The organism is Streptomyces sp. Root1304 (genome assembly GCF_001426405.1).
Taxonomy (GTDB): Bacteria; Actinomycetota; Actinomycetes; order Streptomycetales; family Streptomycetaceae; genus Streptomyces.
On record NZ_LMEP01000001.1, the window covers coordinates 740,167 to 796,741 of the forward strand.

Consider the following 56,575-nt stretch of genomic DNA (forward strand, 5'->3'; position numbering starts at 1 on the left):
CGTCGGGGCGGTCGGTGCGGACGAGTTCCCAGCGGGTCTCGGCGGGCGGGTTCTTCGCCAGGGCGTCGTGGATCTGCTCCTGGAGGAGTGCCGCCTTGGCCTCGATGTCGAGGCCGGTGAGGACGAAGACGACCTCGTTGCGGAAGCCGCCGAGCCGGCTGAGCCCGACCTTGAGCGTCGGGGGCGGCGCCTCGCCCCGTACGCCGTCGATCCTGACCCTGTCGGGGCCCTCCGGGGTGAGCCGGACGGTGTCGAGGCGGGTGGTCACGTCGGGGCCGGGGTAGCGGGCGCCGGCCGTCTCGTAGAGGAGCTGGGCGGTGACCGTGCCGAGGTCGACGAGGCCGCCGGTGCCGGGGTGCTTGGTGACGACCGCGCTGCCGTCCTCGTGGAGTTCGGCGACGGGGAAGCCGGGGCGGCGCAGGAGGCGCGGGTCGTGCTCGCGGAAGAAGGCGTAGTTGCCGCCGGTGGCCTGGGTGCCGCACTCCAGGACGTGGCCGGCGACGACCGCGCCGGCCAGCCGGTCGTACTCCTCCGGGCCCCAGCCGAAGTGCCACTGCGCGGGCCCGGTGACGAGGGCGGCGTCGGTGACCCGGCCGGTGACGACGACATCGGCCCCGGCGGCGAGGCAGGCGGCGATGCCGGCCCCGCCGAGGTAGGCGTTGGCCGCGAGCGCGCCGCCGGTGACGGGCAGCAGGTCGCCCTCCACATGGGCGATCCGGGTCGGCAGGCCGAGCTTCGCGGCGAGCGCGCGCAGGGCGTCGGCGAGCCCGGCCGGGTTGAGGCCGCCGGCGTTGGTGACGATCCGGACCCGGCGCTCGTGGGCGAGGCCGAGGCCCTCCTCCATCTGGCGCAGGAAGGTCTTCGCGTACCCGGCCGAGGGGTCCTTGAGCTGGTCGCGGCCGAGGATGAGCATGGTCAGCTCGGCGAGGTAGTCGCCGGTGAGGACGTCGAGTTCGCCGCCGGTGAGCATCTCGCGGACGGCGTCGAAGCGGTCGCCGTAGAAGCCGGAGGCGTTGCCGATGCGGAGGACGTCCCTCATGCCGTCCCCTTCGCGGCGCGCCCGCCGCCCGCCGGGCCCGCGAAGGCCTGGGCGATGCCCAGCCAGCGTTCGGCGTCGGCGCCGTGGGCGACCAGGGCCGTGTCGTCGCGGTGCGCGCGCTGGGTGACGAGGAGGCAGAAGTCGAGGGCGGGGCCGGTGACCTTCTGCGCGGCGTCCTCGGGGCCGTAGGTCCACAACTCCCCGTCGGGCGCGGTGATCTCGACCCGGACGGGCCCGGCGGGCACCGGGAGGCCCCGGACGAGGAAGGCGTAGTCGCGGGCGCGGTGGCCGATCCAGGCGACGTGCCGGAGCCGGGCGGTGGGCGGGTGGCTCGCGCCGAGGGCGTCGGCGACGTCCTGGGCGTGCGCCCAGGTCTCCATGAGCCGGGCCGTGGCCATGGCGGGGGCGCTCATCGGCGGCCCGTACCAGGGGAATCGCACGCCCGGCGGCACCGCGCGCAGGGCCTCCTGGAGCCGTTCGCGACCCTCGCGCCAGCGGGCGAGGAGCACGGCGGGCGGCAGCTTCGCACCCTCCTCCGCGCCCTCGTCGACGAAGCGGTCGGGGGCGGCGAGCGCCTTCTCGGTCTCGGCGGCGAAGCCCTCCGCGTCGGTGGCGGCGAGGAGTGCCGCCCGGTCGGTCCAGGCGAGATGGGCGATCTGGTGGGCGACGGTCCAGCCAGGCGCGGGGGTGGGCGCGGCCCACTGTTCCTCGCTCAACTCGCCGACGAGACGGTCGAGTTCTTCACTCTCGTCGCGCAGGTCGTCGAGGACGACGACGGGGTCGGACACGGTGCGCTCCCCTCGGGGGACGGGCGGTCTCGGGCCTTCGCGAGGAGCATGTCAGTGACACCAGAAACAATCAAGCGTGCTTGCTTTAGATTTTGCGGGCCCCTGACGGTGATCCCGGAGGGGTACGGAGGGCTCCCCCGGTGCCGGGACGGCAGCAGGACGTAAGTGAGGCGATAGCCGGACGTGAGCGGCGGGCGGAATGCTTCATGTGTCAGCAGGCCAAGTGGGGTAGCGGTTCGCCGCGCGTTCCGGGCCGCGACTGCACCTCCGTACTCGGCCGCCACACATTCGGGGAATTCACATGCGTACGACGTTCCGCTCCGGCAAGCGCACCGCCACCATCGGCGCGGCGCTCACCGCCGCCCTCACTCTCGCCCTCACCGCCTGCAACGGCGACAACGGCGGGCTGGGCAGCACGCAGGGCGGCCCCACCGCGTCGGCGGACAAGGCGGGCGGCACCGGCGGGGCGGGCAAGACGGACCAGAGCGCGGGCACCGGCACCGGTGGGAGCGACCAGGGCGCGGGCACCGGCACCGGTGGGAGCGGCAAGGGCACCGGCAGCGGCAGCGGTGACGCCGGCGAGGGCAAGGTCGACATGTGCCGCTCCGGCGTGCTCGACGCCACCGCCACCAACAACACCACGGACGAGACGAACGGCGTCGTCACCGTCACCTTCAAGAACTTCGGCAGCGCCGACTGCCGCATCAGCGGCTTCCCGGGTGTCGACATCAAGACGTCCCTGGGCGACACCATCTCCGTGGACCGCAACGGCGAGCAGGCCGTGCCGCAGATCCTCAAGGAGGGCGACACCGCCGCCTTCAACATCACGTTCCCGGTCAACAACACCGGCGGCTCCGGCGTGAAGCTGACCGACCTCGTGGTGACGCCCCCGAACGAGACCGAGCCCTTCACCCTGAAGTGGCCGGCGGGCACGCTCGCCGTCACCGACGGCGAGGACGGCGGCAAGATGGAGATCAGCCCGGTGGGCAAGGTCAGCGACTCCCCGGCCGGCTGACCCCGCCACCGCCCCCGCCTGGGCGTCCGGCCCGGCAACAACGGGCAGGTCACCTGGGCGGGCCCGTCCCCGCGGGCGCGTCAGGTCAACCGGGCGAGCCCGTCCCCGCGTCGCTTTCTCCGGACGGGCGACGACAGGGTCGTGACGGCGACGACGAGGATCAGGGAGGGGAGGGGGAGGAGGGTGTCGGGGGCGTCGTCGATGACGTCGATGCCGTTGCCCACGGCCGTGATCCAACTGACCGTGCCCACCAGGGCCATCGGGCCGACCCGCCGCTCCCCCGTGACGAGCATGCCGATCCACAGGACGATCGGCATGACGAGGGACGTGTTCACGATCGCCGCCGTGAACGCCTGATCGGTCGAGTACCCCGGCCCCGCCCCCAGCGTCGCCGCCGCCTGGCCCATGAACGACAGGTACAGGCCGTCGGACAGGACCAGGTGCGAGGCGGCGACGCCGAGCGTCGAGACGATCAGCGCCTTCAGGAGCCGGGGGCCGAGCGGGGTGGGTGAGGACGGTGCCATGGCGGCGACTATACGCACGGTCTATACACGTGATGTATAGACCCCCCTGCCCATGGGTGTGGGAGAGGAGCGAGAGGCGGACGCTTCAACCGTGGGGGCGATGAAGTCCCGCCACTCATAAGGGCGTTCAGGAATCCGAGGGGAAGACCGTCGCCGCGTAGGCCGCGGCCGCCGGGGCCGGCTGGAGGGCCGCGTGCGCGGCGATGGCGTGGATGTCGCGCCAGGCGCGCTCCAGGCCGCCGCCCGCGATGAGCCCCCGGGCACCCCCGGCGCGCATCAGGCGCTCGACGGCACCGACCAGCAGGTCCACGGCGACGGCGGAGTCCCGCTGGTTGAGGGCGATGGCGGTCGCGTCGGCCCCGCCCGCGGTCCAGCCGTCGGCCCGCGCCGCCGCCGCCCCCAACAGCAGCCGCGCGGCGTCGATTTCGGCCGCGCAGCGGGCCAGGGTCTGCTGCACCACCGGGTCCTCCGTCAGCGGCCGGCCGCCGGGAAGACGGCGGAGGCCCGTCAGAACGGTCCACGCCTCCAGCGCACCGCGCGCCGCGCCGAGCGCCGGGGCGGCGAAGAGGAGGGCAGCGACCAGCTGATACGGGACCCGGTGGCAGGGGGCCACGCGGGAACCCCGTACGGCAGTCACCCCTTCCCCCTCGTCCTCACGGACCCCGGTCACCAACGCCTCGCGCACGAACGTGCGGTGCTCCGGCACGAAGACCGCGTCCGCCTCCTCGATCACCACGCTGTGGCTGCCGGTCGCCCGCAGCCCCACCGCGTCCCACGTCTCCCTGATCCCGACCCGCTCGCGGGGCACGGCCAGGACCCGGTACACCGGAGCCTCCGCCGCCGCGCCCGGGACCGGCGCCGCACTCGCACCCGAGGCGGAGCCCGTGCCCTTACCCGTGCCCCTACCCGTACCCGAGCCCACGCCCCTACCCGAACCGGAGCCCGCACCCATCCCCGTACCCGAGCCCGCACCCGAGTGATCGAGAGACGCCAGCAGCACCCACTCCGCGTGCTCGACGCCGCTGGCGAACGCCCACTCCCCCGACAACGTCCAGCCGCCCGGCACCCGGGTGAGCCGGCCCGCCGGGGGTACGACCGCCGCCGCGACGCGGGTGTCGGGCGAGTCGCCCCACAACTCGCGCTGCCCCTCGGCCGGCAGGTGCGCGGCGAGGCGGCCGTGCGCGGCGAGCAGCACCCCGCACCAGGCGGTGGACGCACAGGCCGCACCCACCTCGGCGACCGTGTCGACCAGACCGGCGAAGGTGCCCTCCGCTCCTCCCCAGCGGCGCGGTACGAAGTGCCGGGCGAGGCCGGCGCCGGTCATCGCGGCGACCACCTCGGGGTGGAGCCGCCCGGACCGCTCCGACTCCTCGGCGTGCCGCGCGGCGGCGGCGTACAGGTGCCCGGCGGCGAGGGACGCGGCCGGCGCGGAGGGCGCGCTCGCGGACTCCGGCACGGACGCGGAAACGGGCGCGAAAGCGGGCGCGGGCACGATCGCAGGGGTGTCGACGACTGTCATGACGCGTACTCCTTGAGTGGCGGTACTGATGCGAGGCCGGCGCGAGTAGAAAAAGATTCGGTCCGGAAGGTATTTTCTGAGAGGCCGTCATGGACCCCATGGAGGCAGGACACGCGACGGGAGGCGGACGCTCGGTGAGGCAACAGGACAGGGCCCGCATGACCTACGACCTGGTGGTCGGCGCCGCAGCAGCCGAGTTCTCCCTGCACGGATTCGCGGGGACGAACCTGGCCGACATCACGGCCCGCACCGGGCTGACCAAGGGAGCCCTCTACGGACACTTCTCGTCGAAGGCGGATCTCGCCGGCGAGCTGACCCGCTCTTTCACGTCGGGATGGGCCGACGCCCTCGCCGCCGCCACCGCCGACGCGCGGGGCGACGGGGAGGGGACGGACGCAGACGAGGACCGGGCGCTGCCCGCCCTCCGCCGGCTGCTCGTCGGGCTCTCCCGCAGGGTGTACGAGGACCTGCCGTTCGCGGCGGGACTGCGCCTGGTCATGGACGCGGCCCGCGCCGAGGGAACCGTGCCCGCCCCCCTCGGCGACCTCTGCGCCGTGGTGGCCCTGCTGATCCGGAAGGGTCAGGAGGAGGGGTCCGTCTCCGACGCCCACCCGGCCGGGCTTCTGGCCCAGCTCGTGGTGGCGTTGCTCGTGGGCGCCCCCGCCGTGGTGACGGCGACGGACGCCTCGGCCGGTCCGGCCGAGTTCGTACGCGAGGTGTGGGACCTCCTGGAGCCGTCGCTGTCCGACGCCCGCCATCCGGTGCGCGGATGAGGTGGGGGACGCGTGGACACGTGGGGGGATGAACGACGGCACTTCGGAAGTCCCCGGCCCCGAAGCCTCCGTGGCGGCGGGGCTTCTCCGGTGGTGGGGGCTCCGGTGGTGGGATCTCCGATGGTGAGGCTTCTCCGGCGGTGGAGCCGCTCCGGTGGTGGGGCCATCCGGCATCGGGACTCGCGCCATCGGAACCTGCCCCATCGGGGCAGCTGATACGGCGGCGGCGACGACGCTCCTCCGGCGGAGCGCCTCCCTGGCGGCAGGGGCACATCCGACGGCAGGGACACCCTCAGAGGTCGCTCCGGCAACGAGGTCATCCTCGGCGGCGGGGATTCTCCGGCGGCAGGACCCTCCTCGGCGGCGGAGGTCTCACCGGCCCCGACCCCGGCCCCGGGGCGCTGCGGCGGCGGTAGTGGTCGTGCGGCGGTCGGCCGCGGCCACTCCGGAGCCTCAGGCCGCCTGCGGGGTCAGCGCGCGGGCCGGTGGCGCGGGGGTCCGCGCGCCCGTGGGGGTGGCGGCGGAACCTGGGCCGGGCAGTGGTGCGGGGCCGGGCAGCCAGGACCAGCCTGCCGTCTCCGCGCGCGGGGCGGAGACGGGCCCGTCGCCGACCAGGACGGGATGGCCGACGGCCCGCAGCAGCGGCAGGTCGCTCTCGTCGTCCGCGTACGCGAAACAGTCCTCGGGCGTGAGGCCGAAGGCCGTCATGATCCGTTGGACCGCCTCACCCTTGGCGGCGCCGATCATCGGCGCGCCGATCAGCTCCCCGGTGAGCCGGCCCTCCGAGGTCACCTCGGGCACGGTGCAGACCACCAGGTCGGCGCCGATCTCCCGGGCGAGCGGGTCGAGGCAGGCGGAGAAGGCCCCGGAGACGAGGACGACCAGGTCACCGGCGTCGGCGTGGCGGCGCAGCGCCTCGTACACGGGCGTGTGGATCAGACCGCCGGCCCGGGCCTTCTCGTACCACTCCTGACCGCAGGCCTCCAGGTCGTCGAGGTGGCTGCCGGCGAGGAAGCGGAAGAAGGAACGGTTCACCTGTTCCCGGGGCACGCCAGCGCGGATCTGGCTCTGGAGCGAGGCCTGCGCCGCGGCGAGCCGGCGGGCGGCGACCTCCCCCCGCCCCCAGAAACGGGCGAGGACGCAGGCCATGCTCTTGCAGGTGATCAGGGTCTCGTCCACGTCGAAGAACGCGGCCCGGACGGGAGCGATGCTCATGATCTGCCCCCTCTGCCCGCGATACGGGTGTCCCCGAACTGCCCCTTGAGGAACCGCCGGCCGGACCCGGCACCTGGTCCGGCGCCGACACCGGCGCCGACACCGACGCCCGCCCCCAGCGGCGCGCTCCCGCCCATCGGCGTACCGCCGCCCATCGGGACGACCCTGCGCTCCTGGACCTGCTTCGGCGGCTCGGCGATCTCGTGCTGCGCCGTCTCGACCAGTTCGAGGATGCGTTCCGCCAGCGGCCGCAGACGCGCTCCCGCCGGGGTGAGTTCCACGGAGCGGTTGCCGCGCCGCTGGAACAGTGACGCCCCCATGTCCTCCTCCAGGCCCTTGATCTGCGCGGTCACCGCGGGCTGGGAGTAGTGCAGGTTGTGGGCGGCGCGGGTGAAGCTGAGCTCTCGGGCCACTTCGCGGAAGGCCCGTAAGTGCTGGAGTTCCATCTCCGTACCTTTCTACGCTCGTGTGTTCTTGCCTTGACCTTGTTCTCGTACGTTCACGCGGCGCGGCGGGCCACGGCGGTCGCGAGGACGCGGGTCCCCTGGGTGGCGGAGAGCCGCACCCGGCCGTCGCCGGTCGCCGTCGCCTCGACGGTCACGGCCTCGGCCAGCTCGCCGAAGACGGCGAACTCGGCGTCCAGCGAGGCGAGCGACACCGGGAATCCCGCACCCGGCTCCCCGCCCGCTCCCCCGGCGGCGCGCCCCGTCAGCAGCGCCGCCTGGCGGAAGGCCTCCAGGAGCAGCATCCCGGGTACGTGGTCCGAGGGGTGCTCGAAGTACCCGGGGTGCGTCGGGTCGACGAGCAGCTGCCACGTCCCCGGGGCGCCCGCCACGGGCAGGAGCACGCCCCTCCCCTCCTCGCCGGACCCCACGGGCGGTGCGGGCCGGGCCGCGGGCTGCGCCGTACGCCCCCGCTGCCGGAGGCGTCCGTACCGCACCCCGTCGATCACGGTCACACCGGCGGACGCGCGGGCGCACTCGCGGCCGCCGACCTCGATCACCATGTCGAAGCGGGCGTCGAAGCGGCGCGGGTTGCGTCCCCCGGCCGGCGTCACGACCTTCACGTCGAGGACCACCGGGAGCGGCCCGCCGCCGACCCGGAGGGCGGCCGGGTCGCTGATGCGCAGCGACAGCGCCTTGAAGATGAAGTGGTGGCCGAGCGGTACGTCGTGGTAGCGGTGGCTCAGGAAGATGCCGGCCTGCCGTACGGCCTCGACGAGCAGCATGAAGTCGGCCTGCCCGGTCTCCTCCGGGCGGTACAGCGCGTGGTTGCGGGGCAGTTGGGCGCCGACCAGGAAGCGGTCCGTGCCGGCCACCGCCGCGTCGGTGAGGAAGACCTCCGTCACCGAGGCGCGGTGCACGAGCCGCCGGGACACGGTGCGGTCGAAGCTGAGTCCCTCCTTGGCCTCCCGTATCAGGGACTCCAGTGACTCCAGGGGCTCAAGCGGTTCAAGAGGCATTACGGTCTGCAGCACACCGATGGACATCCTTTTCCCCCTCAAGGTGAATCATCGTGGCGACGAGGGACCTCGGCGGTCCCTCGGCAGCAAGAAATATACCTTCGAGAATGTATATTGCAAGGCGTTGGCACGAGAGAGGCGGACAGGCATGGCGACACCCCGAAGCGAACCGAAGCAGGAACGCGCCCGGCGCACGAAGGTGCACATCCTCCAGTCGGCGGCCGAGCTGTTCTCGGAGCGCGGCTACGCGACCGTGACGCTCCAGGACGTGGCCGAACGGGCCGAGATGACCAAGGGTGCGGTGTATTTCCACTACACGAACAAGGAGGCCCTGGCCGTCGCGGTCGTCCAGGAGCACTACGCCCGCTGGCCCGGGATCCTCAACGGCGCCGAGGGCGACCACGAGGAGCCCTTCGACCGGCTCGCGGCCGTCCTGGACACCGTCACCAGGGCGTTCGCGCGGGACATCGTCGTCCAGGCGGGCGCCCGGCTCCAGATCGAACGCGCTCTCATCGACGCCGAGTTGCCCGAGCCGTACGTCGGCTGGGAGGACTACCTCAGCCGGCTGATCACCGAGGCCCAGGACGCGGGACAACTGCGGGCCGGAGTGGAACCGCGCGCCGCCGCCCGCGTCCTGGTCTCCGCCTTCTTCGGCATGCAGCACATCTCCGACGTCCTGACCCGGCGCAAGGACCTCCCCGAGCGGTACGCGGAGCTGCGCACCGTCCTGCTCGACGGGATGCGCGGCTGATCAGCCGGGCACGCCTGCCGTGAGAGACCGAGAACGGCGTGGCCCCCCACGAGAGGTGGGAGGCCACGCCGTATGCGTTCAGCGGCCCTCGGGCGGGCCGTACGCGCTCAGGACCTGCTGCCCGAACCGACCGGCGCCGGAGCGGAAGCGGAAGCCGAACCGGAAGCGGTACCAGCGGATCCGCCGGACGCCGCACCGGACGCCGTGGCGCCGGCGGCGACGGCGACGGGAGCCGGAGTCGCGGCCGCCGCGGCGGCCTTGGCCGCGATCCGCCGCAGGTACAGGTTGTTGAAGACGAGCGCCGCCGCCGTGAGCGCGGCACCGATGATCTGCACGCCCGCCGGGACGACACCCGTCAGGGCGGAGATCACGAAGGCCGTGATCGGCACGACGTCCATGAAGAGGACGCCGTTGAGCGGGCCGAGGTAGCGGTTGCCGAAGTTCCAGCCGAGCACACCGACGAACCCGGCGATGACGCTCATGTACGCCAGCTGGGGAAGGATCGAGCCCACCGCGCCCGCCGTCGGGACCGGCACGCCGCCGGCGGCCAGGATGATCGCCGTGATCACGGTGGCGCTGGCGAGACCGAGGACCGTGGTGATCGCCGTGTACTTGATCGGGGACCAGGTCGGGAAGTAGCTGGCACCCGAGGTGTAGACGACCCAGCACAGCGCGGCGAAGAGCAGCAGGGCGTCGGCGCCGGCCGTCTTCGGGTCGGCGATCAGGGAGCCGATGTCACCGTTCGAGACGACGAGGATGGTGCCGACGAAGGACATCGCGATGAAGACGAGCGAGAACTTCGGCGGAACGACCTTCTTGAGCACCCAGTTCACCAGGAAGCCCATCATGGGCATCGTCGCCATCATGATCGAGGCGTTGAGGGCGCCCCGCTCGCCGATGAGGTCCTGGCCGAAGAAGACCAGGAACTGGAATCCCGCGAAGCCGGCCGTACCGAACAGCCAGGCCAGGCCGATGCGTTCACCCTTCAGCCGCAGCCCCTCGCGCCCCTCCCGCATCCGCAGGAAGACCAGGAACATCGCGCCGGCGATGGTGTACCGCATGACGGTGAAGGTGAACGGGTCGATGTGCTGGAGGGTGGAGTCCATCAGGGGGAACATCGCACCCCAGGACACCGTGGCCAGGAGGCAGAGAAGGACGCCTCGCGTGTACGTGTTCTGACTGTTCATGAGTCTTCCTGTCGGGCCTGAGCGGGCTGGGAGTCGAGGACTTGCGGGGAGGGAGGGGCTACGGGGAGGTCTTGCGGGGAGGGGTCACGGGGAGGGGAGGGCGGCGGCCGGGTCCCGGGTCCGGAGGAGGGGGTACGGGCTCCGGGACCCGGCCACGCGCGTGCGTGCGTACGTGCTGCGTGCCTGCGTGCGTACCCGCGTGTTCGTGTGCGCGGGCGGCCGGAGTCAGACCCCGACCGGCTCCGGCACACGGGAGTCCGCGGGCCGGACGTCGAGGAGCGGGAGGACCGACTCCAGGAGCTGGGCCGCCCGGACCTTGCCGGTCGGGCTGTACGGGATGGCGCCGACCGGCACCACGTACGCCGGGAGGCAGGGCACGCGGCGGGCGCAGGCGGCGCTGACCGCCCGGTACCCGCTCTCCTGGCGCTCGGGCGCCACCGGCGTGAAGGGGACGACGAGCACCTCGCCCACCCCGGGAAGACTCGTCCGCAGGACGGCGGTCTCCCGGACGCAGGGCAGGTCCATCAGGTCCGCTTCGAGGCCGAAGATGTTGACGTCGAGCGGCTTGCCCGCCTCCGCCTTGGCCACGCCGTCGTTGCGGCCGGTGAGTTCGAGCCGCCCCGCCTCGTCGACGAGGCCGCTGTCACCGGTGAGCAGGAACCGCTGGGTGCGGCCGCCGTAGTCGAGGGTCATGAAGTCGGGCTCGCTGCTCGCGTAACTGTCCATCAGCTGGTAGCTGGCGATGGCGACCCGGCCCCGACTGCCCTTGGGGAGCGGCTTGTTGTCGGCGTCGAGGACGACGACGGTGTTGCCGGGCATGGGGCGGCCGGAGCGGCAGGGCGCCACGTGCAGCTCCTCGGGGCCGATCATGACGTTCACGCCGGTCTCGGTGGTCCCGTAGTAGAGGTGCAGGACGGGGCCGAGGCGGTCCCAGGCGTTGTTGATGACCCAGCGGTTGAGGTGCCGGCCGCCGGAGAGCACGAAGTGCAGGCGGGACGTCTTGTGCAGGTGCTCGGAGTTCGGGTGGGCGACCACCCGGGCGAGGACCGGCGGGACCATCAGGGTGGTGGACACGCCCTCGTCCTGGATGATCCGGATGAGCTCCTCGGCGTCGTCGTGCGGGCCGAGGACGACGGTGCCGCCCAGGGTGAGGAAGATACGCGCCCAGCCGGGCCCGGAGGCGTGGTAGAGCGGGACGGTCACCAGGTGCACGTCCTCCTCGTCGAAGGCGTACTGGTCGACCAGATCGGCGAACCGGCGGGCCTCGAAGGACGTACGGCGGACGACCATCTTGGGCACGCCGCTGGTGCCGGAGGTGAAGGAGAAGGCCTCGAAGGGCTGCTCGACGGGCTGCGGGTCGCCGGGCGCCGACACGAGGAGGTCGGTGAAGCTGACGGAGACCGTGTGTCCGTCGGGGAGACCGACGGGCTCGCTGTCGATGAATATGTCGAGTATGTCTCTGCCGTCGGGCCAGCCGCACTCCTCGACGAGGCCGCGGTGGGCCTTCGAGGTGATCACGACGGTCGGCTCCAGCTGGTCGAGCGCCGCGGTGGTCGCGACGGGCCCGGCGGTGTAGTCGAGGCCGACGCAGGGGATGCCGAGCGAGCTGACGGCGGCCATGGCGACCACCAGCTCCCAGCTGTTCTCGGCGAGGAAGACGGCACGGGCGGGCCGGGTCTCGGGCAGCAGGTCCTGGATGGCGCAGGCCACGCGGCTGACCTTGTCGGAGAAACTCGCCCAGGTCATACGGGTCTCGCCGTCGACGACGGCGACGCGCTGGGGCCAGCGGGCGGCGTGCTTACGGATGTCCGCGATCTTGATCATGGAGGTGTCTCCCTGGAGGTCGGGCGGGGACGGAGCGGTACGGAAGCGGGTCTGGGGTGCGCGGTGTCTCGGGTGTGGGATCTCGGGTGTGGGATCTCGGGTGTGGGGCCCCGGATCTCAGCGGGTGGCGCCTGCGCCGGCCGTGGCGTTCGCCGCCGCGGACACGGTGGCGGCGGTGGTCGAGGCGGCGGACACGGCGGCGGCGGCACCGGCGAGCTGGGCGGAGACCGGCGCCGGAGGCACGGACGGGAGCGACGCGATCGACGCCGCGGACGGCAGGGCCGGGATCGACGGCACGGACGGCAGGGTCCCCGTCGCCGCGGCCTGCGCGGCCAGTTCGCCCGCCGAGACGGTCGGGTTCCGGAGCGTGTAGATCTCGCAGCCGCTGGACCGCAGGGAGTCGATCTGGCTGAGCGTCCGCTCGCAGAGCTTCTCGCCGGGAACGGTGATGGGGATGCCGGGCGGGTACGCGATGATGAAGTGCTCGGAGGTGCCCGCGGCCAGGGCCGCCGACGCGCTGCGATAGGTGCGCTGGATGGTGCGGAGGGCGTCGAGGAGCCGGAGCAGCGTCGCCTCGTCCACACCGATGTGGATGTGGAAGAGGACGGCGTCGCCGCTCTCCCGGGCCACGTACAGCGCGTACTCGTCGAAGAGCATCCGGCGGAAGTCCGCCGCCGTGATCCCGAGGGCGCTGATGTCGACGAGGACCCGGGTGGGGTCGTCGCTGACGAGCTGCGCCGGGTCGGTGAGGTGCCCGTCCGGTCCGAGCGGCCGGTACGCGGAGAGGCGCGGGTCCGTGGCGAGTTCGACGCGCAGGGTGCGGGCGAGCCCGAGGGAACGGCCGAGGAGCGCCTCGCCCTCCGTCTCCGCCTGGAGCCGGGCCAGGTCCAGGCTGGCGAGGACCGGCCAGCTGGGCGAGGTGGTGTGGTGCTGGAAGAGGGCCTGCGCGGTGCGCTCGGCGGCCTCGCCGTCGCCGATGAGGTGCAGGTAGGAGCCCTGCCGGAGCGCGGACATCGACTTGTGCGCGGAGTGGGTGACGGCGACGTTCATGGCGAGGCGGGGGTCGGCGGCGCGCAGCGCCTCGACGGCGTGCAGCGCCGTGAGGGGGCGCAGCCGGGGGTGGAAGCGGTGGGCCGCCCCCCAGGCCTCGTCGACGAGGACGGAGACGGTGGGGTGGACGGCGGAGAGTTCGGCGAGGACGGTCGGCAGGTCGTACCGGACGCCGTCGTAGGAGACGGCGGAGAGGACGACGGTGTCGTAGGGCCGGCCTTCGACGGCGGCGGCGCGGAACATCTCCAGGAGCCGGGGCAGATCGGCGTACGTCCGCGGGCAGTCGTCGCAGCAGCGCTGCATGGGGGCGTACGCGACCTGGACGCCGAGCGAGTTGAGGGCGAAGTGCACCGACTGGTGGCAGGAGCGGTCCGCGAGGACCCGGGAGCCGGGCTGGGTCAGCGCGGTGAGCGCGACCCGGTTGGCGGTGCTGGTGCCGGCCGACAGGAAGAAGGTGGCGTCGGCGCCGAAGCTGCGGGCGGCGAGGCGCTGGGCGTCCCGGAGCGGGCCGCGGGGCCGGAAGAAGGAGTCGAGCATCGTGCCGCTGTAGGACACGTCGGCCGCGAGCTGCGCGGCGCCGAAGAGCGCCTCGTAGGTCTCCCGCATGTGGGAGTCGCGGATAGACCGGCCGTGCGAGAGCGGCAGCGCGTGGAACGTGGCAATGTCCCGTCGGGCGACTGCGAGCACGGCGTCAGCGAGGGGGGTGGTCCTGCCGTCCGGGTAGGCCCCGGGGCGAGCCGGCAGAGGAGCCGGCTCCGGAGTGGAGCTGGTGGATGCGGTCATGACCCCATGAAATAAAAACCTTCGCGAAGGTATCAACTGTCATCAGTGACGCTGATGGACGACCGGATCCACCACCCGGCCGACCAGCGGCGATGACAGGAGGACGGGGCTCCGCTACCCGGCGGTCCGCCGGGGCCTCGGCACGAGTTCGCCCCCACAGTTGGGGCAGACGTCGCTCATCGCGTCGGCACAGGGCACACAGAAACTGCACTCGTACGAACAGATCCGCGCGTCCCCGTCGACGGCCAGCGCCGCGGTCCCGCACTTCTCGCACAGCTCACGCATCTCCAGAGCCACGACGACCTCCTTCTCCCGCACGCGCCACGCGTACGTCCGACGACACCCTCATCGTCGAGGAGCCCGCGACCACGGGAAACAGCCGGAAGGCCAATGATCAACAGGATCGGGCCAGGGGGCGGGTGGGTGCGGAATGCCGGAGCAGGGGCGGGGCGGGAGGACCCGCATCCGCCGGGACGGGGCAGCCGGTGCGGGACGAGATGGCCCGGTCAGCGCCGGGCGGGGCGGCCAGGCCGGCGCCGGGCGGGGCGGCGCGGTCAGTGCCGGACGAGGCAGAAGGGGTGGCCGGACGGGTCCGCGTAGACCTTCCAGCGGCGGGCGCCGTCGCCCGCGTCCAGGAGGGTCGCGCCCAGGGCGCGGACCTGTTCGTCGGCGGCGTCGAGGTCGGCGACCTCGAAGTCGAGGTGGAACTGCTGGGGAAGATCGGGGTGCGGCCACGTCGGCGGGCGGTGATCGGCGACGCGCTGGAAGCAGAGGACGAGCCCGCCGGGCGTGTGCAGGGTGGACCAGTCCTCACCGAGGTGCCAACGGGGGTCGGGCCGGTCGACCTCGCCGCCGAGGACGGCGCGGTAGAACTCCGCGAGCTCGGCGGGCACGGGGCAGTCGATGACGAGGCACTGCAGCTGGGCGATCACGCGGGGAGTCTAGGACCCGCCCGGCGGGTCTTCACGGGATTCGCCCCGAGACCTCGGGCCGGACGGCTCCCCCACCCTTCCCGCCCCTGCCCTCGCCTCCCGTACCCGCCCCCACCCTCCCCCTACGGTCCGGGGCGACCCCCTTACGGGGTCGGGCGGCCCCCTACGGGCGGGGTGCCCCCTCAAGGGTCGGCGGCCCCCTACGGGCAGGGCAACCCCTACGGGCCGGACGACCCTTCCGGGCCGGGCAACGCCCTACGGGCGGGGCGCCCCCCTACAGGCCGGACGACCCCCTACAGACCCGATGACGCCCTACGGGCCGGGCGCGCCCCACGGGCCGGCAAGCGAGCCCTCCCCCTGCGAGCCACACCGCCTACGCCGCGAGGTCCCGTGGCCGATTGCCCCGGACCTGGGTGCGGACCGCGCCCATGCTCGCCGCGATGACGAGGGCGATGGCCAGGGCGTCCGTCAGGGACAGGGCCTGATGGAGGACGAGGAAGCCGGCCGTCGCTGCGATGGCCGGTTCGAGGCTCATCAGGATCGCGAAGGTGGGGGCGGGGAGACGCCGCAGGGCGAGGAGTTCGAGGGTGTACGGAAGGACGGAGGACATCAGGGCGACCCCGAGGCCGAGGGCGATCGTCGACGGCACGAGGAGCTTGTCACCGGCCTCGGCGATGCCCAGCGGCAGGCTCAGGACCGCGCCGAACGCCATCGCGAGGGCGAGTCCGTCCGCCTGCGGGAAGCGCCGGCCCGTACGGGCGCTGAACACGATGTACGTCGCCCACATCACGCCCGCCGCCAGCGCGAACCCGGCACCCACCGGATCCAGCCGGTCGAAGCCGCCGCCGCCGAGCAGGACGACGCCGCCGAGGGCCAGCCCTGCCCAGAGCAGGTTCATCAGGCGCCGGGAGGCGACCACCGAGAGGACCAGCGGGCCCAGGACCTCCAGGGTCACCGCGGCGCCGAGGGGTATGCGGTCGGCGGCCTGGTAGAAGAGGATGTTCATCCCGGCCATCGCCGTACCGAAGGCGACGACCGTGCCCCAGTCGGCCCGGCTGTAGCCCCGCACCTTGGGACGGCAGACGAGGAGCAGGACGAGGGCGGCGAGCACGAGCCGCAGCGTCACGACGCCGAGGGCGCCGGCCCGGGGCATCAGAAGGACGGCGACGGCGGAGCCGAACTGCACGGAGAGCCCGCCGGCGACGACGAGCGCGACGGGCCCGAGCCGATGCCCCGACTCCTTACGGGCAGCGAAGCCCGCCGACGCCGGGGCGCCCGCCGATGCGGAGGCGCCCGCCGCTCCCGCAGCACCCGTCGACCCCGCGCCGACCTCGGCGCGCACCGGGACGGGGGCCGGGGTCAGGGTCGCCTCCTTGACCGGACTGTCCACCGAGGACTCCTCACTCGTTCATTGAACTGCACTTTCAGTCCAGAATAATGCACTCCCGGCTGGATGTCGCCGAAGTTCCCCCCTCACGCTACGAGCCCCAGCGCGGCACCGGAAATGCCGATTGTGCTGCGGTTATGCTCCGAAGGCATGAGCATCGAGCTACGCCACCTCCGCTGCTTCCTCGCCATCGCCGAGGAATCCAGCCTCACCAGGGCGGCCGCGCGACTCCACCTCACCCAGCCGGCCGTCTCGCGCACGCTCGCCGCGCTCGAATCGCACCTGGGCGCCCGGCTCGTGGACCGCAGCACCCACCACCTGGCGCTGACGGCCGACGGCCGCGCGTTCCAGGACAGGGCGGCTGCGGCGCTGGCCGCGTTCGAGGACGCGGTGGACCCGGCGAGGCTCCGGCACCGGCCGCTGCGGCTGGGGCACGCGTGGTCGGCGTTCGGCCCGTACACGACGCCGCTGCTACGGCGCTGGCAGCGGGAGCACCCGGAGACCCCGCTCGAACTCCTCAGGATCGACGACCGGACGGCGGGCCTGACGCGGGGCGAGGTGGACGCGGCGCTGCTGAGGGGGCAGGTCGAGGCGCCGGGGCTGGTCACGGAGGAACTGACGACGGAGGAACGGGTGGCGGCGGTCCCGGCGGACAGCCCGCTGGCGGAGCGGCCGGGGCTGACGCTCGGAGACCTGGCGGACGGAACGGTCGTACTGAACACGGTGTCGGGCACGACGGCGCTCACGCTCTGGCCGCCGGGCGCGCGCCCGGCGGCGACGCTGACGGTCGCCAACACGGACGACTGGCTGGCGGCCATCGCGGCGGGCAGGGGGGTCGGCGTCTCGTCGGCGTCGACGGCGGCGCTGCACCCGCACCCGGGGGTCGCGTACCGCCCGCTCCCCGACGCGCCGGCGCTGCCGGTGGTCCTGGCATGGCGCGACGCGTTCCCGCACCCGGCGACGGGGGCGCTGGCGGCGATGGCGCACGAGATCGTGAGCGGGGGGTGAGGGGCGTACGCCCGGCAGGTCGGGGGTGCGGGGAAGCACGGCGGACGGTGGCGCCAGGTCTCCCGGGCGAGGGGGGCGAGCGCGCGAGCGGGCGGCCGCTGCCGATGGGCCGGGGTTCAGGCCCCGCTGGCCCGGGGTTGTCTGCTCTCCAGCCACACACCGATCTCACGCCGGAACTCTCGGTCTTCGTTCTTCCCGACCGGCCGCTCCAACTCCCGCTTCAACTCGCACAGAACGCCTGGAGAGTCGGCGGGGTCGCGTACCGCGTACACGGCCGCACCCGTTTCGTACGTGTCGGCCAGGAGCCAGACGCTGTTGTCCAGGGCCAGCATGGCGAAACCGGGGTGGCCGGGACGGATGCCGAGGAACGTCGCCGCACCGGCCCCCATGATGTCCCACCGTTCCAGCAGGCGGACCCGCTGCCAGCCGTGCATCGCGCGTCGCCGGCGGTCCTCCTCGGCGGTCCAGGTCCCCCTGGGCAACATGAGGAGGAACTCGCGGTTCTCGTCGATCAGGCCGGAGGACGTGGCGAGCTCGTACCAGGCCGCGTTGAGCCGCTCCACGAATCGTGGGTCCTCGTACTCGACCAGGTGGAACCCGAACACCCGCTCGCTTTCGTACCCCAGAACATGCGGGACCGCCGAACCCGGAACCGCATCGGGTATCAGCTCGATCCCGGCTCGCAGCAGCGGCCTGACCACTTTGCGATACCGCTCCTGCCGGCCCAAACCGACACCCCCTACCTCACTACCCGATGCCCTGCCCTATCCTGCCCGGCTGATCGTGCCGCACCCAGCCAGCCTTTGACCAAGATCGCCCGGCGGCGCGGATCCCGGATTGGGTGGTTTCCCGCAGTAACTCGACCTCGGGGAGCCAATCCGACCCCGTTCAGGCCCTGTTACCAGGAGTAGAGCGCAGCTATTCACCTTCCATGCCCGGCCCGGCACCCCCACCCCCTAGAAACCCTCCTCCAGCCCCTCGGCCAGCACCTCCGCCAGATGCCTCGCCCGCAGCCCCCTCACGACCCGAGGCCCCGCCCCCGCCGCCCCTCCCGCAAACCCTGGCCCCCGCTCCCCCGACGCGGCCCCCGACCCTCGCTCCCCCGGCACCCCCTCCCCCGCCAACTCCCCGATCTGCGTCCTGCACGAGAACCCGTCCGCCAGGACCTCCGCCCCCTCCGGGGCTTCCCTGAGGGCCGGGAGCAGTTGGTCCTCCGCGCACGCGACCGACACCTCGTAGTGGCCCGGTTCGAAGCCGAAGTTGCCCGCCAGGCCGCAGCACCCGCCCGACAACCCGCCCCTCAGACCGGCGCGTTCCCGGAGCCTGCGGTCCGCCCCGTCGCCCAGCACCGCGTGCTGGTGACAGTGCGTCTGACCCGCCACCGGGCGGTCCAGTCGCGGCGGCTCCCATTCCGGCGCCAGAGCCTCCAGCGCCTCCGCGAACGTGCGCACCGACGCCGCGAGGCGCGCCGCCCTCGGGTCGTCCGGCAGCAGCTCCGGCAGGTCCGTCCTCAGCGTCGCCGCACACGAGGGCTCCAGCACGACCACCGGCCTGACACCGCCTCCAGAACCCGCACCCGCACCCGCCCCCTTCCCCTGCCCTTCCTGCCCTTCCCTCTCTCCCTCCATCACGTCCAACATCCGCCCCATCACCCTCCGCGCCGCCCCCAACTGCCCCGTCGACACATACGTCAGCCCGCAGCACACCCTCCCCCTCGGCAGCGTGACCCCCAGTCCCGCCGCCTCCAGGACCCTCACCGCCGCCCTGCCCACCTCCGGCGCCAGGTGGTCCGTGAACGTGTCCGGCCACAGCGTCAGGGCCGGCGGGCGCGCCGAGGCGCGTTCCGCGAACCAGGACGTGAAGGTGCGGTCCGCCACGCGCGGCATCGTGCGTTCCGGCGTCAGCCCCGCCCACCGCGCGGCGAACGGCAGCCCCAGCGCCGGGTTCAGCGCCCGGCCGAACAGGTCCAGCCAGTGCGGCAGCCTGCCCATCGTCCAGTGGGAGCGCGGTCTGCGCAGGAAGCCGAGCGGTCCCGCGTAGTGCCGGTCCAGGAACTCCGCCTTGTACGCGGCCATGTCGATGCCCACCGGGCAGTCGCTGCGACATCCCTTGCACGACAGGCACAGGTCCAGCGCCTCCCGCACCTCCTCCGAGCGCCAGCCGTCCGTGACGACCTCCCCGAGCGCCATCTCGTGCAGCAGTCGCGCCCGGCCCCGCGTCGAGTGCCGCTCCTCCCCCGTCGCCCGGTACGAGGGGCACATCACCCCCGGCCCCGTACTCGGGCCCTCCACGCGGCACTTGGCCACCCCCACGCAGCGTGCGGCCTCCCTCCCCACCCCGACCAGCGGCAGTCCGGTGAACCGCAGCCCCTCGTCGAGCCGGCGCGGCCGTACGAGCATCCCCGGGTTGAGGCCCCCGTCCGGGTCCCACACGTCCTTGACCGCGCCGAACAGGCCGACCAGCTCCTCCCCGTACATCTTCGGGAGCAGTTCGGCGCGCGCCTGCCCGTCGCCGTGCTCCCCGGAGAGCGAGCCGCCGTGGGCGACGACCAGGTCCGCCACCGCCTCCGAGAACCGGCGGAAGTGCCGTACCCCTTCCCCCGTCCACAGGTCGAAGTCGATCCGGACGTGCACACAGCCGTCCCCGAAGTGCCCGTACGGGACTCCCCGGAGTCCGAATTCGGCCAGCAGCGCGCGGAACTCACGGAGGTACGCGCCCAGTCGCGCCGGCGGTACCGCGCAGTCCTCCCACCCGGGCCAGGCCTCGCCCCCTCCCCCGGACCCCGTCCGGGAGGTGCCTCCGGGCATCCGCGTCGCCGTCCCCGCCGCGTCCTCCCGGATGCGCCACAGCGCCCGCTGCCCGGCGGGTTCGCGCACCACGGCCGCGTCGAGCGCGTCGGCCGCCCGGACGAGCCGCCGGGCCGCACCCTCCCCGTCCACCTCGCAGAACAACCACGCCCCACCCCGAGGCAACCCCGACACCCCACCCGGAGCCGACCCCCGTCCGCCGCCCCGGCCGCCTCCACCCCCGCCGCCGACCCCGCCCCGCACCAGATCCGCCGCCATCCCCTCCACCGTGAGCGGCCCGTACGCCAGCAGGCCCGCCGCCGCGTCCGCCGCCGCGCTCTCGTCCGCGTAGCCCAGCACCACGAGCACCGGCTCGGCGGGCAGCGGGACCAGGCGTACCGTCGCCTCCGTCACCACCCCGAGCGTGCCCTCGCTGCCGCAGAAGGAGCGGGCCATGTCCACGCCCCGCTCGGGCAGCAGCGCGTCGAGGGCGTATCCGGAGATCCGGCGCGGCAGCCCCTCCGGGTATCCGGTCCGCAGCAGTGCGAGGTTCCGGCCGACGAGGTCGAGGAGTCCGGGCGGCGCACCCCGCCCCTCCCGCCCCAGCGTCAACCTGTCGCCCCGGTACGTCATCACATCCAGCGAGCGCACGTTGTCCGCCGTGGTGCCCCAGGCGACCGAGTGCGCCCCGCACGCGTTGTTGCCGATCATGCCGCCGAGGGTGCAGCGGCTGTGGGTCGACGGGTCGGGGCCGAAGGTCAGCCCGTACGGGCGTGCCGCGTCCCTCAGCCGGTCGAGGACGAGCCCCGGCCGTACGACGGCGGTCCGTTCCTCGGGGTCCAGGGAGACCAGTCCGGCCATGTGCCGTGTGAGGTCGAGCACGACGCCGGTGCCGGTGGCCTGGCCTCCGATGGACGTGCCGCCGCCGCGCGCGACGACCGGTGTGCCGTGCGCCCGGCACACCTCAAGGACCGCCGCCACGTCGTCGGCGTCGCGCGGCGCGACCGTACCGGCAGGCACACGGCGGTAGTTGGAGGCGTCCATGGTCGTCAGGGCACGTGCCGTGGTCGAGAAGTCGACCTCCCCGGCGACGGCGGCCCTCAGTTCCGCGGCGAGTCGGGCTGTTTCCGGAGCCTGCTTCTCGTGTGTTCCCACAAGCCCAGGATGTCTCAGTCCTCGTCTCATCGGGCGGACATCCGGCGACCGGCCCCTTCACGACCCGATACTCTCCGCCTCGTGGCTGATATCCAGATTCCCGCTGACATCAAGCCCGCCGACGGCCGTTTCGGCGCGGGCCCCTCCAAGGTGCGTACGGAGGCGCTGGACGCCCTGGCCGCCACCGGCACCTCCCTCCTCGGCACCTCTCACCGCCAGGCTCCGGTCAAGAACCTGGTCGGCGAGGTACGTACCGGCATCCGTGACCTCTTCTCCCTCCCCGAGGGCTACGAGGTGATCCTGGGCAACGGCGGCTCCACCGCCTTCTGGGACGTCGCGACGCACGGTCTGATCGAGCACAAGTCGCAGCACCTCACCTTCGGCGAGTTCTCCTCCAAGTTCGCGAAGGCCGCCAAGCTGGCCCCGTGGCTGGCCGAGCCGACCGTGATCTCCTCCGACCCGGGCACCCACCCGGAGCCGGTGGCCGAGGCGGGCGTCGACGTCTACGCGTACACGCACAACGAGACCTCCACCGGTGTCGCCGCCCCGATCAAGCGGGTCGCCGGCGCCGACCCGGGCGCGCTCGTCCTGGTCGACGCGACCTCCGGCGCGGGCGGCCTCCCGGTCGACATCGCGGAGACGGACGTCTACTACTTCGCCCCGCAGAAGTCCTTCGCCGCCGAGGGCGGCCTGTGGCTGGCGGCCTTCTCGCCGGCCGCGCTGGAGCGGGCGCAGACGATCAAGGACTCCGGCCGGCACATCCCGGAGTTCTTCTCCCTGCCGACGGCGATCGACAACTCGCTCAAGAACCAGACGTACAACACCCCGGCGCTCTCGACCCTCTTCCTGCTCAACGAGCAGCTGAAGTGGATCAACGGCCAGGGCGGTCTGGACTGGGCCGTGGCCCGTACGAAGGAGTCCTCGGACGCGCTGTACGGCTGGGCCGAGGAGTCCAAGTACGCGACGCCGTTCGTCACGGACGCGGCGAAGCGCTCGCAGGTCATCGGCACGATCGACTTCGCGGACGAGATCGACGCGGCCGCGGTCGCGAAGGTGCTGCGCGCGAACGGCATCGTCGACACGGAGCCGTACCGCAAGCTGGGCCGCAACCAGCTGCGGATCGCGATGTTCCCGGCGATCGACCCGGCGGACGTGCGCGCCCTGACGGCCTGCATCGACTACGTCATCGAGAAGCTGTAACCCCCGCTTCCCGCTCACCGCACGAAGGGCCCGGCCCCGGACACCGTCCGGGGCCGGGCCCTTCGGCTGTCTCCCTACCGCCTTCTTCGCTACTCCTCGCTACTCCTCGCTGATCCTGGCTACTTCCGCAGCAGACGCTTGATGCCCACGACGAGGACGGTGGCGCCGGCGAGGACGAGGAAGCCGGTGGTGACGCTGCCCTTTCCGGCGTCGGCGGGGGCCGCGCCCGACGGGGACGTCGGCGCGCCACCCGGACCCCGCGTCGGCTTTCCCGAGGGGTTTCCGGTGCCCGGCTGCCCGGACCGTTCCACCCGCAGGACCCGGCTGTTGCGGCCCTCCGAGCCGAACATGAGGGCCGAACCGTCTCTCGTGTACGTCACCGACTCCGCCTGCCCCTGGAACGGGGCCCCGACCGCCGTGCCGTCGTCACCGAGGCTGCCGCCGCCCGGGCCGCCCGCCTTCCAGGCGTACTCCTTCGCGCTGAAGTAGCCGCGCAGGACCAGTCTGTCGCCGTCCGGCGAGAACGCGCCGTCGGTCACCCACGGCACCTCGTCGACCCGCCGGAAGACGTTCGTCCCCGACGAGGAGAGCCGCTCGGGGCCCGCGTACAGCCCGCCGCCGTCCTCGTTCTTGCTGGCGATGTACACCCGGCCGGTCTTCGGATGGACCATCAGCGCCTCGGCGTTGCGCGGGCCGTCGGCGTACTTCACGACGTACTGCTTCGCCGTCACCGTCCGGTCCCCGAGCGTCTTCGGCTCGGGGAAGCGGTAGATCCAGACGTGGTCCCAGGAGCCGTCGAGGTTGTCACCGATGTCCCCGACGTAGATGTCGCCGTCCGGTCCGACCGCGATGGCCTCCATGTCCCGGGGGGTGCCGACCCCCTTCATGGTCAGGGTCGCGACCGTCTTTCCCGTACGGGAGTCGATTCCGTAGATCAGGGGTGCGTCCTGGTCGTTGTGCGTCCAGTAGATCCCGGGGTGGGCCCGGCTCGCGGCGAGGCCGCTCGACTCGGTGACCCGGGAGTCCTCGATGGTGAAGTCCCGGTCGGGCTCCTGCCCTTCGGCATGGGCGAGACCGACCGGGAGCAGCACCAGGGCCGCCGCCGCGCCGAGAGCACACAGAGCAGATCGCATGGGCTCAAGCCTGCCACGGCGCGGCGGCCCCGGCCCGGTCCCCCGACCCTGAAAACTCCCTTGACCTGCCCTGAAGCCGATGTCAGGGTCGCGGCCGTGATCACCTCCGGCTCGCAGCCCTCCGCCGCCCCGCAGACCTCCGCCTCTCCGGCCTCCTCCTCGTCTCCCTCTTCCTCTTCCTCTTCCTCCGCCCCGCAGACCTTCTCCGCTCCCGACGGCACGACGCTCGCGTACCACGTGTCCGGCTCCGGTGCCCCGCTCCTCTGCCTCCCCGGCGGACCGTTCCAGAACTCCGCCTATCTGGGCGACCTCGGCGGGCTGAGCGCCCACCGCCGGCTGATCCGGCTCGACCTCCGGGGCACGGGCGCGTCCGCCGTGCCGGAGGACCCGGCCTCGTACCGCTGCGACCGCCTCGTCGAGGACGTGGAGGCGCTGCGCGCGCACCTGGGCCTGGAGACGGTCGACCTGCTCGGGCACTCGGCGAGCGCGAACCTCGCGGCGCTGTACACGGCCCGGTACCCGGAGCGGGTGGCCCGGCTGGTCCTCGTCGCGCCGGGCACGGCGGCGGTCGGGCTCGACACGAGCGCGGAGGTACGGAAGGCCACGGCGCGGCTGCGGAGCGGGGAGTCGTGGTTCGGCCCGGCGTACGAGGCCCTGGAGCGGCTCTCGACGAACAGCGGTTCGGCCGAGGACGTCCAGGCGGTGACGCCGTTCTTCCACGGCACCTGGGACGACGCGGCGCGGGAGTTCCAGGCCGCGAGCGGCCGGCAGCGGAACAAGGACGCGGCCGCGGTCTACGGGAGCGAGGGTGCCTACGATCCGGCGGCCACGCGCGCGGTGCTGGCGGAGTTCGGGCGGCCGGTGCTCGTCGTGGCCGGGGAGTTCGACGCGAACACGCCCGTGCCGACGGCGACCGCGTACGCGGAGCTGTTCCCGAAGGCCGAGCGGTCCGGGCTGGTGGTCCTCGCGGGGGCGGGTCACTTCCCGTGGCACGACGACGCGGAGGGACTCGTGACGGCGGTGGCGGCGTTCCTGGAGGGCTGAGGCCGAGGGGCTGAGACCGAGGAGCTGACGCCGAGGGGCAGGCCTCAGGGCCCCTCCGAAGGCCTCGGCGCACGCGTGCCCGTGTCCCGGATCACGTCGAGGTCCGGGACACCGTCCGCGATGATGTGACCATGCGTTTTCTGTTCGTCGGCGACAGCATGACCATCGGACGCGCCGGCGACTGGACCTGGCGCTACCGCATGTGGCGGCACCTGGAGTCCGTACTCCCCGGCGGGTACGAGATCGTCGGCCCGCGCACCGGTCTTTACGACCCCGCCGCCGACGCCCCGGCCTCGGTGGCGTACGCCGACCCCGCGTTCCCCGACCCGGCCCGCCGGCACCTGGCCGGCTGGGGCGAGGGCTGGCTGCACATGGCGCCGGTGATCGGCGGGACCGTCACGGAGACCGGGGCCGACGTGCTGCTCGTCTCGCTCGGTCTGATCGACCTCGGTTTCTACACCAACAGCACGCAGACCGAGGAGAACGTCCGGGCGTTCGTCGCGGCCGCCCGCACCGCGAACCCGCACGTCAAAGCCGTGCTCCTGCCGGTGATACCCAATGTCCGCGCCGGCTACGACGCCCCCTTCGCGGCCGAGTGCGCGCGCTTCAACGAACTGCTCGCGAAGGCGGTCGCCGACCTGGACACGGCCGCCTCGCCGCTGCTGCTCGCGACGGTCCCGGAGTCGTACGACCTCGGAGCCGACACGTACGACGGCACCCACCCCGGCCCCAGCGGGGAACACAAGCTGGCCGCCGCCTTCGCCGACGCGATGCACCAGGCGTGGGGGCTGGGCGGCCCGTACTCCCCCTGAGACGTGCCGCTCCCGTCAGGCCGCCCGGGTCAGCCGGTTCGCGAAGGTGGAGAGGGTGTACGTGCCGACGCCGAGGACGACCTCCAGGGCGTTGCGGCGGGTGTAGCCGGCCTTCGCGAAGGCGGCGAGGTCCTCGTCGCTCACCGCCCCGGAGGAGGCGAGGACCCGGAGGGTGAACGTCCGGACGGCGGCGAGGCGTTCGGCGTCGGGCGCCGGACCGAGGGCGGCCATCTTGGCCTCGTGCATGTCGACGCAGAGGTGGCACTGATGGCGTTCGGCGACGGTCAGGACGACGGTCTCGCGGGAGTGCGGGTCGAGGGTGGTGGACTCGAAGATCGCGCTGAGCTTGAGGAAGCCGTCGAGGGTCTCCGGGGACTCCTTGAGGAGGGCGACGGCGGCGGCGGTACGGGCGGACATGTCGAGCGGTGCGGACAAGGCGGTTCCCCCTGAGTAGAATGGACAACATGGTTGACCATGTCGCTGGAGAAAACGTAAACCAGGTTGTCGATACTGGCAAGGGGGTACGCCCGGAAGCACCCGCGAGCGACGCGCCCGGGTACGACGCCCCCGGGTACGAACTGCCCCTGCTCCTCTTCGGCGGCTTCCGCACCCTGATCGACCGCCTGCACGCCCGCCTGGCCGCGGAGGGCCACCCCGACATGCGCCCGGCGCACGGCTTCGCCATGCAGGCGGTCGGCAGCCGGGGAGCCACCGCCAGCGAGATCGGCCGCCGTCTCGGCGTCTCCAAGCAGGCCGCCGGCAAGACCGTCGACCGGCTGCTCGCCCTCGGATACGCCGACCGCGCCGACGATCCCACCGACGCCCGCCGCAAACTCGTCCGCCTCACCCCGCGCGGCTTCGACGCCCTCGCCCGCTCGGCGGCGATCTTCGACGAACTGAGGGCGGAGTGGGTCGCGGCGCTCGGGGCGGACCGCGTCCGCGACCTGGAGGGCGCCCTGCGGAACGTCGTCCCCGCGGAGACGGCGTTCCGCCTGGACGCCACGAGCTGGCTGGGCACGCCCTGACCCTTACGGGACCCGGGCGCACCCTGCCCCGCCCCGGCCCTCACGGACACGGGGTCACCGGGCTCGGCCCGACCCTTACGGGCCCGGAACCACCCTGAGCCACCCCGACCCGCCCCGGCCCCTACGGGATCACCAGGCGAAGGCCTCCGGCGACGGACCCGGGCCCGGGAAGATCTCGTCCAGACCGGCCAGCAGTTCCTCGCTCAGCTCCAGCTCCAGCGCCCGCAGCGCGCCGGCGAGCTGCTCGGGGGTGCGGGGGCCGACGATCGGGCCCGTCACGCCCGGCCGGGTGAGCAGCCAGGCGAGGGCGGTCTCGCCGGGCGCGAGGCCGTGCTTGTCGAGCAGGTCCTCGTAGGCCTGGAGCTTGGCCCGGGAGGCCGGGTCGGCGAGGGTGGCCGCCGCGCGTCCCTCCGTACGGCGCTTGCCCTCGGCCTCCTTCCTCAGGACCCCGCCGAGGAGGCCGCCGTGCAGCGGCGACCAGGGGATGACGCCGAGGCCGTACTCCTGCGCGGCCGGGATGACCTCCATCTCGGCGCGCCGCTCGAAGAGGTTGTAGAGGCACTGCTCGCTGACGAGGCCGACGGAGCCGCGCCGGGCGGCGGTCTCGTTGGCCTGGGCGATCTTGTAGCCGGGGAAGTTCGAGGAGCCCGCGTAGAGCACCTTGCCCTGCTGGATGAGGACGTCGACCGCCTGCCAGATCTCCTCGAAGGGAGTCGTGCGGTCGATGTGGTGGAACTGGTAGACGTCGATGTAGTCGGTGCCGAGGCGCTTGAGGCTGGCCTCGACGGCGCGGCGGATGTTCAGCGCCGAGAGCTTGTCGTGGTTGGGCCAGGCCTCGCCGTCGGCGCCCATGTTCCCGTAGACCTTGGTGGCGAGGACGGTCCGGTCGCGGCGGCCGTCGCCCTTCGCGAACCAGGAGCCGACGATCTCCTCGGTGCGGCCCTTGTTCTCGCCCCAGCCGTAGACGTTGGCGGTGTCGAAGAAGTTGAGTCCGGCGTCCAGCGCCGCGTCCATGATCGCGTGGCTGGTGGGTTCGTCGGTCTGAGGTCCGAAGTTCATCGTGCCGAGGACGAGGCGGCTGACCTTGAGTCCGGTGCGTCCGAGCTGCGTGTACTCCATGGGAGTCAAGCCAACTGCTTCGAGCGCACTCGAAGCAAGGGACTTCCCACGGGGTGGCAGGGTCCGGCTGCGCGGGTCCTCCGGCTGTGCGGGGCTCCGGCTACGAGCGGGCTACTGGCCGGCCAGCGACGTCACCGCGATGATCGCGAACATCAGTACGAGCACGCCGGCCATGATTCGGTTACGGGTCTTCGGGTCCACCCGACGAGGTTAACCCGACTGCCCCCCGGCTCTCTCAAGGGGCCAGGCTCCGACGGTCTCGTACCGGGGCTGCTCGCCCCGCACCCCGCTCACCGGCAGGTCCGACCGGACGAGGGCCAGTTCTCCGGCCTCCCAGCGGGCCCCCTCGAAGCCGGCCAGTTCGTCGAGGAACGGGTGCAGGTCCACTCCCTCCCCGCGGGCGCGGCCGAGTGTCAGATGCGCCTGGTAGCGGCGGTGCTCCTCCATCGGCACCCCGGACCTGCGCGCGGCGGCGTCGGCGCGCTCGGCCAGCAGCCGCAGCTCGTCCAGGTCCCCCGCGACCCCGGTCCACAGCGCGCGCCGCCCGAAGTGCCCGCCGCCGTGGAGCCGCAGCGGGAACGGCGGGGTGCGGTGCGCGGCCCTCGCGAGCCGTACGCCCAGCTCGGGCAGCACCTCCTCCTCGACCTCCCCCATGAAGGCGAGCGTGAGGTGCCAGCCGGGCCGCGAGGTCCAGCGGAGCCCGTCGGCCCCGGGCAGCCGGTGCAGGCGGTCGACGACGCGTCCGAGCTCGGTCAGCCGCTCCGGGGGCGGCAGGACCGCGGCGAAAAGCCTCATGGGGGAAGTCTGGCAGTGCCGGGCCCCGCGAGCCCGGCATGATCCGAACAGGCAGGCGCTAGCCTCGCGGGCATGAAGATCACCATTCGGAAGGGCGGGGCGGACGACCTCCCCGCGATACTCGGCGTGCTGGACAGCGCGGTCGTGTGGCTGAACGCCAAGGGGATCACCGCGCAGTGGGGGACCGAGCCGTTCTCCGGGCGCCCCAAGGCCGTGAAGCAGGTCGAGGACACCATGGCCGCGGGCGATCCGTGGATCGCCGAGATCGACGGCGTACCGGCGGGGACGATGACGCTGACCCCGCACCCGGGGCAGTACATCACTCCGGCGGACGAGCCCGAGGTGTACGTACGGCTGCTCGCGACCGACGCGCGGTTCCACGGTCACGGCGTCGGCGCGGCGCTGCTCGCGCACGCGGTGGAGGAGACCCGGCGGCAGGAGGTGTCGCTGCTGCGGGTGGACTGCTTCGCGGGCAGCGAGGGCCGTCTGATCGCGTACTACGAGGGCCAGGGATTCACCCGTACGGAACCGTTCACGGTCGGCGACTGGCCGGGACAGGTACTGGAGCGACGGGTCTGAGCCACGACGGCGGAGGACCGGAGGCGGGGGTACGCGACGGAAGGCCGGGGGGCGCGGCGGAAGGCCAGGGGGCCGGGGACGCGGCGGAAGGCCAGAGGGCCGGGGTTACGCAGCAGGGGCGGGCCCCGTAAAGAGCCCGCCCCCGCCCCACGACACGACTACGCCGTCACGCCGCCGTAGCCAGCCGTTCCCGCGCCACGAACCGCACCTGCGGGTGTCCGTGCCGCCAGGCCCACGCGACCTTGAGGCCGCCGACCCGGGCGAGGACCAGGCCCACGACGACCGCCGCCGCGAGCGAGATCACGCCGCCCGTGGCGAAGCCGACGCGGGCGCCGTACGTGTCGGTGACCCAGCCGAGGAGCGGCGCGCCGATCGGCGTGCCACCGGCGAAGACCATCATGTAGAGGCTCATGACACGGCCCCGCATGGCGGGGTCGGTCGCCATCTGGACGGCCGAGTTCGCGGTGATGTTCACCGTGAGGCCGATCATGCCGATCGGTACGAGCAGCAGCGCGAACAGCCAGAACGTCGGCGACAGCGCCGCCGCGATCTCCAGGACGCCGAAGACTCCCGCAGCGACCACCAGCATCCGCAGCCGGGTGGAGCCGCGCCGGGCCGCCGCGAGGGCGCCGACGAGCGAGCCGGCCGCCATCAGGGTGTTGAGGAAGCCGTACGTGCCGGCCCCGACGTGGAAGACGTCCCCGGAGAAGGCGGTGAGCCAGATCGGGAAGTTGAACCCGAAGGTGCCGATGAAGCCGACGAGGACGATCGGCCAGATCAGGTCCGGCCGCCCGGCCACGTACCGCAGGCCCTCCCGCAGCTGGCCCTTGCCGCGCGGGGCGCGCTCCACCTTGTGGAGTTCGCTGGTCCGCATGAGCAGGAGGCTCACGAGGGGGGCGAGGAAGGACAGGCCGTTGAGGAGGAAGGCCCAGCCGCTGCCGACCCCGGCGATGAGGACACCGGCGACGGCGGGACCGATGAGCCGCGCGGACTGGAAGTTCGCGGAGTTCAGCGAGACGGCGTTCCGGAGCTGCTTCGGGCCGACCATCTCGGAGACGAAGGTCTGCCGGGCCGGGTTGTCGACGACCGTGACCATGCCGAGCAGGAAGGCGATCAGGTAGACGTGCCAGACCTGGATGCTGCCGGAGAGGGTGAGGACGGCGAGCGCGATGCCGCAGAGTCCGAGGGCGGCCTGGCTGACGAGCAGCAGGCGCCGCTTCGGGTAGCGGTCGGCGATGACGCCGCCGTAGAGGCCGAAGAGCAGCATCGGCAGGAACTGCAGGGCGGTCGTGATGCCGACGGCGGCGGCCGAGCCGGTGAGGCTCAGGACCAGCCAGTCCTGGGTGATGCGGGCCATCCAGGTGCCGGTGTTGGAGACGATGGCACCGGTGAAGAACAGCCGGTAGTTACGAATCCTGAGCGAGGAGAAGGTTTCCCCCCGCCCACGGGTCTTGAGGGTGGGTTGGTGGACGGGTGCGGAGTCTGCTCCGGGTCCCGTACTCAAAGTGCGTCGCCTCCTTGGCGCGGGGATTACAGGTGGGCGAGCTTCTCCAGGACCGGGGCGGCGGCGCGCAGCTTGGCCCATTCGTCCTCGTCCAGTCCCTCGGCGAGGGAGGCCAGCCAGGCGTTCCGCTTGCGGCGGGACTCCTCGAGCATGGCTTCGGCCTGCTCGGTCTGGCTGACCACCTTCTGCCGGCGATCGTCGGGGTGCGGCTCCAGCCGGACCAGTCCCTTGGCTTCGAGCAGCGCGACGATGCGGGTCATCGACGGAGGCTGGACGTGCTCCTTGCGGGCCAGTTCGCCGGGGGTGGCGGAGCCGCAGAGCGCGAGGGTGCCGAGCACCGACATCTCGGTGGGGCTCAGCGACTCGTCGACGCGCTGGTGCTTGAGGCGGCGGCCCAGTCGCATGACGGCGGAGCGGAGCGCGTTCACGGCCGCGGCGTCGTCGGCGGTGCCGTGGGACAGGTCAGGCATGTTTGTTAGCCTAACTCATTACTCTGCCTAAATACCAACGGGAACACGCCGACGTAGCGCGCATCACACCCGTATATCCCCGCACGCGCGTGAACCTGGCACTCGCAGGTCACGCTTCGGCATCCATGTATCACCCAAATGAGTGAGTCGGATCCGGAAAGTGACGCAAAGAGGCACCCGCTGCCCCGACCCTGAACGGCATGGGATCGACAGTGCTCAGCCTGCGCATCGACAGTGAGCTGCTCGACCGGCTCAAGAGTCACGCCGCGAAAAGAGGAATGAGCGTCCAGGACTATGTCGTCCGGACGCTCATTCGGGAGGACTTCGACGAACGGTTCAAGACCGCCGTCGAGGAGACGCAGAAGTTCTACGGGGAAGGCGGGGCACCCGGGCCCGAAGGGGCCCGGGACCCGGATCACGTGAGGCCGAGCGCCGGCATCGCGTAGTAGAAGACGAAGACCGCCGACACGATGTACATGGCCACCGGGACCTCACGGCCCCGACCGGCCGCCAGCCGCAGCACGCTGAAGCTGATGAAGCCGATACCGATGCCGTTGGTGATCGAGTACGTGAACGGCATCATCACCATGGCGAGGAACGCCGGCACCGCGATCGTGAAGTCGCTCCAGTCGATGTCCTTGACCGAACCGGCCAGGATCAGGAAGCCGACCGCGAGCAGCGCGGGCGTGGCCGCCTGCGACGGGACCATCGTCGCCAGCGGCGTGAGGAACAGCGCCACCGAGAACAGCGCACCCGTCACCACCGAGGCGAGACCCGTACGGGCCCCCTCGCCGACGCCCGCCGTGGACTCCACGAAGCAGGTGGTGGCCGACGAGGAGGTCGCGCCGCCGGAGGCGACGGCCAGGCCGTCGACGAGCAGGACCTTGTTGATGCCGGGGAAGTTGCCGTCCCTGTCGATCAGCTTGGCCTCGTCGCCGACGCCGAGGATCGTGCCCATCGCGTCGAAGAAGCAGGACAGCAGCACGGTGAAGACGAAGAGGACGCCGGTCAGCAGGCCGACCTTCTCGAAGCCGCCGAAGAGGCTGACCTCGCCGACCAGCCCGAAGTCGGGCGAGGCGACCGGGTTGCCCGGCCACTCCGGGGTGGTCAGACCCCAGGACGGGACGGTCGCGACCGCGTTGATGACCATCGCGACGATCGTCATGACGACGATCGAGATGAGGATCGCGCCCGGCACCTTGCGGATGATCAGGGCGAGGGTGAGGAGCGTGCCCAGGATGAAGACCAGGACCGGCCAGCCGGTGAGGTGACCGTCGCCGCCCAGCTGGAGCGGGACGGTGGTGTGCGCGGCGTCGGGGATGCGGGAGACGAAGCCCGAGTCGACGAGACCGATCAGCATGATGAAGAGGCCGATGCCGATCGCGATGCCCTTGCGCAGGCCGACCGGAACCGCGTTCATCACGCGCTCGCGCAGACCGGTCGCGACCAGCAGCATCACGACGATGCCGGCGAGGACGACCATGCCCATGGCGTCCGGCCAGGACATCTTCGGCGCGAGCTGGAGGGCGACGACCGTGTTGACGCCGAGGCCGGCGGCGAGGGCGATCGGGACGTTGCCGATGACGCCCATGAGGAGCGTCGAGAAGGCCGCCGTCAGGACGGTGGCGGTGACGAGCTGGCCGCTGTCGAGCTGGTGCCCGTACATGTCCTTGGCGCTGCCGAGGATGATCGGGTTCAGCACGATGATGTAGGCCATCGCGAAGAAGGTGGCGAAGCCGCCACGGATCTCGCGGGCGACGGTCGAGCCGCGCTCCGAGATCTTGAAGTAGCGGTCGAGGCCGGAGCCCGGCTCCTGGGGAGCGGAGGGCTCGTCGGGCATGGCCTTGGCGGTGGCCGTGGTGCTCATGGGGTGGGTCCTCTTCGGAGAGTCCGTTTTGGCGGTTCATACGAAGGAAACCCGCCAGAGGCAAACCGTTTCAGTATGAACACATGAACGAGCGAGCGTCCATCTCCGCGCGTAGACACCCGAAAGCGCGGCCTAAACTGAGCCCCATGGCGAAGTGGACACCGAAGCACGAGGCACCCGAGCCCCTGGAAGGGCCCGTCGTCGCCACCATCACCGGCGGAACGATCCTGTGGTTCGTCCTCTTCCTCGTCCAGGTCCCCTTCTACGGCTGGTTCGACGACCGGGACCTGACCTGGTGGGTGTGGACCTGCCTGGCCGGAGCCGGCCTGGGCCTGATCGGCATCTGGTACGTACGGGGGCGGGACGCGGCGATCAAGCGCCACGAGGCGGCGCGGGCGGCGGAAGCGGCGGGAGCGCCCGGGGCGGGGCGGGTGACCGAGGCCGGGACCGGAGCCGAGGCCGGGACCGGGCCCCGGCCCGGGACCGGGACCGAGGCCGAGACCGGGGACAACCCCGAGACGCCCGGCCGCGCGTAGCACCGGGGTGCGCCCGCGAGCCGGGGGCGCGTAGAACCAGGGGACGATTCGTCTCCTCCCCCGGTCTGATCTTCGCCCTTCTCGGCAGGTGAACGCCCCGAACCGGTCGTACCGTCGAAAACATGACGCAGCAGGCGAAGATCGACACGGGTGGCGGCGAGACGGCCGAAAAGGGGCCACCCGTGGTCCACCGGGCCGCCGGGCTCACCTCCGCCGAGGTCGCCGAGCGCGTCGCGCGCGGTGAGGTGAACGACGTACCCGTACGGAGTTCCCGCTCGACCCCGGACATCGTCCGCGCCAACGTCTTCACCCGCTTCAACGCGATCATCGGCGTGCTGTGGGTGATCATGCTCGCCGTCGCGCCGATCCAGGACAGCCTCTTCGGCTTCGTGATCATCGCCAACACCGGCATCGGCATCATCCAGGAACTCCGCGCCAAGAAGACCCTCGACGGGCTCGCCGTCATCGGCGAGGCGAAACCGACCGTGCGGCGCGACGGAGTGGCCGCGGAACTCTCCACCTCCGAGATCGTCCTCGGGGACCTCATCGAGCTGGGCCCCGGCGACAAGGTCGTCGTCGACGGCGAGGTCGCCGAGGCCGACAGCCTGGAGATCGACGAGTCGCTGCTCACCGGCGAGGCCGACCCCGTCGTGAAGAAGCGCGGCGACCGGATGATGTCCGGCTCGTTCGTCGTCGCGGGCGGCGGCGCGTTCACCGCGACCAAGGTCGGCCGGGAGGCGTACGCGGCGCAGCTCGCCGAGGAGGCGTCCCGCTTCACGCTCGTCCACTCCGAACTGCGTACGGGCATCTCCACGATCCTGAAGTACGTGACGTGGATGATGATCCCGACGGCGCTCGGGCTGGTGATCAGCCAGCTGGTCGTCAAGGACGACAACTTCAAGGACGCCATCGCCCGCACGGTCGGCGGCATCGTGCCGATGATCCCCGAGGGCCTCGTCCTGCTCACCTCGGTCGCGTTCGCGATCGGTGTCGTACGACTGGGCCGCAAGCAGTGCCTCGTGCAGGAGCTGCCGGCCATCGAGGGCCTCGCCCGGGTCGACGTCGTCTGCCTCGACAAGACGGGCACGCTCACCGAGGGCGGCATGGACGTCACGGAGCTCCGGCCGCTGGGCGGCGCGGACGAGGCGTACGTACGGAAGGTGCTGGGGGCGCTCGGCGAGTCCGACCCGCGCCCGAACGCCTCCCTCCAGGCGATCATCGACGCCTACCCGGAGACGGTGGAGTGGCGGTGCACGGAGTCGCTGCCGTTCTCCTCCGCCCGCAAGTACAGCGGGGCGTCCTTCAGCGAGGGCGACGGCGAGAACTCGACCTGGCTGCTCGGCGCGCCCGACGTCCTCCTGAAGTCCGGCGACCCGACGCTCACGGAGATCGACCACCTCAACGAGCAGGGGCTGCGGGTCCTCCTCCTCGCCCGTACGGTCCACGAGCTCGACAGCTCCGAGGTCGCCGCCGACGCCCGCCCCACCGCGCTCGTCGTCCTCGAACAGCGGCTGCGGCCGGACGCCGCCGACACGCTCGCCTACTTCGCCGACCAGAACGTCGCGACGAAGGTCATCTCCGGTGACAACGCGGTCTCGGTGGGCGCGGTGGCCGCGAAGCTCGACATGGCGGGCGCGGAGAACACGGTGGACGCGCGGAAGCTGCCCTCCGACCGGGAGGGGATGGCGAAGGTCCTCGACGAGAACGCGGTCTTCGGCCGGGTCACCCCGCAGCAGAAGCGGGACATGGTGGCGGCGCTCCAGTCCCGCGGGCACACCGTCGCCATGACGGGCGACGGCGTCAACGACGTCCTCGCCCTCAAGGACGCGGACATCGGCGTCTCGATGGGCTCGGGCTCGGAGGCGACGCGGGCGGTGGCGCAGATCGTCCTGCTGAACAACAGCTTCGCGACGCTGCCGTCGGTGGTGGCGGAGGGCCGCCGGGTCATCGGCAACATCACCCGGGTCGCGACGCTCTTCCTCACGAAGACGGTCTACTCGGTCCTCCTGGCGGTCCTGGTGGTCTGCTCCCAGGTGGAGTACCCCTTCCTCCCCCGCCACCTCACGCTGCTCTCCACCCTCACGATCGGCGTACCGGCCTTCTTCCTGGCGCTCGCCCCGAACAAGGAACGGGCCAGGCCGAACTTCGTCCGCAGGGTGATGCGGTACGCGATCCCCGGCGGCGTCATCGCGGCGGCGGCCACCTTCGCGACGTATCTGCTGGCCCGCCACTACTACACGGGCCCGGACGCCCTGGGCGCCGAGACCAGCGCGGCCACCCTCACCCTCTTCCTGGTCTCGATGTGGGTCCTGGCGATCATCGCCCGCCCGTACACGTGGTGGCGGGTGGCCCTGGTCGCCACGATGGGCGGCGCGTTCCTCCTGGTCCTGGCCGTCCCGTGGCTCCAGAACTTCTTCGCACTGAAACTGGTGGGCGTGACGATGCCGTGGACGGCGGTCGCGATCGCGGCGGCGGGCGGCGCGCTCCTGGAGGTGGCGTACCGCTGGGTGAGCCGGAGGTTCCCGGCATAAGCCCCGGCGGACCGATCCCCGGCGGCAAGCTCTCTGCCGAGCCGTCCGAGTCCCCGCTAAGGTGGCCGATCGCCCGGCGGGTCGGGAGCGACCCTCCTGGGCATGACGCGCTGGACCGTTCTGGCCGGCGCCCATCAGAACACCGGGTCCACGCAGGCGTACAAGATCCAGGCGTACGACATGGAGACGGGAAGACCGCGTAACGAGCGCTCGGTCCCCGGGGCGCAGGAGTGCGGCATCGCTGCCGAGATCGTCGTCTGCTCCCACGGTGACAGCATCTCGGCGTGGAGCCTGGAGGGACTCTCCCCCCTGTGGACCGTTCCATCGGACCGGGTCCTGCTCCCCTCGCCGAAGGGATCGCCGTCACAGAACGTCTACGTCGTGAAGAAGACCGAGTCCGGCCTGCCCACGGAGGTCGGCGAGATCAGCCAGGGCGACGGCCACCTCGTCTGGCGCAAGGACGTCCCCAAGGGCACCGACTTCGCCACGGTGTCCGGTGAGGGCTTCCTTTACTTCCTCACCTACCGGGGAGGCGTGACGAAACTCGTCCGGCTCGACCCGGAGCGAGGGGGCGAGACGACGACGGACCTGGCGGTCCCCGAACGCATGCTGGACATCGTCGGCGAGGTCTTCTACAGCCATCGCGGCGGCGTCATCAGCGCGTACGACATCGCCACCGGCCGGCGCCTGTGGTCCTCCAGCACGCTCCACCACCGCTTCTCCGCCCCGACGGTGGAGGGCGACCGGATCCACTTCACCACCCAGGACGGCACCGTCATCGCCCTGGACCGCCACAGCGGCGGCGCGCTGTGGCAACAGCGCCCTCCGCAAGGCGGATCCGAACCGGGCCCATCGGGCAGACTCACCCCGCTCATCCCTGCCCCCGTAGTGCTCGGCGACATCATCGTCGCACCGGCCTACCAGGCCTGGATCCACTCCTTCCTCGCGCCGCCGACCGTCACGGCCCCTCGGTCCACGCCCCCTCGGACGGCGGCTCCGTCCACCGCGGCGGCCGGATGAGTCAGCCGCCGCTGGGGCGTCACACCGGCTCGCCCAGCCGCCGCACGCGCAGTACGGCGGTCAGCATCGGGAGGGTGAACTCGCCGTCGGCGGTCTCCGGCCGGCTCGCGAGGAATGCGCGCATCCGGGCGAGCGTGGCCTCGCGTTCCGGTTCCGGCATGACCAGCATTCCCAACGAGGGGATCATCGTGATGGGCGACCCCGAGGGCAACGAGTTCTGCCTGGACTGAGGGCGGGGGCGCGCGTCGCGGTCCCGGTGACATCACTCAGGGCCGCGACGTGCACGCGCTCACCGCGGTTTGAGTAGCGCTACTCAGGTGGGCAGGGGACGGCCGGCCGCACGATGGGACCGGCCGCGAAACGGCGCGACCGAACCGTCCAGGAGGAACCGACCCATGCGAGACAACCGCCCCCGCGCAGCCGTCCGGCTCACGTTCGCCAACCCCGTCTCGCTGGTGTACCTGACGGTCGTGGCTTCGCTTCCCCTGCTGGTCAGCCCGTGGACCGAGGGCCAGGCCTTCGCGGACGTCTGGCTCGCCATGGCCACCGCGCCCAGTAGCCTGCTCCTGCTGCTGCCCGACGCGATGACCGGCCTCTCGGGCTGGGCGACCGCGTACCACTACACGGCGCTGGTCCTCTCCGCGCTGATCAACGCCTTCCTCCTCGGCCTTGCCTACCGGGCCCTTCGGGGGAACCCGGCTCGGCAGGGCCTCACCGCCTGACCGCTCAGTCGAACCAGCGGTCCCGCGCCAGTTCCGCCGTGCGGGACGGGTCCTCCAGGAGGGCCGCCACCTCGAAGCGGCGGGGCCATTGGCCCGAGGCCCAGGCCAGGCCCGCCGCCACGCCTTCCAGGGTGGACGCGTGGACCACCCCGTCCGGGGTGCGGCGCCAGTCGAGTTCCGTGCCCGCCGCCCTCAGTTCCTCGTGCTCGACGTACGTCGACGGGGTCGCCGCGCCCAGCAGCGTACGCACCGGCTCCGGCACCTCGTGCTCCTCGCCCGTCGTCGTGACCTCCGCCTCGACCGTCTCGCTCAGGCACCGCACCTGGAACAGTTCCGCCAGGTCCGCCGCCCTCGACGGCGACACCGGCAGCAGCGGCAGGCCGCCCGCGAGCGGCAGGAGGTCCGGGGCGTCCGCCACCAGGGCCTCCGCCGCGTCGACCACCACGACGGCGCCGTCCACGACCGCCCTCAGGTCGTCCGGGAGCGTCACCTGGTCCGGGTCCAGGTCCGCCAGCGCCGTGTACAGGGCGTGCAGTTGCGGCGCCGTCACCTCGCGGGACGGATCCGCCAGGCGGCCAAGCAGCTCCGCCGCCCCTCCCGGTTCGTCCAGGAGCGCCGTGACCGTCGTGCGGACGCCCAGCGCCCTCAGGACCTGCTCGTCCTCGAAGCCGGTCGCGTCGGCGGGGTCGTACAGCCCGGTCAGGAGCGGGTCGCCGCCCGCCGCGCGGAGGCCCGCCGGGCGGCGGCCGTCCAGGACCGGGTGGTCCCGCAGCCACCACGCCGTGTACGAGCGGACCGTCTCCGTCGTCCCGTCCGGCAGCAGCACCCGTACGGGCTGGGTCAGGGCGTCCCTCAGGGGCGGCTGCGCCAGCAGCGCCAGCGCCTGCGGCCAGGCGTCGTCGTCGACCAGGTCCAGGTCCCGTACGGCCACGATCTCCGTCGCCACCGGCGGCACCGGCGACTCCGGCAGCCGGTCGAGGACGTCCTCGCACCACACGTCGACCGCGTCGAGGAGCCCCGCGTCGTCGGGCTCCGGGTAGTCGCCCTCGCGCGGTTCGACCTCGTCCGGGTCGAGGAGCAGATCGGTCGCCCGTACCAGTGCGAAGGTGGCCAGCACCCCGCAGGCCGCGAGGGGCTGTTCGCCCCAGCGGGCGGCCAGTTCGGCTTCCACGTAAGCGAGTTCGTCCTCCCGCATCACGGCGGCGAAGGCCGAGCCCGGCATCACCAGCTCGCCCGCCGGGGCGAGTTCGCCGTCCTCGTCGGGGAGGGCGAGGGCGCCGAGCCACGGCTCGTCGCCCGGGTCGAGCTCCGCGTCCCGTACGAGCGCGAGGACCGTGTCGACGAGTTCGTCCGCGTCCAGCGCGTCCGCGTCCTCGTCCCAGATCTCGCCCGCGTCGAGGGAGCCCGCGACCGCCGCCCGCACCTGCGGGGTCGTCAGGACCGCGCGGGGCGTGGCCGGCAGGGCGCCCAGCTTCTCCAGGAGCGGGTGCGCCGCCTCCGGGTGCGCGACCTTCAGGCCCAGCCGGGTCAGCTCGGCGGGGGTCCGGTCCTGCGGCAGGAGGACCTGGCGGGGGCCGACGGCCGTACGGGTGCGGCCGTCCTCCTCCGCGTCCGCCAGCGGCACCGGCAGACCGGACAGCCGGTCCGGGTCGACACCCGCGAGGGAGTCGTACAGGCGCCACCACCAGGTCGGGGCCCGGTCGACCCCGGCGAGACGGTCCACGGCCTCCGTCAGGGGGACCCTGCCGACCCCCAGGGTGCGCAGCTCGGGGCGCCGCTCCAGGCCCGCCGGGAGGAGCGTCGGGAAGACCTCCGCCAGGACCTCCACGGTGTCCGCGCCCGCGCCCTCCGCGACCTCGGCCTCGATCGGGCGGAGGGCGGGGAGTTCCTCGGTGGGCGCGGCGGGCGCGAGGAACGCGACCCTCGGCAGCCGGTCCAGGATCGCCTCGCGGAGCGCCCCGTCGAGCGGACCCTTGCCGAGCGGGCCGGGGACGAGGTCGAGCGTCGCGGTCGTCACCGGCTGCCACTCGGCGAGGAGTTCGGCGTACGCGTCGGCGGCGCGCTGCACGAGGAAGTCCGTCAGCGGGCCGGGCGCCGGGTGCCGGCGCGCGGTGTCCAGCGGCAGGGACGCGATGAGCAGCGCGGGGATGCCGAGGGGTTCGTCGGTGGGGGTGGGGGCGTGCACGACCGGGGTCGTACGCGGGAAGCGCGGGGCGCCCTCCCCGTCCACGGGTACGGCCCAGGTGACCGACCAGTGCGGGCGGAGGCGCTCCTCGACCGGGCGGTCCTTGAGGAGTCCGGCGTCGAGCGGGCCGCCGTGGGAGACGGTCCGCCAGCGGTGGGTACCGGTGGCGGAGTCGTCGATCCGTACGTAGCCGTCGTCCTCGGAGCGGCGGAGCGTCCGTACGCCCTCGGCCGTCTCCACGACGATCTCCGCGAGCCCGGGCAGGGTGAGGAGGAGGGCGTCGTCGACGGAGGCGAGGAGCCGTTCGGCGAGGTCGAGGGCGGCGGTGTCGCGCAGCGGGAGGACGACGACGGTGTCGTAGCCGTCGGGGGCGGTGCCCTCGGCGGGCAGCGGCAGCCGCAGCAGCGGTACGTGACCGTCGCGGCGGCGCAGTTCGTCGCCGAGGCCGGGGCTGTGCGCGGCGGCCCCGGCGGCGAGTTCGCGGGCCTCCGCGAGGGACCAGCGGACGCCGCCGTGGCGGCCGAGGACGGCGGGCTCGTCGGTGACGGCGAGGACGGCGGCGAAGCCGACGCCGAAGCGGCCGACGGCGCCGTCGGTCTGCTCGCGCTTGGCGGAGGCCCGGAGCGTCGACAGCGATTCGGCGCCCGTCGCGTCCAGGGGGGCGCCGGTGTTGGCGGCGGCGAGGATCGCCGGGCCCTCGTGGTCGGCGGGGTGCAGGGTGAGGCGGAGGCGGCCGGTGACGCCGGCGCGGTGGGCGGCGTCGGCGGCGTTCTGGGCGAGTTCGACGACGAGGCGGTCGCGGTAGCCGCCGAGGGCGAGGTCCTCCTCGGCGTTGGCGTCCTCGCGGAAGCGGGCGGGGGAGGCGCCCCAGGCGTCGAGCACTCCCCGCCGCAGCCGGGCGGTGCCGAAGGGATCGGTTCCGTCGGTCGTCGTCCGGACGCTGACGCTCACGTCTGACTCCACTCTGCGGGGGCGGGGCGGGCCTTGGGGGCCCGGGGGTGGACCTTGGGGTCCGGGGGTGGACCTTGGGGGTCCGGGGTGGGCCTTTGGGCCCGGGGGCCGAAGGTACCGTGCCGGGGGCGGTGGCCTTGACGGGGCGCGGGGGGGGGGCCGGGGGCGTGTGGGTGCGTTGGGCCTTCGGGCGGGCGGGTGCGTTGGGCGCGGGCGCCTGGGGGTGCATGTGCCGGTGACTGGGCGTTCAGGCGTGGGGGCCTGGGCCCGGCAGGGGACGATGTCCCGTGTGCCCACCCGTCCCTCCCCCAAGGACTTCGTCCAGGGGGGACCCCCAAGCGGGACGATTACCCACACGGCGGGGGCCCGCACGGGCGCGGATGCGGGCCCAAGCGGTGGAGGTCCCGGCCCACGCGGTGCGGTGTCGGCCCGCGCGGGCCTGGGGTCCGCACGGTGCAGCGCACGCAATTCGGCGCGAGGCTCGCATCGGCATGGGCCGCATGTGGTGCGGCCCCGTGCCGTGCCGTTGGCGGGCCTCCCGGCCCGGTCCGGTGTCCCCCCTACGAGTGCCCCAGGTCCTCCGACGCGTCGTCCGGTTCCGTCGTCGAGCCGGAGTCCTTCGCCGGGCGGAGGGGGAACTCGTCCGCGCCCATCGAGTCGAGGACCGGGGGCGCCGGGCGCGGGGGCTTCGGCATGACGGCGGCCTCGGAGTGGCCCCCGCAGCCGTACGCGAGGGAGACGACCCGGCCGTCCGCCGGGGAGAACTCGTTCGCGCAGACACCGAAGGCCTGCTTCAGGGAGCCCGCGAGCGGCACCAGGAACGCGCAGGACTCGCACGTCGCGGGCGCGGCGAGCGCCATCGGCGTCTTCGCGCCGAACGCCTCGTCCCAGCGGTCCGTCGCCGTGTGGAGCCCGTACCGGGAGAGGACCCGGGCCCGGCGCATGCCGAGCTCCTCGGCCACCGCCGCGATCGCACCGCGCGAGGGCACGCGGGTGACGATCTCCGCGTCCTCCGTGTCCAGGTGGTCGGCCAGCTCCTCCGAGACCACGGAGTTCGGCGGGGGCGCGTCCTCGCCGGTGTAGCCGGGCTCCAGACGCAGGTCGTCCTGCTCGGTGGGCAGCAGGTCCCCGGGACCCATGTCGCCGGGCCGTAGCCGCTCGCTCCACGGCACCCACTCGGGGGCGAGGAGGGCGTCGGAGCCGGGCAGCAGGACGGTTTCGTCAAGCGTGACGTTCTTGGCGCGGGAGGCGCGGGTGACCGTCACCGCCCAGCGCCAGCCCCGGTAGCCGGGTTCCTTGGACTCGAAGTAGTGGGTGACGACGCGGTCACCCTCGGCGACCACCTCGACGTGGGCGCCGACGATCCCGGGGGCGGCCGCCTCCTCGGCGGCCTCCCGCGCGAGGTCTACGGCCTCGGCACACAGGCGGTCGGGGATACGCGTGGCTCGCGGGGTACGCGGGGTACCGCTTCGCGTCGTCGCAGCACTCACAGGTCTCGCTTCTCTCCTACGCCGTCTCACGGGTGCGCCGGCCGAGGGGCGGGAGCGAAGCCACGGGCGGCGGGCGGAGCGGACCTGTGGGCCGCATCGACGTCCGCGCACCCGACTTGTCTCGCGTGTCTCGGGCACACCTATCGCCATCCATTCTGCGGGATGCCGAAGAGGCGCGCGGCCGAGAGCTTCCGCCGGTGACGCGCTACGCACGCTACCCCGTTCGCGGGCCTCAGCCCACATGCCCGCCCCAAGTGGCCCGCATCACGGACGCCGGGAAGGGGCTGGAAGGCGGTCGGGAAGGGGGTGAGAGGCGGTCGGGAGGCGGGCTTCCGGCGGTCGGGAGGCGGGCTTCCGGTGATGGGAAGGCGGTCGGGGAAGCGGTCTCCCGGCCTCCGGGAAGGGATCCGGTCGCGGTCCGTGAGGGCCTTCACCGCCGCGCCACGGTTCGCCGGGCGCGCCGGTGGGGCACTATGACGGAGTGGCAGCCGCACGGTCCCCCGCACGATCCGAAGATCATGCCGGACCGCTCCGCCGAGCGGGCCGGAGGGTCGGTCGCGCCCTGCACCTGCCCTTCACGGGGACGGCGAAGGGAATCCGCAAGGCGACCCACGCGCACGGCGCGGGCGAGTCGGGGCTCGGGAAACTGATCGAGCTGCACGCCGTGAACGGCGCCGGCGACGTCATGATCACCGTCGCGCTGGCCTCCACGGTGTTCTTCTCCGTGCCGACGGACGAGGCCCGTGGGCGGGTCGCCCTCTACCTCGCCGTCACGATGGCCCCCTTCACGCTCCTCGCCCCGGTGATCGGTCCGCTCCTGGACCGCATCCCGCACGGGCGGCGGGCCGCGATGGCCGGCGCGATGCTGACCCGCGCGGTCCTGGCGATCATGATGTCGGGGGCCGTGGCGACGGGTGGTCTCGAGCTGTACCCGGCGGCGCTGGGGGTCCTGGTGGCCTCGAAGGCGTACGGGGTGGTCCGCAGCGCGGTCGTGCCCCGGCTGCTGCCACCGGGCTTCTCCCTGGTGAAGGCGAACTCCCGGGTGACCCTCGCCGGGCTGCTCGCGACGGGGATAGCCGCGCCCGTCGGGGCGGGGCTCCAGATGCTGGGGCCCCGGTATCCGCTGTACGGGGCGTGCGCGCTGTTCCTGCTCGGGACGTTCTGGGCGCTGCGGATGCCGCACAAGGTGGACTCGGCGAAGGGCGAACGGCGGGCGCACCTGCTGACGCACGGTGAGCGGAAGCCGAGCCTGCGGACAGTGGGGCCCTCGGTCCTGCACGGCCTGGAGGCGAACGCGGCGCAGCGCATGCTGTCGGGTTTCCTGATCTTCTTCCTGGCGTTCCTGCTGCGCGAGCACCCCCTGTCGGGGCAGAGCGCCGCCGTGTCGCTGGGGATCGTCGGCGTGGCGGCGGGCGTCGGCAACGCGTGCGGTACGGCGATGGGCTCGCTGCTCCGCGACCGGGGGCACGGGCCCGAGGTGATCATCGCCACCATGATCAGCGTGGTCTGCGGTACGGCGATCGTGACGGCGGTGTTCTTCGGCGGGGTGATGGTGGCCGTGCTCGGCGCGGTCGCGGGGCTCACCCAGGCACTGTCGAAGCTGTCCCTGGACGCGCTGATCCAGCGGGACGTGCCGGAGGTCGTACGGACGTCGGCGTTCGCACGGTCCGAGACGGCGCTGCAGATGGCGTGGGTGGTGGGCGGGGGGATCGGCATCGCGCTGCCGCTGAACGGCACCCTGGGCATGGCGGTGGCGGCGGCGATCCTGGCGGTGGGCGCGCTGCTCGCGGTGCGCGGCCTGCTGGCGGAGGCCCGCCGCAGGCCGGGCCCCAAGGGGCGGACGAAGGCGCGGGTGGGGTAGGAGGGGCATCAGGGGCCGGCTCCCGATGGCCCCGTGGCCGACCCCCGAGCGGCCTCAGGGGCGACGCCCCGGGTGCCGCCATCCGGTGCCGGAAGACGGCACGCCGTACCCCCGCGTGGCGCGGGCGCGGCGGCCCGATAGCCTTCGGCTCATGACCGTTGCGTTCTTCACCGGCTCGCGCCGCCGGGCCGCCGTCGCCCTCGGGGCCGTCTCCGCCGGGCTCCTCGTACTCTCCGCCTGCGACAAGCCGACTCCGATCGCGACCCTGACGGTCGGGACCGACTCGGTCCACTCCGAGGCCGCCTGCTACAACGACGGCGACGCCATCAAGGAGTCGCAGATCCAGCAGTGCCTCAACAAGAAGGCCGAGAAGTCCATCACCGTCGCGATGGACGACAAGATCCGCTTCGGGGTCGACCCCGAAGTCGCGGACAACGGCTGGACCATCTTCCTCGGCGGCCAGCAGGCCGAGCCCGAGCCCTACAAGAAGACGTACCGGACCATTCCGGCCAGCGCCTTCTTCTCCAGCCAGTCCGGCGAGCCCACCAGCCAGACGCAGGTGACCATCGTCGAGAACACCGGCAAGAAGCTGACCGGCATCTGGCACTTCCAGCTGAAGAAGGAATCCTGATCCTCCGGTGGTCCCCGACCATCGGATCCACCGGATCCTGATCGTGACGGCCGTGGCGGCGGAGGCGGACTCCGTCTCCGCGGGCCTCGCCCTCTCCCCCGGCCTCGGCGGCCCCGAGCCGCTGCCGCTGCCGGGCGGCCTCGTCCTGCGCCGCCACACGGGCGGCACCGGGGCCGTACGGATCGACGTGCTCGTCGGCGGGGTCGGCCCCGCCGCCGTCGCCGCCTCGACCGGGACGGCGCTGGCGTACGCCTCGCTGACCGGGACGGGCTCCGATACGGACACCCGCGCCCGGACCGGCCCGGCATCCCGTACGGGATGCCACCCCGCTCCTGACGCCCGGCCCTACGACCTCGTCGTCTCCGCCGGGATCGCCGGCGGGTTCCAGCCCCTCGCGCCCCTCGGGTCCGTCGTCGTGTCCTCGGCGCTCGTCGCCGCCGACCTCGGCGCGGAGACCCCCGACGGGTACCTCGCGGTCGACGAGCTCGGCTTCGGGCGGTCCGTCCACCCCGTGCCGGACGCGCTGACCGGCCGTGTCGCCGCCGCCCTGGACGCGGGCGGCACGCCGTACGCCGTCGCGCCCGTCCTCACCGTCTCCACCGTCACCGGCACCGCCGCCCGCGCCGCCGCACTGGCGGAGCGGCATCCCGGAGCCGCCGCCGAGGCGATGGAGGGCTTCGGCGTCGCCGAGGCCGCCGCCGCGTACGGCCTGCCGGTCGTCGAGATCCGGGCCGTGTCGAACGCCGTCGGCCCCCGCGACCGCGCCGCCTGGCGCATCGGCGAGGCCCTGACCGCGCTCCGGCACACTTTCGAGCTGTTGAGCAGCACCGTCTTCGTGGAGCTGGAGCCGTCGTGAGCAAGCTGAAGATCGCCTACTCGCCCTGCCCGAACGACACCTTCGTCTTCGACGCCTGGGCCCACGGCCGTGTCCCCGGCGCGCCGCGCCTCGACGTCACCTTCGCCGACATCGACATCACCAACGGCTGGGCGGAGAGCGGCGCCGACGGCCACGACGTCCTGAAGGTGTCGTACGCGGTGCTGCCCTGGATCCTCGACGAGTACGCGCTGCTGCCCTGCGGCGGCGCCCTCGGCCGGGGCTGCGGCCCGCTCGTCCTGACCCGGGAGGCCGGCACCGGTGCCGATCTGGCCGGGAAGACGGTGGCGGTGCCGAGCGAACGCTCGACCGCGTACCTGCTGTTCCGGCTCTGGGCGGCCGAGCAGGTGCCCGGCGGGGTCGGGAACGTCGTCGTGATGCCGTTCCACGAGATCATGCCCGCCGTGCGCGACGGCAAGGTCGACGCCGGGCTCGTCATCCACGAGGCCCGCTTCACCTACGGGAGCTACGGGCTGCACTGCCTCGCCGACATGGGCGAGCACTGGGAGTCCACGACCGGGCTGCCGATCCCGCTGGGCGCGATCGTCGCCCGCCGGTCCCTCGGCGAGGAGACCCTGCGGCGGCTCGCCGACGCGGCCCGGACGTCGGTGCGGATGGCCTGGGACGACCCGGAGGCCTCCCGCCCGTACGTCCTGGAGCACGCGCAGGAGATGGACCCGAAGGTGGCCGACCAGCACATCGGGCTGTACGTGAACGAGTTCACGGCCGACCTCGGCGAGCACGGTTACGCGGCGGTCCGCGGGCTGCTCACCCGCGCCGCGGCCGAGGGACTCGTACCGCCCCTCGGCCCGGACGCGCTCGCCTTCCCCTGAGGGGGCCTACACGTCCAGCTGGTCCGCGACCGCGCGCAGCAGGCCCGCGATCTTGGCGCCCTGCGTCTTGTCGGGGTAGCGGCCGCGCTCCAGCATCGGCGTGATGTTCTCCAGGAGCGTCGTCAGGTCCTGCACGATGGACGCCAGTTCGTCGGGCTTGCGGCGCTGCGCCGCCGCGACGGACGGGGTGGGGTCGAGGATCGTGACGGACAGCGCCTGGTCGCCGCGTTGACCCGCGACGACTCCGAACTCGACCCGCTGGCCCGGCTTCAGTGCGTCGACTCCGGCAGGGAGCACCGACGAGTGGACGAAGACGTCGCCGCCGTCGTCACGGGAGAGAAAGCCGAAGCCCTTCTCGCTGTTGAACCATTTGACCTTGCCGGTAGGCACGTCCGTCCTCGTCCTCGTCGATGGGGATGGCACACAGCGGGCCGACCGGCCCGCCGGCACCAGGCTAATGGTCCGGAGGCCGGTGACAAGACGTCGCCGATGTGTTCCTGTGGCCAGGGAACTACCCTGGCTCGATGCTTAGTGAAACCCCCGCCGCACCGGTGAACGACAGCGCTCCGGGTGACGGTCTCGTCAAGGCCGGTGTCGTCCTCTTCGCGATCGGCGCGGTGGCGACGCTGGTCACCGTGGCTCCGCTGTTCCTGGGCACGGACCCGTTCCCCACCGTCGCCTACACCGTCTCCATGCTGATGGGCGTCGGCTTCGCCGTCGCCGCGGCCGGTGTGCTGCGCTCGATCGCGGCCCAGCGGCGCCAGGCGCGGGCCGGCGCGACCGCACCGGTTCAGGCCAGGTAGCTCTCCCACCAGGGACGGAAGTCCGTCAGGTCCGTCAGGACCACGTCCGCGCCGGCCTCCGTCAGCTCCTCGGCGGGGCAGGGGCCGGTCGCGACGGCCACCGAGTAGGCGCCCGCCGTCGCGGCGCCCCGGACGTCGCCGATGTGGTCGCCCACGTACACCTGCGCGCCGTGCGCGCGCAGGGCCTCCGCCTTGCCCTCGGCCCACAGGCTGCCGACGACCGCGTCCGGCTCGATGCCGAGGTGCGCGAGGTGCAGCTCGGCGTGCGGGCCGTTCTTCGCGGTGACGACGATCGTGCGGCCGCCCGCCTCGCGGACCGCGGCTATGGCGTCCCGGGCGCCCGGCATCGGGTGCGAGGGCTCGATCGCGTACGCCGGGTAGAGCGCCCGGTAGCGGGCCACCATCTCCGTGACCTGCTCCTCGGGGACCCAGTGCGCCATCTCGTGCTCCAGCGGCGGACCGAGGCGGCTGACGACGAGGTCGGCGTCGACGGGGACGCCGTACTCGGCCGAGAAGGCCTCCCAGGCGGCCTTGATACCGGGGCGGGTGTCGATCAGCGTCAGGTCGAGGTCGAAGCCGACGGTGAGCGGGGGCGGGGTGGGGGTGGGGGTGGGGGTGGGGGTGGGCGTAGGGGCTGAGGCAGGGGTGGCGTCGGGGGTCATCGTCATGGGGCCATTCTCCGGGGTCGCCCCGGGGGGCCGTCGGGGGACCACCTCGGGGACCGGAGGGCGGCGGGCTCGGTCCTTCGAGGGACCTCCGGCCCGGTTGGTCGCCGTTGGGTGCTGCTTACACTGAGCTAAGCCTTACCAAACCTGCTCGTCGCACCGCCCGCTCCCCCGCACCACCCGATGGGTCCTGATGCCAGCCGCTTTCCGTACCAGACGGGTCCTCGCGACCTCGGCGGCTCTCGTCGCCCTGCTCCTCGCCGTTCTCCTCAGCCTCGCCGTCGGCGCCCGCGCCATCGCCCCTGCCACGGTGTTCGACGCCCTGCTGCACGGCGGTACGAGCCCCGACGCCGAGGTCGTACGGCAGCTCCGCGTCCCCCGCACCCTCATCGGGCTGATGGTCGGCGCCGCGCTCGCGCTCGCCGGCACCGCGCTCCAGGGCATCACCCGCAACCCGATCGCCGACCCCGGCATCCTCGGCATCAGCCAGGGCTCCTCCGTCGGCGTCGTCCTCGCCATCTCCTTCTTCGGCGTGCACACCCTCACCGGGTACGTGTGGTTCGCCTTCGCCGGCGCCGCCCTCGCGGCGGTCGCCGTGCACGCCGTCGCCTCCAGCGGACGCGGCGGGGCGACGCCTGTGAAGCTGGCGCTCGGCGGGGCCGCGATCAACGCGCTGCTGCTCTCCGTCACCACCGGCATCCTCACCACCCGGGCCTCGGCGCTCGACGAGTTCCGGTTCTGGCAGATCGGCTCGCTCGACGGGCGCGACGCGCAGATCGTCGGCCAGATCTGGCCCTTCCTGCTGCTCGGCGCGGTCCTCGTGGTCTCCGTGGCCCGCGGGCTCGACGCGCTCGCGCTCGGCGAGGACGTCGCCAAGGGGCTCGGTCAGCGGGTCGCGACGGTGCGGATCGTCGGCGGGATCGGGGCGACCGTCCTCACCGGCGCGGCCGTCGCCGCCGCCGGGCCGGTCGCCTTCGTCGGCCTCGCCGTGCCGCACATCGCGCGGGCGATCGTCGGCTCCGACCACCGGTGGGTGCTGCCGATGGCCGCGATCGTCGGCCCGGTGATGCTGCTCGTGGCGGACGTCGCCGGACGGATCGTGTTCCCGCCGGGCGAGGTGCCCGCCGGGGTGATGACGGCGCTGATCGGGGTGCCGTTCCTGGTGACCCTCGTACGCCGGAAGGCGGTGCCGGCGTGAGTACGTCTCGTACGACCACCGACACAGGTACGGCCACGGGCGCGCGTACGACCGCCGGCGCGCGGCCCGCCGGGTACGGGATCGTCCGTGCCCGGGGTGTGTCCTTCCTCGTCCACCGGCGTTCCGCGCTCGTCGCCGGGGGGCTGCTGCTGCTCCTGGCGGTGTCCTCCGTCGCGTACCTCTGTGTCGGCGAGCGGTTCGTCGGCCCCTCCGAGGTCGTCCGGATCCTGTTCGGGCAGTCGTCGCCGGCCGCGTTCGTCGTGGAGGAGCTGCGCGTGCCGCGGCTCGTCGTCGCGCTGGCCGTCGGTGCGGCGTTCGGCGTCGCGGGCGCCCTCATCCAGACCGTCGCCCGCAATCCGCTCGCCTCCCCCGACATCATCGGCATCAGCCAGGGCGCCGGGGCCGTGACCGTCGCCGCGATGACCTTCGGCCTCGGCTCGTACACCGTCCTGCCGTACCTCTCGATCGCCGGCGGTGTCCTCGCGGCGGCGCTCGTGTACGCGTTCGCCTGGCGCGGCGGGCTGCACGCGACCCGCTTCGTCCTCATCGGCATCGGCTTCGCCATCGCGCTGCGGTCCCTCACCACCCTGTTCATGACCAAGGGCGACTACCTCGTCGCCCAGCAGGCGCAGATCTGGATGACGGGCTCGCTGAACGGGCGCGGCTGGGACGAGTCCGCGCCCCTCCGCTGGACGCTGCTCCTCATGCTGCCCGCCGTGCTGTGGGCGGCCCGCGCGCAGCGGACCGTGTCGCTCGACGACGACACGGCGACCGCGCTCGGCGTGCGGCTCGGGCCGGTCCGGCTCGGACTCGTCGCCGTGGGCGTGGTGCTCGCGTCGGTGGCGACGGGCGTCGCGGGTCCGGTGGACTTCGTCGCGCTGCTCGCGCCGCAGATCGCCCGCCGGATGACCAGGACCGCGCAGGTCCCGCTGCTGTGCTCGGCGCTGACCGGTGCGGTGATCGTGGTCCTCGCCGACCTGCTCGGCAGGCGGCTCTTCTCCCCCGTCGAACTGCCGGTGGGAGTCCTCACGGCGGCGGTCGGCGCCCCGTATCTGATCTGGCTCATCGTCCGGAGCCGTACCGCAGGATCCGCTGGAGGCAAGGCGTGAGCAGGCTGACCGCGCGCGAGCTGACGCTCGCCTACGAGGACCGGACCGTCGTCCACGAGCTGGACCTCGCGATCCCCGACGGCAAGGTGACCGTGATCGTCGGTCCCAACGCCTGCGGCAAGTCCACCACGCTCCGGGCGCTCGGGCGGCTCCTCAGGCCGGCGGGCGGGGCCGTGCTGCTCGACGGGGAGTCGCTGGCGAAGCTGCCCACCAAGCGGATCGCCCGCGCGGTGGGGCTGCTGCCGCAGACGCCGGTCGCGCCCGAGGCGATCACCGTCGCCGACCTGGTCTCCCGGGGCCGGCAGCCGCACCAGGCCTGGTGGAAGCAGTGGTCGGAGGAGGACGAGCGGGCCGTCGCCGACGCGATGGAACGCACGGACGTCGCCGCGCTCGCCGACCGGTCCGTGGACGCGCTGTCGGGCGGGCAGCGGCAGCGGGTGTGGATCGCGATGGCCCTCGCGCAGGAGACGGACCTGCTCCTCCTCGACGAGCCCACCACCTACCTGGACATCTCCCACCAGGTCGAGGTCCTCGACCTGGTCCGCCGCCTCAACCGGCTGCGGGGCCGCACGGTCGTCCTCGTCCTCCACGACCTGAACCAGGCGGCGCGGTACGCGGACCACCTGGTCGCGATGAAGGCGGGCCGGGTGGTGGCGGAGGGCCCGCCGTCGGAGGTCGTGACGGAGACCCTGGTCAGGGACGTCTTCGGCCTGGAGTCGGTGGTGGTCCCGGACCCCGTGACGGGGTCACCGCTGGTGGTACCGGGGGCGCCGTGGGGGGTGGCGGAGCGGGTGGAGACGGTGGGGGCCGAGGGCTGACGGGCGGCTGATGGGGGCGGGGCGGCCGATACTGCCCGGGCGTCGGCCGGTGGCGGCGTAGCCCCACGGCGCAGGGCCCCGCACCGCTACGTCGGCGCCCGCCGCGTCAGCTGCGGCGGGCTCGCCACAAGAGGAACAAGGCCGAGGCCACCGCCGCGGCCCGTAGGGTCCACGGCCATGTCTCCGCGAGCGCCGCGCCCATCGCCTCGCCGCCCGGGGCCACCGGGGCGCCCCAGCGTCCGCCCACCCTGCCCCACAGCCACAGCGCGCCCGACGCCGCCGCCACGCCCGGGATCACCAGCACGGCCGTCTTCGCCTCGCCCGGCGTCAGCCGCCGCGACGCGTACGCGAGCAGCCAGCCCGCCGCCAGCGGCACCAGCGAACCGAACAGCGCCCCGCCCAGCAGCAGCAGCGCCGCGAGCAGCACGAAGGGGCTCCCGAAGCGCAGACGGGACACGGGGGCCGCGTCGTACTCCGCGTCGGACTCCGCCTCGGGGGCGTCCGCGGTCCCGCGGCGGCGGAGGATACGGGCCAGGCGGCGGCGCTTCCCCGGTACGGGCTCCTCGTCCTCCGCCTCCTCGTCCTCCTCCTCGGGCAGCGGCTCCACGAAGAGATCGGGGTGCTCCACCCCGCCGACGAACCCCGGGAGGCCGTCCGTCGGGTCCTCCTGCTGCCACCAGTCCGAGGTGTCGTCGAGGAGATCGCCGCCGTCAGCGTCGCCGCCGCCACCGCTGTTGTCGGGCGTGTGGGGGGCGTCGGCGGCGGTGCGGCTGCCCGGCCTGGACTTCCCGAAGAGTGACCTGCCGGACGACGGGGGCTTCCCGGGCGCGGACTTGCCCGACGCGGTCTTGCCCGACGCGGACGTGAAACCGCTCGCCTCCGAGCCCGACCCCGATCCCGACCCCGACCCCGAGCCCGAGCCCGCCCCTGGTCCCGTCCCCTCCCCGCTCCTCCTGCTGCCCGGCAGCCACCCCGGCGTCCTCCCCCGGCGCCCCTCCTTCCGCGGTTGCGGCACCCCGGCCTTCCGCGACGTGCCCCGGGGCGGGGCGTCCTCCGCCTCCCGCGACGCGCCCGGTCCCTCCGCGCGTTCCACCACCTCGTCCGGTGTTCCCAGGGCGCCGAGGATGCCCCGTATCGCCGTCGGGCTCTCCTCGCCGAAGGTGGCGCGGCGGCGGTCGATCTCGTTGCGGAGGGTCGACACCAGCCGCATCCGTTCGCTCGCGGGCAGCTGGCGTTGCTGTGCCAGATCGCCGACCCGGCTCAGATAGTCGTAGACCAACTGGTCGCTCTCGATCCCCACGGTGCCCCTCCACGGCCGGTTCGCCCGGTACGGCCCGACGTTAGCGCCTGCGCAGCGGCTAACGTGGTCCGGATGGGGATCGGTGAGCTCGACCGGGAGGCGCACGTGCCCGAGGTAACTGGTGCCGCCGCGGCGCCCCGCACACTCGCCGAGGCGCTGCGCGCGCGGGGCGACGAGGGGCTCGCCGCGCTGTTGCGGGCCCGGCCCGACCTGCTGGGGCCCGTGCCGAACGATCTGACGCAGCTGGCGACGCGCGCCGGGACGCGGGGTTCGGTGGTGCGGGCGCTGGAGCGGCTCGACCGGTTCGCCCTCCAGACGGCGGAGGCGCTGGCGGTGGCGCCGGACCCGGCCCCGTACCCCGTACTCCTGGCGCTGCTCACCGGCGACGAGGGGGACGCGACGATCGAGGCGGCGCTGCCGGGCGCGGTGGCGTTGCTGCGCGAGCAGGCGCTCGTGTGGGGCGAGGACGACCGGCTGCGGCTGGTGCGGACGGCGCGGGAGCTGCTGGCGCCGTCGGCGCAGCATCCGTCGCCGACGGGGCTCGGGCCGACGGTGGCGGAGGCGACGTCGGGGATGTCGCCGGGCCGGGTGCAGGAGATCATCGCGGCGGCGGGGCTCTCGGCGACGCACGATCCGGTGTCGGCGGTGCGGGTGCTGACGGAGTTGTTCACGGACCGGGTCCGGATGAGCGAGCTGCTCGACACGGCGCCGCCGGACGCGCTGGCGGTCCTGGACCGGCTGGTGTGGGGTCCGCCGTACGGCGAGGTGACGGCGAAGCCGGCGCGGCCGGTGCAGTGGCTGCGGGACCGGGGGCTGCTGCTGCCGGTGTCGGCGCGGACGATGGTGCTGCCGCGTGAGGTGGCGCTGCATCTGCGGGGCGGTCGGGCGCACCGGGCGCCGGAGCCGCTGGCGCCGGAGCTGGGGGTGCAGCGCGAGTACCGCCCACAGGTTGTGGACAGTGCGGCGGCCGGGCAGGCGCAGCTGGCGCTCGCGACGGTCGAGGAGCTGCTGAAGTCCTGGGACCGGGGCGGGCCGCAGGTGCTGCGGGCGGGCGGTCTTTCGGTGCGGGATCTGCGGCGGACGGCGGCGGCGCTCGACGTCACGGAGGAGACGGCCGCGTTCTGGCTGGAGCTCTGTTACGCGGCGGGGCTGCTGGCCTCGGACGGGGAGGCGGACGAGCGGTACGCGCCGACGCCGGCGTACGACGACTGGCTGGACCTGCCGCCGGCGGAGCGCTGGTCGCTGCTGGTGGCGCCGTGGCTGACGGCGACGCGGACGGCGGGGCTGGTCGGCGGGCAGGACGCGAAGGGGCGGGCGCTGTCGGCGCTCGGGCCGGAGCTGGACCGGGCGCCGGCGCCGGAGGTCCGGCACCGGGTGCTGGGGCTGCTGGCGACGCTGCCGCCGGGGTCGGCGGCGGACCCGGAGTCGCTGTTCGCGCGGCTCCGGTGGGAGCGGCCGCTGCGGGGCGCGGGGCAGGGCGGCCGGGCGCCGGAGCAGGTCGCGGGGGCGGGAGCGGGACCTGTCGGGGCCGGTGCGGTCGGGACGGGTGGCGTCGGGGCCGGTGGTTCCGCCGTACCGCCGCCGGCGCCCGGTGATCTGCGGTCGCGGCTCGCCCGCTGGACGCTGGCCGAGGCGGAGCTGCTGGGGCTCACGGGGCGGGGCGCCCTGTCGGGGCCCGCGCGGGCGCTGCTGAACCTGCCGCTGGCGGAGGCGGCGTCGGACGCCGAGCCGGGGGGCGGGGTCGAGCTGTCGGTGGCGGCCGGGCGGGCGGCGACGCTGCTCGCGCCGCTGCTGCCGGAGGCGGTCGACCACGTGCTCCTCCAGGCGGACCTGACGGCGGTGGCGCCGGGGCCGTTGCGGCGGCCGCTGGCGGACGCGCTCGCGGTGCTCGCGGACGTGGAGTCGAAGGGTGGCGCGACGGTCTACCGGTTCACGCCGGGGTCGGTGCGCCGGGCGCTCGACTCGGGGCGGACGGCGTCCGACCTGCACGAGTTCCTGAAGGCGCATTCCCGTACGCCGGTGCCGCAGCCACTCGCGTATCTGATCGACGACGTGGCGCGACGGCACGGGCATCTGCGGGTGGGGGCGGCGTCGGCGTACGTCCGATGCGACGACGACACGGTCCTCGGGGAGATCCTGGCCGACCGGCGTTCGGCGGCGCTGGGGCTGCGGAGGCTGGCGCCGACGGTGCTCGCGGCGCAGACGGACCCGGCGTCGCTGCTCGACGGGCTGCGGTCGATGGGGTACGCGCCGGCGGCGGAGTCGGCGGCGGGCGATGTGCTGATCACCAGGGCGGACGCGTACCGGACGGGCGCGCGGACGGCCCCGGTGCCGGTCCCGGACGGCCCGCCGGCCCCGGACGCGACGCTGCTGGGCGCGGCGGTACGGGCGATCCGGGCGGGCGACCGGGCGGCGACGGCGGTACGGAAGGAACCGGCGGCGGCCCCCACGGCGGCGGGCGCGCTGCCGCGCACCTCGGCGGCGGAGACGCTGGCGACGGTGCAGGCGGCGGCGATGACGGGCTCGGCGGTCTGGATCGGCTACGTGAACGCGGAGGGCGCGGCGAGCCAGCGGGTGATCGCCCCGGTCCGCGTGGAGGGCGGCTTCGTGACGGGCTACGACCACACGGCGGACGAGGTCCGCACGTACCCGCTGCACCGGATCACGGGGGTGGCGGAACTGGCGGACGACCAGGTGTGAGGGCGGTCCGGGTCAGGAGTGGACGTTCCCGGTCAGGAGCATGACGAAGAAGACCGTCGAGCCGACACCGATGAGCAGCCCCGGGTATCCCGCCGCCAGGCCGCACGCCACGACCGCGAGGTTGATCCGGGCCTGACGGCGCCGCCGTGTCCGGGCAAGGCACCAGCTCGGCACGACGGCGGCGAAGGGCAGCAGGAAACCGCTGATCAAGAGGACGGGGAGGGCGGTGAGCATGTCCATCGCCGCCACGGCCATCAGCGACAGGAGAGGCGAGAGCAGGGTCGCCGCGAGCGGCGGCACCCACCAGCGGGGGTCGGCTTCGTCGCCGGGGCCGGAGGCGGCGGCGGTCGGGGCGGGGGCGCCGGAGGCGGAAGGCCGGAGGCTGTTCGTCATGCCCCCATCCCACCCGAGCCCTGCCGCCCGCCCCACCGCACACGTACTCAACCGGCACGGATCCGGTACTCACACCCGGCGGACGCCCCGACGCCCTCTCGGCGACTGACGCGTTCCGGGGCAACCAGCCATTCCGGGCCGCCGCCCGCAGCCCGCAGGAACGCCATGGGCCGCCTCCGGCGTCGGCCGGGAAGCTCGGCGGGGTCCTCGTAGTCCGGAATCACGTCGCGCAGGATGCCGACCCGCCCGGCAGCGTCCCGGACCGGTGCGCCGATGTCCGCCGGGGTGACCATCAGTGGCCCTCGGGGTGGCGGCGCATGAAGACGTTGCAGTCGGTGACGGTCGTCCAGTCGCCGACCGCTCGAGCACGGCTCCGCACGGCGGCGAGTTCGACACGTCCCGCGCATCCCTCGACGGGCGCCGGTTCGCGCCCGAGGTCCAGGGGAAGTTCGATCGGCGGGGCGCTGTAGCGCGCGGGTTCGGTCATGACGGGATCGTCGCGCCGGTCATCAGGACGGAGGAACCTCGTACGTTCCCCACTTTGGGACGTCCCGCAGACGGTAGAACGTCCCGTGAAGTGTCCGGAAAGCCGAGGGAGCACATCATGGCGAACGAGCGGCTTCGAGCCGTCATGGAGACGGGCGGCTGGACACACGCGGCCCTCGCGGACATCACCGGCGTCGATCCGAAGTCGGTCGAACGATGGGTCAATCTCGGGCGGACTCCCCGTCGGGCAACCGCGCTCCAGGCAGCGGAGGCTCTGGGGGAGGACGTGCACGCTCTGTGGCCTGCACTCCGGCAAGCCCGTGCCGCAGCAGCAGTCAGCCCCGAACTCGTCGCACTGTACGGCCAGCGTGCAGACCTCCCGGTGTCGGTGTTTGTCGAGCTCCTCTCTCAGGCGCGGCAACACATCGACGTGCTGGTCTACGCGGCCGTCTTCCTGCACGAGGCGTACCCGCGCCTCAACGACCTCCTGCGCGAACGGGCGGACGACGGGTGTGCGATTCGCGTCGCGGTGGGAGACGCGGACGCCCCGAACGTCCAGCAGCGCGGTCGGGAGGAAAGATTCGGGCACGGCATCGAGTCCCGCTGCCGTCTCGCGTTCCTGCACTACCAGCCTCTCGCGGACGTGCCCGGAATCGAGCTGCGCACGCACGGAACCACGCTCTACAACAGCGTGTACCGCGCCGACGATCACATGCTGGTCAA

The 56,575-nt window shown here is 73.2% G+C and carries 53 protein-coding genes (2 of these 53 running past the window's edge); 24 read left to right on the forward strand and 29 right to left on the reverse strand.

Annotated elements, in window-relative coordinates; translation table 11 throughout:
- A protein-coding gene (locus ASD33_RS03360) for an acyclic terpene utilization AtuA family protein (protein WP_079044513.1) crosses the window boundary here: on the reverse strand, positions 1-1,039 show its 5' portion. It extends 806 nt beyond the left edge of the window; only the first 1,039 of its 1,845 coding nucleotides appear in the window; it begins with the start codon at positions 1,037-1,039; its stop codon lies off the left edge, out of view.
- Positions 1,036-1,827, reverse strand: a complete 792-nt coding sequence (locus ASD33_RS03365; protein WP_056552857.1) for a TIGR03084 family metal-binding protein — start codon at positions 1,825-1,827, stop codon at positions 1,036-1,038. The genes ASD33_RS03360 and ASD33_RS03365 overlap by 4 nt, the downstream gene beginning before the upstream one ends.
- 301 nt (positions 1,828-2,128) lie before the next feature.
- Between ASD33_RS03365 and ASD33_RS03370 the strand changes: the two genes are divergently transcribed.
- Complete coding sequence (locus tag ASD33_RS03370) at positions 2,129-2,842, forward strand: DUF4232 domain-containing protein (protein WP_056552859.1); 714 nt, start codon at positions 2,129-2,131, stop codon at positions 2,840-2,842.
- A gap of 80 nt (positions 2,843-2,922) precedes the next feature.
- On the opposite strand, the gene ASD33_RS03375 is transcribed toward ASD33_RS03370, so the two are convergent.
- The gene (locus ASD33_RS03375; RefSeq protein WP_056552862.1) at positions 2,923-3,366 is read right to left on the reverse strand and encodes a hypothetical protein; all 444 of its coding nucleotides are present in this window, start codon (positions 3,364-3,366) and stop codon (positions 2,923-2,925) included.
- Positions 3,367-3,493: 127 nt separating this feature from the next.
- Positions 3,494-4,885 (reverse strand): acyl-CoA dehydrogenase family protein, encoded by a 1,392-nt coding sequence (locus tag ASD33_RS36710; protein ID WP_079044514.1) that lies wholly within the window; start codon positions 4,883-4,885, stop codon positions 3,494-3,496.
- Positions 4,886-5,043: 158 nt separating this feature from the next.
- Here ASD33_RS36710 and ASD33_RS36715 point away from each other — a divergent pair, with 158 nt between their 5' ends.
- The gene (locus ASD33_RS36715) at positions 5,044-5,658 is read left to right on the forward strand and encodes a TetR/AcrR family transcriptional regulator (RefSeq protein WP_056552865.1); all 615 of its coding nucleotides are present in this window, start codon (positions 5,044-5,046) and stop codon (positions 5,656-5,658) included.
- Positions 5,659-6,111: 453 nt separating this feature from the next.
- Here the strand turns inward: ASD33_RS36715 and ASD33_RS03390 are convergent, their stop codons facing one another.
- From ASD33_RS03390 to ASD33_RS03400, 3 genes are read right to left on the reverse strand one after another with little or no spacing between them, the layout of a single operon-like run.
- On the reverse strand, positions 6,112-6,873 hold the full coding sequence (locus tag ASD33_RS03390; protein ID WP_056552867.1) for an HAD-IB family hydrolase: 762 nt from the start codon (positions 6,871-6,873) through the stop codon (positions 6,112-6,114).
- A complete protein-coding gene (locus ASD33_RS36015; RefSeq protein WP_242426815.1) occupies positions 6,870-7,319 on the reverse strand; it encodes a LysR family transcriptional regulator in 450 nt (149 codons plus the stop codon). Before ASD33_RS36015 ends, ASD33_RS03390 begins: the two co-directional genes overlap by 4 nt.
- 53 nt (positions 7,320-7,372) lie before the next feature.
- A complete protein-coding gene (locus ASD33_RS03400) occupies positions 7,373-8,350 on the reverse strand; it encodes a ScbA/BarX family gamma-butyrolactone biosynthesis protein (protein WP_199863434.1) in 978 nt (325 codons plus the stop codon).
- Between the two features lie 133 nt (positions 8,351-8,483).
- On the opposite strand from ASD33_RS03400, the gene ASD33_RS03405 reads away from it, so the two are divergent.
- Positions 8,484-9,086: a ScbR family autoregulator-binding transcription factor gene (locus ASD33_RS03405; RefSeq protein ID WP_056552873.1), complete on the forward strand. Its 603-nt coding sequence runs from the start codon at positions 8,484-8,486 to the stop codon at positions 9,084-9,086.
- 107 nt (positions 9,087-9,193) lie between these two features.
- Here the strand turns inward: ASD33_RS03405 and ASD33_RS03410 are convergent, their stop codons facing one another.
- From ASD33_RS03410 to ASD33_RS03435, 6 genes are all read right to left on the reverse strand, one after another.
- Positions 9,194-10,273, reverse strand: coding sequence for a DMT family transporter (locus ASD33_RS03410; RefSeq protein ID WP_056552877.1), 1,080 nt, complete (start codon positions 10,271-10,273; stop codon positions 9,194-9,196).
- 225 nt (positions 10,274-10,498) lie between these two features.
- Positions 10,499-12,097, reverse strand: a complete 1,599-nt coding sequence (locus tag ASD33_RS03415) for a class I adenylate-forming enzyme family protein (protein ID WP_056552880.1) — start codon at positions 12,095-12,097, stop codon at positions 10,499-10,501.
- A gap of 117 nt (positions 12,098-12,214) precedes the next feature.
- Entirely contained in the window at positions 12,215-13,930 is a 1,716-nt protein-coding gene (locus tag ASD33_RS03420) for an arginine decarboxylase (RefSeq protein WP_056552883.1), read from the reverse strand.
- Between the two features lie 114 nt (positions 13,931-14,044).
- A complete protein-coding gene (locus ASD33_RS03425) occupies positions 14,045-14,227 on the reverse strand; it encodes a DUF1272 domain-containing protein (RefSeq protein ID WP_199863435.1) in 183 nt (60 codons plus the stop codon).
- Positions 14,228-14,484: 257 nt separating this feature from the next.
- Positions 14,485-14,862, reverse strand: a complete 378-nt coding sequence (locus ASD33_RS03430) for a VOC family protein (protein ID WP_056552886.1) — start codon at positions 14,860-14,862, stop codon at positions 14,485-14,487.
- 373 nt (positions 14,863-15,235) lie between these two features.
- The gene (locus ASD33_RS03435; protein ID WP_242426816.1) at positions 15,236-16,252 is read right to left on the reverse strand and encodes an EamA family transporter; all 1,017 of its coding nucleotides are present in this window, start codon (positions 16,250-16,252) and stop codon (positions 15,236-15,238) included.
- A 147-nt stretch (positions 16,253-16,399) separates the two neighbouring features.
- On the opposite strand from ASD33_RS03435, the gene ASD33_RS03440 reads away from it, so the two are divergent.
- Positions 16,400-17,257 (forward strand): LysR family transcriptional regulator, encoded by an 858-nt coding sequence (locus ASD33_RS03440; RefSeq protein ID WP_056552889.1) that lies wholly within the window; start codon positions 16,400-16,402, stop codon positions 17,255-17,257.
- A gap of 116 nt (positions 17,258-17,373) precedes the next feature.
- Here the strand turns inward: ASD33_RS03440 and ASD33_RS03445 are convergent, their stop codons facing one another.
- Entirely contained in the window at positions 17,374-17,862 is a 489-nt protein-coding gene (locus ASD33_RS03445) for a hypothetical protein (protein WP_242426821.1), read from the reverse strand.
- A 351-nt stretch (positions 17,863-18,213) separates the two neighbouring features.
- Positions 18,214-21,228 (reverse strand): FAD-binding and (Fe-S)-binding domain-containing protein, encoded by a 3,015-nt coding sequence (locus tag ASD33_RS03450; protein WP_079044517.1) that lies wholly within the window; start codon positions 21,226-21,228, stop codon positions 18,214-18,216.
- Positions 21,229-21,279: 51 nt separating this feature from the next.
- On the opposite strand from ASD33_RS03450, the gene serC reads away from it, so the two are divergent.
- Positions 21,280-22,398, forward strand: a complete 1,119-nt coding sequence (gene serC / locus ASD33_RS03455) for a phosphoserine transaminase (RefSeq protein WP_056552896.1) — start codon at positions 21,280-21,282, stop codon at positions 22,396-22,398.
- A 119-nt stretch (positions 22,399-22,517) separates the two neighbouring features.
- On the opposite strand, the gene ASD33_RS03460 is transcribed toward serC, so the two are convergent.
- Positions 22,518-23,531, reverse strand: a complete 1,014-nt coding sequence (locus ASD33_RS03460) for a hypothetical protein (RefSeq protein ID WP_056552899.1) — start codon at positions 23,529-23,531, stop codon at positions 22,518-22,520.
- 237 nt (positions 23,532-23,768) lie between these two features.
- On the opposite strand from ASD33_RS03460, the gene ASD33_RS03465 reads away from it, so the two are divergent.
- Together ASD33_RS03465 and ASD33_RS03470 are read left to right on the forward strand one after the other, a co-directional pair.
- Complete coding sequence (locus tag ASD33_RS03465) at positions 23,769-24,575, forward strand: alpha/beta hydrolase (RefSeq protein ID WP_056553833.1); 807 nt, start codon at positions 23,769-23,771, stop codon at positions 24,573-24,575.
- A 131-nt stretch (positions 24,576-24,706) separates the two neighbouring features.
- A complete protein-coding gene (locus tag ASD33_RS03470; protein WP_056552902.1) occupies positions 24,707-25,387 on the forward strand; it encodes a GDSL-type esterase/lipase family protein in 681 nt (226 codons plus the stop codon).
- Positions 25,388-25,402: 15 nt separating this feature from the next.
- On the opposite strand, the gene ASD33_RS03475 is transcribed toward ASD33_RS03470, so the two are convergent.
- Positions 25,403-25,804: a hypothetical protein gene (locus tag ASD33_RS03475; RefSeq protein ID WP_056553836.1), complete on the reverse strand. Its 402-nt coding sequence runs from the start codon at positions 25,802-25,804 to the stop codon at positions 25,403-25,405.
- A 47-nt stretch (positions 25,805-25,851) separates the two neighbouring features.
- On the opposite strand from ASD33_RS03475, the gene ASD33_RS03480 reads away from it, so the two are divergent.
- On the forward strand, positions 25,852-26,412 hold the full coding sequence (locus ASD33_RS03480) for a MarR family winged helix-turn-helix transcriptional regulator (protein WP_107103631.1): 561 nt from the start codon (positions 25,852-25,854) through the stop codon (positions 26,410-26,412).
- 129 nt (positions 26,413-26,541) lie between these two features.
- On the opposite strand, the gene ASD33_RS03485 is transcribed toward ASD33_RS03480, so the two are convergent.
- The gene (locus tag ASD33_RS03485; protein ID WP_056552908.1) at positions 26,542-27,531 is read right to left on the reverse strand and encodes an aldo/keto reductase; all 990 of its coding nucleotides are present in this window, start codon (positions 27,529-27,531) and stop codon (positions 26,542-26,544) included.
- A 210-nt stretch (positions 27,532-27,741) separates the two neighbouring features.
- Entirely contained in the window at positions 27,742-28,326 is a 585-nt protein-coding gene (gene thpR / locus ASD33_RS03490; protein WP_056552911.1) for an RNA 2',3'-cyclic phosphodiesterase, read from the reverse strand.
- A 72-nt stretch (positions 28,327-28,398) separates the two neighbouring features.
- Between thpR and ASD33_RS03495 the strand changes: the two genes are divergently transcribed.
- On the forward strand, positions 28,399-28,905 hold the full coding sequence (locus tag ASD33_RS03495) for a GNAT family N-acetyltransferase (protein WP_056552914.1): 507 nt from the start codon (positions 28,399-28,401) through the stop codon (positions 28,903-28,905).
- A gap of 166 nt (positions 28,906-29,071) precedes the next feature.
- On the opposite strand, the gene ASD33_RS03500 is transcribed toward ASD33_RS03495, so the two are convergent.
- Entirely contained in the window at positions 29,072-30,409 is a 1,338-nt protein-coding gene (locus ASD33_RS03500) for an MFS transporter (RefSeq protein WP_056552917.1), read from the reverse strand.
- A gap of 26 nt (positions 30,410-30,435) precedes the next feature.
- Positions 30,436-30,879 carry a MarR family transcriptional regulator gene (locus ASD33_RS03505; RefSeq protein WP_056552920.1) on the reverse strand — a complete coding sequence of 148 codons (444 nt, stop codon included), beginning with the start codon at positions 30,877-30,879 and terminating at the stop codon, positions 30,436-30,438.
- Between the two features lie 200 nt (positions 30,880-31,079).
- Between ASD33_RS03505 and ASD33_RS03510 the strand changes: the two genes are divergently transcribed.
- Positions 31,080-31,325 carry a hypothetical protein gene (locus tag ASD33_RS03510; protein ID WP_056552923.1) on the forward strand — a complete coding sequence of 82 codons (246 nt, stop codon included), beginning with the start codon at positions 31,080-31,082 and terminating at the stop codon, positions 31,323-31,325.
- Here the strand turns inward: ASD33_RS03510 and ASD33_RS03515 are convergent.
- Positions 31,295-32,746, reverse strand: coding sequence for an NCS2 family permease (locus ASD33_RS03515; RefSeq protein ID WP_056552925.1), 1,452 nt, complete (start codon positions 32,744-32,746; stop codon positions 31,295-31,297). The genes ASD33_RS03510 and ASD33_RS03515 overlap by 31 nt on opposite strands.
- A 146-nt stretch (positions 32,747-32,892) precedes the next feature.
- Here ASD33_RS03515 and ASD33_RS03520 point away from each other — a divergent pair, with 146 nt between their 5' ends.
- The 4 genes from ASD33_RS03520 (at position 32,893) to ASD33_RS03535 (ending at position 37,555) form a co-directional block, all read left to right on the forward strand.
- A complete protein-coding gene (locus ASD33_RS03520) occupies positions 32,893-33,282 on the forward strand; it encodes a DUF2530 domain-containing protein (protein ID WP_056552928.1) in 390 nt (129 codons plus the stop codon).
- A gap of 122 nt (positions 33,283-33,404) precedes the next feature.
- Positions 33,405-35,813, forward strand: a complete 2,409-nt coding sequence (locus ASD33_RS03525; protein WP_056552930.1) for an HAD-IC family P-type ATPase — start codon at positions 33,405-33,407, stop codon at positions 35,811-35,813.
- Between the two features lie 102 nt (positions 35,814-35,915).
- The gene (locus ASD33_RS03530; RefSeq protein WP_056552933.1) at positions 35,916-36,833 is read left to right on the forward strand and encodes a PQQ-binding-like beta-propeller repeat protein; all 918 of its coding nucleotides are present in this window, start codon (positions 35,916-35,918) and stop codon (positions 36,831-36,833) included.
- 395 nt (positions 36,834-37,228) lie between these two features.
- Positions 37,229-37,555 carry a hypothetical protein gene (locus ASD33_RS03535; RefSeq protein WP_056552936.1) on the forward strand — a complete coding sequence of 109 codons (327 nt, stop codon included), beginning with the start codon at positions 37,229-37,231 and terminating at the stop codon, positions 37,553-37,555.
- Between the two features lie 4 nt (positions 37,556-37,559).
- Here ASD33_RS03535 and ASD33_RS03540 read toward each other — a convergent pair whose 3' ends face one another.
- Positions 37,560-40,703 (reverse strand): hypothetical protein, encoded by a 3,144-nt coding sequence (locus tag ASD33_RS03540; protein ID WP_056552939.1) that lies wholly within the window; start codon positions 40,701-40,703, stop codon positions 37,560-37,562.
- Between the two features lie 548 nt (positions 40,704-41,251).
- Positions 41,252-42,181: a DUF3027 domain-containing protein gene (locus ASD33_RS03545; RefSeq protein ID WP_056552942.1), complete on the reverse strand. Its 930-nt coding sequence runs from the start codon at positions 42,179-42,181 to the stop codon at positions 41,252-41,254.
- Between the two features lie 481 nt (positions 42,182-42,662).
- Between ASD33_RS03545 and ASD33_RS03550 the strand changes: the two genes are divergently transcribed.
- From ASD33_RS03550 to ASD33_RS03565, 4 genes are all read left to right on the forward strand, one after another.
- Positions 42,663-44,042: an MFS transporter gene (locus ASD33_RS03550; RefSeq protein ID WP_056552946.1), complete on the forward strand. Its 1,380-nt coding sequence runs from the start codon at positions 42,663-42,665 to the stop codon at positions 44,040-44,042.
- 151 nt (positions 44,043-44,193) lie between these two features.
- The gene (locus ASD33_RS03555) at positions 44,194-44,673 is read left to right on the forward strand and encodes a hypothetical protein (RefSeq protein ID WP_056552949.1); all 480 of its coding nucleotides are present in this window, start codon (positions 44,194-44,196) and stop codon (positions 44,671-44,673) included.
- 7 nt (positions 44,674-44,680) lie between these two features.
- The gene (locus ASD33_RS03560) at positions 44,681-45,529 is read left to right on the forward strand and encodes a futalosine hydrolase (RefSeq protein ID WP_056552952.1); all 849 of its coding nucleotides are present in this window, start codon (positions 44,681-44,683) and stop codon (positions 45,527-45,529) included.
- Positions 45,526-46,380 (forward strand): 1,4-dihydroxy-6-naphthoate synthase, encoded by an 855-nt coding sequence (locus tag ASD33_RS03565; protein ID WP_056552954.1) that lies wholly within the window; start codon positions 45,526-45,528, stop codon positions 46,378-46,380. Before ASD33_RS03560 ends, ASD33_RS03565 begins: the two co-directional genes overlap by 4 nt.
- Positions 46,381-46,386: 6 nt before the next feature.
- Here the strand turns inward: ASD33_RS03565 and ASD33_RS36720 are convergent, their stop codons facing one another.
- Positions 46,387-46,770, reverse strand: a complete 384-nt coding sequence (locus ASD33_RS36720) for a cold-shock protein (protein WP_030322122.1) — start codon at positions 46,768-46,770, stop codon at positions 46,387-46,389.
- Between the two features lie 134 nt (positions 46,771-46,904).
- Here ASD33_RS36720 and ASD33_RS03575 point away from each other — a divergent pair, with 134 nt between their 5' ends.
- Positions 46,905-47,183 carry a hypothetical protein gene (locus tag ASD33_RS03575; protein WP_056552957.1) on the forward strand — a complete coding sequence of 93 codons (279 nt, stop codon included), beginning with the start codon at positions 46,905-46,907 and terminating at the stop codon, positions 47,181-47,183.
- Here the strand turns inward: ASD33_RS03575 and ASD33_RS03580 are convergent.
- The gene (locus ASD33_RS03580) at positions 47,171-47,845 is read right to left on the reverse strand and encodes an HAD family hydrolase (protein ID WP_242426847.1); all 675 of its coding nucleotides are present in this window, start codon (positions 47,843-47,845) and stop codon (positions 47,171-47,173) included. The two genes, ASD33_RS03575 and ASD33_RS03580, sit on opposite strands and share 13 nt — an antisense overlap.
- Positions 47,846-48,041: 196 nt before the next feature.
- Here ASD33_RS03580 and ASD33_RS03585 point away from each other — a divergent pair, with 196 nt between their 5' ends.
- From ASD33_RS03585 to ASD33_RS03595, 3 genes are all read left to right on the forward strand, one after another.
- Entirely contained in the window at positions 48,042-49,046 is a 1,005-nt protein-coding gene (locus ASD33_RS03585; protein ID WP_056552961.1) for an iron chelate uptake ABC transporter family permease subunit, read from the forward strand.
- Positions 49,047-49,126: 80 nt separating this feature from the next.
- Entirely contained in the window at positions 49,127-50,155 is a 1,029-nt protein-coding gene (locus ASD33_RS03590) for an iron chelate uptake ABC transporter family permease subunit (protein ID WP_056553842.1), read from the forward strand.
- A complete protein-coding gene (locus ASD33_RS03595; RefSeq protein ID WP_056552964.1) occupies positions 50,152-50,973 on the forward strand; it encodes an ABC transporter ATP-binding protein in 822 nt (273 codons plus the stop codon). Before ASD33_RS03590 ends, ASD33_RS03595 begins: the two co-directional genes overlap by 4 nt.
- A gap of 106 nt (positions 50,974-51,079) precedes the next feature.
- Here ASD33_RS03595 and ASD33_RS03600 read toward each other — a convergent pair whose 3' ends face one another.
- Complete coding sequence (locus ASD33_RS03600; protein WP_056552967.1) at positions 51,080-52,273, reverse strand: hypothetical protein; 1,194 nt, start codon at positions 52,271-52,273, stop codon at positions 51,080-51,082.
- A 72-nt stretch (positions 52,274-52,345) separates the two neighbouring features.
- Between ASD33_RS03600 and ASD33_RS03605 the strand changes: the two genes are divergently transcribed.
- Entirely contained in the window at positions 52,346-54,973 is a 2,628-nt protein-coding gene (locus ASD33_RS03605; protein ID WP_056552970.1) for a helicase C-terminal domain-containing protein, read from the forward strand.
- Between the two features lie 12 nt (positions 54,974-54,985).
- Here the strand turns inward: ASD33_RS03605 and ASD33_RS03610 are convergent, their stop codons facing one another.
- Together ASD33_RS03610 and ASD33_RS03620 are read right to left on the reverse strand one after the other, a co-directional pair.
- Complete coding sequence (locus ASD33_RS03610) at positions 54,986-55,366, reverse strand: hypothetical protein (RefSeq protein WP_056552973.1); 381 nt, start codon at positions 55,364-55,366, stop codon at positions 54,986-54,988.
- A gap of 292 nt (positions 55,367-55,658) precedes the next feature.
- Positions 55,659-55,853 carry a hypothetical protein gene (locus ASD33_RS03620; protein ID WP_056552980.1) on the reverse strand — a complete coding sequence of 65 codons (195 nt, stop codon included), beginning with the start codon at positions 55,851-55,853 and terminating at the stop codon, positions 55,659-55,661.
- A gap of 117 nt (positions 55,854-55,970) precedes the next feature.
- Here ASD33_RS03620 and ASD33_RS03625 point away from each other — a divergent pair, with 117 nt between their 5' ends.
- Positions 55,971-56,575: the 5' portion of a helix-turn-helix transcriptional regulator gene (locus ASD33_RS03625; protein WP_056552984.1), read on the forward strand. It continues 136 nt past the right edge of the window; 605 of the gene's 741 nt are visible here — the first part of the coding sequence; its start codon is at positions 55,971-55,973; the stop codon falls past the right edge of the window.

Coding starts and splice junctions, on each gene's coding strand:
- ASD33_RS03370 (WP_056552859.1), top strand. CDS start 2,129: ATGCGTACGACGTTCCGCTCCGGCAAGCGCACCGCCACCATCGGCGCG.
- ASD33_RS03375 (WP_056552862.1), bottom strand. CDS start 3,366: ATGGCACCGTCCTCACCCACCCCGCTCGGCCCCCGGCTCCTGAAGGCG.
- ASD33_RS36710 (WP_079044514.1), bottom strand. CDS start 4,885: ATGACAGTCGTCGACACCCCTGCGATCGTGCCCGCGCCCGCTTTCGCG.
- ASD33_RS36715 (WP_056552865.1), top strand. CDS start 5,044: ATGACCTACGACCTGGTGGTCGGCGCCGCAGCAGCCGAGTTCTCCCTG.
- ASD33_RS03390 (WP_056552867.1), bottom strand. CDS start 6,873: ATGAGCATCGCTCCCGTCCGGGCCGCGTTCTTCGACGTGGACGAGACC.
- ASD33_RS36015 (WP_242426815.1), bottom strand. CDS start 7,319: ATGGAACTCCAGCACTTACGGGCCTTCCGCGAAGTGGCCCGAGAGCTC.
- ASD33_RS03405 (WP_056552873.1), top strand. CDS start 8,484: ATGGCGACACCCCGAAGCGAACCGAAGCAGGAACGCGCCCGGCGCACG.
- ASD33_RS03410 (WP_056552877.1), bottom strand. CDS start 10,273: ATGAACAGTCAGAACACGTACACGCGAGGCGTCCTTCTCTGCCTCCTG.
- ASD33_RS03415 (WP_056552880.1), bottom strand. CDS start 12,097: ATGATCAAGATCGCGGACATCCGTAAGCACGCCGCCCGCTGGCCCCAG.
- ASD33_RS03420 (WP_056552883.1), bottom strand. CDS start 13,930: ATGACCGCATCCACCAGCTCCACTCCGGAGCCGGCTCCTCTGCCGGCT.
- ASD33_RS03440 (WP_056552889.1), top strand. CDS start 16,400: ATGAGCATCGAGCTACGCCACCTCCGCTGCTTCCTCGCCATCGCCGAG.
- ASD33_RS03450 (WP_079044517.1), bottom strand. CDS start 21,228: ATGAGACGAGGACTGAGACATCCTGGGCTTGTGGGAACACACGAGAAG.
- ASD33_RS03460 (WP_056552899.1), bottom strand. CDS start 23,531: ATGCGATCTGCTCTGTGTGCTCTCGGCGCGGCGGCGGCCCTGGTGCTG.
- ASD33_RS03470 (WP_056552902.1), top strand. CDS start 24,707: ATGCGTTTTCTGTTCGTCGGCGACAGCATGACCATCGGACGCGCCGGC.
- ASD33_RS03475 (WP_056553836.1), bottom strand. CDS start 25,804: ATGTCCGCCCGTACCGCCGCCGCCGTCGCCCTCCTCAAGGAGTCCCCG.
- ASD33_RS03480 (WP_107103631.1), top strand. CDS start 25,852: ATGGTTGACCATGTCGCTGGAGAAAACGTAAACCAGGTTGTCGATACT.
- ASD33_RS03485 (WP_056552908.1), bottom strand. CDS start 27,531: ATGGAGTACACGCAGCTCGGACGCACCGGACTCAAGGTCAGCCGCCTC.
- thpR (WP_056552911.1), bottom strand. CDS start 28,326: ATGAGGCTTTTCGCCGCGGTCCTGCCGCCCCCGGAGCGGCTGACCGAG.
- ASD33_RS03495 (WP_056552914.1), top strand. CDS start 28,399: ATGAAGATCACCATTCGGAAGGGCGGGGCGGACGACCTCCCCGCGATA.
- ASD33_RS03505 (WP_056552920.1), bottom strand. CDS start 30,879: ATGCCTGACCTGTCCCACGGCACCGCCGACGACGCCGCGGCCGTGAAC.
- ASD33_RS03510 (WP_056552923.1), top strand. CDS start 31,080: ATGGGATCGACAGTGCTCAGCCTGCGCATCGACAGTGAGCTGCTCGAC.
- ASD33_RS03515 (WP_056552925.1), bottom strand. CDS start 32,746: ATGAGCACCACGGCCACCGCCAAGGCCATGCCCGACGAGCCCTCCGCT.
- ASD33_RS03520 (WP_056552928.1), top strand. CDS start 32,893: ATGGCGAAGTGGACACCGAAGCACGAGGCACCCGAGCCCCTGGAAGGG.
- ASD33_RS03525 (WP_056552930.1), top strand. CDS start 33,405: ATGACGCAGCAGGCGAAGATCGACACGGGTGGCGGCGAGACGGCCGAA.
- ASD33_RS03530 (WP_056552933.1), top strand. CDS start 35,916: ATGACGCGCTGGACCGTTCTGGCCGGCGCCCATCAGAACACCGGGTCC.
- ASD33_RS03535 (WP_056552936.1), top strand. CDS start 37,229: ATGCGAGACAACCGCCCCCGCGCAGCCGTCCGGCTCACGTTCGCCAAC.
- ASD33_RS03555 (WP_056552949.1), top strand. CDS start 44,194: ATGACCGTTGCGTTCTTCACCGGCTCGCGCCGCCGGGCCGCCGTCGCC.
- ASD33_RS03575 (WP_056552957.1), top strand. CDS start 46,905: ATGCTTAGTGAAACCCCCGCCGCACCGGTGAACGACAGCGCTCCGGGT.
- ASD33_RS03580 (WP_242426847.1), bottom strand. CDS start 47,845: ATGACCCCCGACGCCACCCCTGCCTCAGCCCCTACGCCCACCCCCACC.
- ASD33_RS03585 (WP_056552961.1), top strand. CDS start 48,042: ATGCCAGCCGCTTTCCGTACCAGACGGGTCCTCGCGACCTCGGCGGCT.
- ASD33_RS03605 (WP_056552970.1), top strand. CDS start 52,346: ATGGGGATCGGTGAGCTCGACCGGGAGGCGCACGTGCCCGAGGTAACT.
- ASD33_RS03610 (WP_056552973.1), bottom strand. CDS start 55,366: ATGACGAACAGCCTCCGGCCTTCCGCCTCCGGCGCCCCCGCCCCGACC.
- ASD33_RS03620 (WP_056552980.1), bottom strand. CDS start 55,853: ATGACCGAACCCGCGCGCTACAGCGCCCCGCCGATCGAACTTCCCCTG.